Source organism: Streptomyces sp. NPDC058619 (assembly GCF_042717785.1).
GTDB lineage: Bacteria > Actinomycetota > Actinomycetes > Streptomycetales > Streptomycetaceae > Streptomyces.
On record NZ_JBHXQN010000013.1, the window covers coordinates 1 to 56,184 of the forward strand.

At 73.1% G+C, this 56,184-nt stretch carries 50 protein-coding genes (1 of these 50 only partly in view); 28 read left to right on the forward strand and 22 right to left on the reverse strand.

All coding sequences use genetic code 11. The annotated features are described in order from the left end of the window. Window positions 1-145 precede the first annotated feature (145 nt). From ACFWTC_RS15210 to ACFWTC_RS15220, 3 genes are read left to right on the forward strand one after another with little or no spacing between them, the layout of a single operon-like run. Window positions 146-1,168, forward strand: coding sequence for a carbohydrate ABC transporter permease (locus ACFWTC_RS15210; protein ID WP_383929225.1), 1,023 nt, complete (start codon window positions 146-148; stop codon window positions 1,166-1,168). A gap of 50 nt (window positions 1,169-1,218) precedes the next feature. Next, window positions 1,219-2,064 carry a carbohydrate ABC transporter permease gene (locus ACFWTC_RS15215; protein ID WP_384026959.1) on the forward strand — a complete coding sequence of 282 codons (846 nt, stop codon included), beginning with the start codon at window positions 1,219-1,221 and terminating at the stop codon, window positions 2,062-2,064. Between the two features lie 8 nt (window positions 2,065-2,072). Further along, window positions 2,073-3,554, forward strand: a complete 1,482-nt coding sequence (locus tag ACFWTC_RS15220; protein ID WP_383929228.1) for a glycoside hydrolase family 3 protein — start codon at window positions 2,073-2,075, stop codon at window positions 3,552-3,554. 174 nt (window positions 3,555-3,728) lie between these two features. Here the strand turns inward: ACFWTC_RS15220 and nagB are convergent, their stop codons facing one another. Continuing rightward, the gene (gene nagB, locus ACFWTC_RS15225) at window positions 3,729-4,514 is read right to left on the reverse strand and encodes a glucosamine-6-phosphate deaminase (protein WP_383930112.1); all 786 of its coding nucleotides are present in this window, start codon (window positions 4,512-4,514) and stop codon (window positions 3,729-3,731) included. Window positions 4,515-4,664: 150 nt separating this feature from the next. Beyond that, on the reverse strand, window positions 4,665-5,426 hold the full coding sequence (locus ACFWTC_RS15230; RefSeq protein ID WP_383930109.1) for an SDR family oxidoreductase: 762 nt from the start codon (window positions 5,424-5,426) through the stop codon (window positions 4,665-4,667). 84 nt (window positions 5,427-5,510) lie between these two features. On the opposite strand from ACFWTC_RS15230, the gene ACFWTC_RS15235 reads away from it, so the two are divergent. After that, window positions 5,511-6,107 carry a TetR/AcrR family transcriptional regulator gene (locus ACFWTC_RS15235; protein WP_383930107.1) on the forward strand — a complete coding sequence of 199 codons (597 nt, stop codon included), beginning with the start codon at window positions 5,511-5,513 and terminating at the stop codon, window positions 6,105-6,107. A gap of 422 nt (window positions 6,108-6,529) precedes the next feature. After that, a complete protein-coding gene (locus ACFWTC_RS15240) occupies window positions 6,530-7,999 on the forward strand; it encodes a sensor histidine kinase (RefSeq protein ID WP_383930117.1) in 1,470 nt (489 codons plus the stop codon). A 159-nt stretch (window positions 8,000-8,158) separates the two neighbouring features. Here the strand turns inward: ACFWTC_RS15240 and ACFWTC_RS15245 are convergent, their stop codons facing one another. Both ACFWTC_RS15245 and ACFWTC_RS15250 read right to left on the reverse strand, forming a co-directional pair. Next, a complete protein-coding gene (locus ACFWTC_RS15245; RefSeq protein ID WP_003953983.1) occupies window positions 8,159-8,416 on the reverse strand; it encodes a WhiB family transcriptional regulator in 258 nt (85 codons plus the stop codon). Window positions 8,417-8,732: 316 nt separating this feature from the next. Continuing rightward, the gene (locus ACFWTC_RS15250) at window positions 8,733-9,698 is read right to left on the reverse strand and encodes a diacylglycerol/lipid kinase family protein (protein ID WP_383930104.1); all 966 of its coding nucleotides are present in this window, start codon (window positions 9,696-9,698) and stop codon (window positions 8,733-8,735) included. A gap of 84 nt (window positions 9,699-9,782) precedes the next feature. Here ACFWTC_RS15250 and ACFWTC_RS15255 point away from each other — a divergent pair, with 84 nt between their 5' ends. Then, window positions 9,783-10,232, forward strand: coding sequence for a hypothetical protein (locus tag ACFWTC_RS15255; protein ID WP_383930103.1), 450 nt, complete (start codon window positions 9,783-9,785; stop codon window positions 10,230-10,232). A 25-nt stretch (window positions 10,233-10,257) separates the two neighbouring features. Here ACFWTC_RS15255 and ACFWTC_RS15260 read toward each other — a convergent pair whose 3' ends face one another. From ACFWTC_RS15260 to ACFWTC_RS15270, 3 genes are all read right to left on the reverse strand, one after another. Next, a complete protein-coding gene (locus ACFWTC_RS15260) occupies window positions 10,258-11,265 on the reverse strand; it encodes an RNA polymerase sigma factor SigF (protein ID WP_383930100.1) in 1,008 nt (335 codons plus the stop codon). Window positions 11,266-11,282: 17 nt separating this feature from the next. Then, on the reverse strand, window positions 11,283-11,696 hold the full coding sequence (locus ACFWTC_RS15265) for an anti-sigma regulatory factor (protein ID WP_383930097.1): 414 nt from the start codon (window positions 11,694-11,696) through the stop codon (window positions 11,283-11,285). 204 nt (window positions 11,697-11,900) lie between these two features. Then, window positions 11,901-12,161 carry a UBP-type zinc finger domain-containing protein gene (locus ACFWTC_RS15270; RefSeq protein WP_383930095.1) on the reverse strand — a complete coding sequence of 87 codons (261 nt, stop codon included), beginning with the start codon at window positions 12,159-12,161 and terminating at the stop codon, window positions 11,901-11,903. 55 nt (window positions 12,162-12,216) lie between these two features. Here ACFWTC_RS15270 and ACFWTC_RS15275 point away from each other — a divergent pair, with 55 nt between their 5' ends. Beyond that, entirely contained in the window at window positions 12,217-13,800 is a 1,584-nt protein-coding gene (locus ACFWTC_RS15275; protein ID WP_383930092.1) for a Na+/H+ antiporter, read from the forward strand. A gap of 133 nt (window positions 13,801-13,933) precedes the next feature. Here ACFWTC_RS15275 and ACFWTC_RS15280 read toward each other — a convergent pair whose 3' ends face one another. Further along, a complete protein-coding gene (locus ACFWTC_RS15280) occupies window positions 13,934-14,842 on the reverse strand; it encodes a 1-aminocyclopropane-1-carboxylate deaminase/D-cysteine desulfhydrase (RefSeq protein ID WP_383930089.1) in 909 nt (302 codons plus the stop codon). Between the two features lie 69 nt (window positions 14,843-14,911). Between ACFWTC_RS15280 and ACFWTC_RS15285 the strand changes: the two genes are divergently transcribed. Both ACFWTC_RS15285 and ACFWTC_RS15290 read left to right on the forward strand, forming a co-directional pair. Beyond that, a complete protein-coding gene (locus tag ACFWTC_RS15285; RefSeq protein ID WP_384026891.1) occupies window positions 14,912-15,613 on the forward strand; it encodes an XRE family transcriptional regulator in 702 nt (233 codons plus the stop codon). Between the two features lie 4 nt (window positions 15,614-15,617). After that, complete coding sequence (locus ACFWTC_RS15290; RefSeq protein ID WP_384026888.1) at window positions 15,618-16,088, forward strand: NUDIX domain-containing protein; 471 nt, start codon at window positions 15,618-15,620, stop codon at window positions 16,086-16,088. A gap of 21 nt (window positions 16,089-16,109) precedes the next feature. Here ACFWTC_RS15290 and ACFWTC_RS15295 read toward each other — a convergent pair whose 3' ends face one another. The 3 genes from ACFWTC_RS15295 to ACFWTC_RS15305 all read right to left on the reverse strand — a co-directional run bounded on the left by ACFWTC_RS15295 (window position 16,110) and on the right by ACFWTC_RS15305 (window position 18,673). Beyond that, entirely contained in the window at window positions 16,110-16,700 is a 591-nt protein-coding gene (locus ACFWTC_RS15295) for an N-acetylmuramoyl-L-alanine amidase (RefSeq protein ID WP_383930081.1), read from the reverse strand. A 154-nt stretch (window positions 16,701-16,854) separates the two neighbouring features. Next, the gene (locus ACFWTC_RS15300; RefSeq protein ID WP_383930078.1) at window positions 16,855-18,051 is read right to left on the reverse strand and encodes a globin domain-containing protein; all 1,197 of its coding nucleotides are present in this window, start codon (window positions 18,049-18,051) and stop codon (window positions 16,855-16,857) included. Between the two features lie 166 nt (window positions 18,052-18,217). Next, complete coding sequence (locus tag ACFWTC_RS15305) at window positions 18,218-18,673, reverse strand: RrF2 family transcriptional regulator (RefSeq protein ID WP_383930075.1); 456 nt, start codon at window positions 18,671-18,673, stop codon at window positions 18,218-18,220. Window positions 18,674-18,898: 225 nt separating this feature from the next. Here ACFWTC_RS15305 and ACFWTC_RS15310 point away from each other — a divergent pair, with 225 nt between their 5' ends. The 4 genes from ACFWTC_RS15310 (at window position 18,899) to ACFWTC_RS15325 (ending at window position 22,837) form a co-directional block, all read left to right on the forward strand. Next, window positions 18,899-20,305 (forward strand): family 2B encapsulin nanocompartment shell protein, encoded by a 1,407-nt coding sequence (locus tag ACFWTC_RS15310; protein WP_384026885.1) that lies wholly within the window; start codon window positions 18,899-18,901, stop codon window positions 20,303-20,305. Window positions 20,306-20,310: 5 nt separating this feature from the next. After that, window positions 20,311-21,351 carry a family 2 encapsulin nanocompartment cargo protein polyprenyl transferase gene (locus tag ACFWTC_RS15315; protein ID WP_384026882.1) on the forward strand — a complete coding sequence of 347 codons (1,041 nt, stop codon included), beginning with the start codon at window positions 20,311-20,313 and terminating at the stop codon, window positions 21,349-21,351. 130 nt (window positions 21,352-21,481) lie between these two features. Next, window positions 21,482-22,075 (forward strand): GNAT family N-acetyltransferase, encoded by a 594-nt coding sequence (locus tag ACFWTC_RS15320; RefSeq protein ID WP_383930069.1) that lies wholly within the window; start codon window positions 21,482-21,484, stop codon window positions 22,073-22,075. A gap of 177 nt (window positions 22,076-22,252) precedes the next feature. Then, the gene (locus tag ACFWTC_RS15325; protein WP_383930066.1) at window positions 22,253-22,837 is read left to right on the forward strand and encodes a dihydrofolate reductase family protein; all 585 of its coding nucleotides are present in this window, start codon (window positions 22,253-22,255) and stop codon (window positions 22,835-22,837) included. A 137-nt stretch (window positions 22,838-22,974) separates the two neighbouring features. Here ACFWTC_RS15325 and snpA read toward each other — a convergent pair whose 3' ends face one another. Next, entirely contained in the window at window positions 22,975-23,631 is a 657-nt protein-coding gene (gene snpA / locus ACFWTC_RS15330) for a snapalysin (protein ID WP_383930063.1), read from the reverse strand. 214 nt (window positions 23,632-23,845) lie between these two features. Here snpA and ACFWTC_RS15335 point away from each other — a divergent pair, with 214 nt between their 5' ends. Beyond that, window positions 23,846-24,781, forward strand: coding sequence for a LysR family transcriptional regulator (locus ACFWTC_RS15335; RefSeq protein WP_383930061.1), 936 nt, complete (start codon window positions 23,846-23,848; stop codon window positions 24,779-24,781). A 102-nt stretch (window positions 24,782-24,883) separates the two neighbouring features. Here ACFWTC_RS15335 and ACFWTC_RS15340 read toward each other — a convergent pair whose 3' ends face one another. Further along, a complete protein-coding gene (locus ACFWTC_RS15340; protein ID WP_383930058.1) occupies window positions 24,884-25,699 on the reverse strand; it encodes a hypothetical protein in 816 nt (271 codons plus the stop codon). A 150-nt stretch (window positions 25,700-25,849) separates the two neighbouring features. On the opposite strand from ACFWTC_RS15340, the gene ACFWTC_RS15345 reads away from it, so the two are divergent. Together ACFWTC_RS15345 and ACFWTC_RS15350 are read left to right on the forward strand one after the other, a co-directional pair. After that, a complete protein-coding gene (locus tag ACFWTC_RS15345; protein WP_383930055.1) occupies window positions 25,850-26,776 on the forward strand; it encodes a DUF4097 domain-containing protein in 927 nt (308 codons plus the stop codon). A 1-nt stretch (window position 26,777) separates the two neighbouring features. Continuing rightward, on the forward strand, window positions 26,778-27,716 hold the full coding sequence (locus ACFWTC_RS15350; RefSeq protein WP_383930052.1) for a helix-turn-helix transcriptional regulator: 939 nt from the start codon (window positions 26,778-26,780) through the stop codon (window positions 27,714-27,716). A 49-nt stretch (window positions 27,717-27,765) separates the two neighbouring features. Here ACFWTC_RS15350 and ACFWTC_RS15355 read toward each other — a convergent pair whose 3' ends face one another. The 4 genes from ACFWTC_RS15355 to ACFWTC_RS15370 all read right to left on the reverse strand — a co-directional run bounded on the left by ACFWTC_RS15355 (window position 27,766) and on the right by ACFWTC_RS15370 (window position 30,925). Further along, window positions 27,766-28,284 carry a Clp protease N-terminal domain-containing protein gene (locus ACFWTC_RS15355; RefSeq protein WP_383930049.1) on the reverse strand — a complete coding sequence of 173 codons (519 nt, stop codon included), beginning with the start codon at window positions 28,282-28,284 and terminating at the stop codon, window positions 27,766-27,768. Then, window positions 28,284-28,493, reverse strand: coding sequence for a helix-turn-helix domain-containing protein (locus ACFWTC_RS15360; RefSeq protein ID WP_008741547.1), 210 nt, complete (start codon window positions 28,491-28,493; stop codon window positions 28,284-28,286). The genes ACFWTC_RS15355 and ACFWTC_RS15360 overlap by 1 nt, the downstream gene beginning before the upstream one ends. Window positions 28,494-28,575: 82 nt before the next feature. Continuing rightward, window positions 28,576-29,538, reverse strand: coding sequence for a zinc-binding dehydrogenase (locus ACFWTC_RS15365; protein ID WP_383930047.1), 963 nt, complete (start codon window positions 29,536-29,538; stop codon window positions 28,576-28,578). Between the two features lie 184 nt (window positions 29,539-29,722). Continuing rightward, a complete protein-coding gene (locus ACFWTC_RS15370; RefSeq protein WP_383917525.1) occupies window positions 29,723-30,925 on the reverse strand; it encodes an NADP-dependent malic enzyme in 1,203 nt (400 codons plus the stop codon). Between the two features lie 524 nt (window positions 30,926-31,449). On the opposite strand from ACFWTC_RS15370, the gene ACFWTC_RS15375 reads away from it, so the two are divergent. From ACFWTC_RS15375 to ACFWTC_RS15385, 3 genes are read left to right on the forward strand one after another with little or no spacing between them, the layout of a single operon-like run. After that, complete coding sequence (locus tag ACFWTC_RS15375; RefSeq protein ID WP_383917522.1) at window positions 31,450-32,409, forward strand: ABC transporter substrate-binding protein; 960 nt, start codon at window positions 31,450-31,452, stop codon at window positions 32,407-32,409. Window positions 32,410-32,448: 39 nt separating this feature from the next. Next, complete coding sequence (locus tag ACFWTC_RS15380; protein WP_383911097.1) at window positions 32,449-33,390, forward strand: amino acid ABC transporter permease; 942 nt, start codon at window positions 32,449-32,451, stop codon at window positions 33,388-33,390. Further along, the gene (locus tag ACFWTC_RS15385; protein WP_269289373.1) at window positions 33,390-34,154 is read left to right on the forward strand and encodes an amino acid ABC transporter ATP-binding protein; all 765 of its coding nucleotides are present in this window, start codon (window positions 33,390-33,392) and stop codon (window positions 34,152-34,154) included. The genes ACFWTC_RS15380 and ACFWTC_RS15385 overlap by 1 nt, the downstream gene beginning before the upstream one ends. A gap of 124 nt (window positions 34,155-34,278) precedes the next feature. Here ACFWTC_RS15385 and ACFWTC_RS15390 read toward each other — a convergent pair whose 3' ends face one another. Further along, complete coding sequence (locus ACFWTC_RS15390) at window positions 34,279-35,046, reverse strand: methyltransferase domain-containing protein (RefSeq protein ID WP_384026879.1); 768 nt, start codon at window positions 35,044-35,046, stop codon at window positions 34,279-34,281. A gap of 81 nt (window positions 35,047-35,127) precedes the next feature. On the opposite strand from ACFWTC_RS15390, the gene ACFWTC_RS15395 reads away from it, so the two are divergent. Beyond that, complete coding sequence (locus ACFWTC_RS15395; protein WP_383917516.1) at window positions 35,128-35,757, forward strand: CGNR zinc finger domain-containing protein; 630 nt, start codon at window positions 35,128-35,130, stop codon at window positions 35,755-35,757. On the opposite strand, the gene sodX is transcribed toward ACFWTC_RS15395, so the two are convergent. Then, a complete protein-coding gene (sodX, locus tag ACFWTC_RS15400) occupies window positions 35,661-36,086 on the reverse strand; it encodes a nickel-type superoxide dismutase maturation protease (protein WP_383917513.1) in 426 nt (141 codons plus the stop codon). The two genes, ACFWTC_RS15395 and sodX, sit on opposite strands and share 97 nt — an antisense overlap. A 171-nt stretch (window positions 36,087-36,257) precedes the next feature. On the opposite strand from sodX, the gene sodN reads away from it, so the two are divergent. After that, the gene (gene sodN, locus ACFWTC_RS15405) at window positions 36,258-36,653 is read left to right on the forward strand and encodes a superoxide dismutase, Ni (RefSeq protein ID WP_267717888.1); all 396 of its coding nucleotides are present in this window, start codon (window positions 36,258-36,260) and stop codon (window positions 36,651-36,653) included. Between the two features lie 160 nt (window positions 36,654-36,813). On the opposite strand, the gene ACFWTC_RS15410 is transcribed toward sodN, so the two are convergent. Further along, the gene (locus ACFWTC_RS15410) at window positions 36,814-37,002 is read right to left on the reverse strand and encodes a DUF6104 family protein (RefSeq protein WP_383917510.1); all 189 of its coding nucleotides are present in this window, start codon (window positions 37,000-37,002) and stop codon (window positions 36,814-36,816) included. Between the two features lie 129 nt (window positions 37,003-37,131). Here ACFWTC_RS15410 and ACFWTC_RS15415 point away from each other — a divergent pair, with 129 nt between their 5' ends. The 7 genes from ACFWTC_RS15415 (at window position 37,132) to fxsT (ending at window position 50,804) form a co-directional block, all read left to right on the forward strand. Beyond that, a complete protein-coding gene (locus ACFWTC_RS15415) occupies window positions 37,132-39,216 on the forward strand; it encodes a trypsin-like peptidase domain-containing protein (RefSeq protein WP_384026876.1) in 2,085 nt (694 codons plus the stop codon). A 22-nt stretch (window positions 39,217-39,238) separates the two neighbouring features. Further along, complete coding sequence (locus tag ACFWTC_RS15420; protein ID WP_384026873.1) at window positions 39,239-40,300, forward strand: AAA family ATPase; 1,062 nt, start codon at window positions 39,239-39,241, stop codon at window positions 40,298-40,300. A 117-nt stretch (window positions 40,301-40,417) separates the two neighbouring features. After that, window positions 40,418-43,891 carry an SAV_2336 N-terminal domain-related protein gene (locus ACFWTC_RS15425; RefSeq protein WP_384074215.1) on the forward strand — a complete coding sequence of 1,158 codons (3,474 nt, stop codon included), beginning with the start codon at window positions 40,418-40,420 and terminating at the stop codon, window positions 43,889-43,891. Window positions 43,892-44,486: 595 nt separating this feature from the next. Further along, complete coding sequence (gene fxsA / locus ACFWTC_RS15430; RefSeq protein WP_383917499.1) at window positions 44,487-44,678, forward strand: FxSxx-COOH cyclophane-containing RiPP peptide; 192 nt, start codon at window positions 44,487-44,489, stop codon at window positions 44,676-44,678. 189 nt (window positions 44,679-44,867) lie between these two features. After that, the gene (locus tag ACFWTC_RS15435; protein ID WP_384026867.1) at window positions 44,868-46,262 is read left to right on the forward strand and encodes an FxsB family cyclophane-forming radical SAM/SPASM peptide maturase; all 1,395 of its coding nucleotides are present in this window, start codon (window positions 44,868-44,870) and stop codon (window positions 46,260-46,262) included. Next, window positions 46,259-47,650 carry an HEXXH motif domain-containing protein gene (locus tag ACFWTC_RS15440; protein ID WP_384026864.1) on the forward strand — a complete coding sequence of 464 codons (1,392 nt, stop codon included), beginning with the start codon at window positions 46,259-46,261 and terminating at the stop codon, window positions 47,648-47,650. The genes ACFWTC_RS15435 and ACFWTC_RS15440 overlap by 4 nt, the downstream gene beginning before the upstream one ends. Before the next feature lie 64 nt (window positions 47,651-47,714). Then, window positions 47,715-50,804, forward strand: a complete 3,090-nt coding sequence (gene fxsT, locus ACFWTC_RS15445) for an FxSxx-COOH system tetratricopeptide repeat protein (protein WP_383917490.1) — start codon at window positions 47,715-47,717, stop codon at window positions 50,802-50,804. 79 nt (window positions 50,805-50,883) lie between these two features. Here the strand turns inward: fxsT and ACFWTC_RS15450 are convergent, their stop codons facing one another. Next, window positions 50,884-54,819: a multifunctional oxoglutarate decarboxylase/oxoglutarate dehydrogenase thiamine pyrophosphate-binding subunit/dihydrolipoyllysine-residue succinyltransferase subunit gene (locus ACFWTC_RS15450; protein WP_383917487.1), complete on the reverse strand. Its 3,936-nt coding sequence runs from the start codon at window positions 54,817-54,819 to the stop codon at window positions 50,884-50,886. 259 nt (window positions 54,820-55,078) lie between these two features. Then, a protein-coding gene (locus ACFWTC_RS15455) for an ATP-binding protein (protein WP_384026861.1) crosses the window boundary here: on the reverse strand, window positions 55,079-56,184 show its 3' portion. The gene runs 4 nt beyond the window's last position; the window shows 1,106 of its 1,110 coding nt (coding positions 5-1,110); the start codon falls outside the window, past its right edge; the stop codon is at window positions 55,079-55,081.

Sequence of the window (56,184 nt, forward strand, 5' to 3'; positions counted from 1 at the left end):
ACCCAAAAACACACCCCCCCCCCCCCCCATCCCCCCCCCCGCCCACCCCCGGGGGCCCCGGGGGGGGGGGGGCCCCCGCCCCCCCCCCCCCCCCCACCCCCGGTCGCGCATTTGACTCCACAGTCAACCGCGAGGAAGCCAAGCCATGACCGTGCACTCCCAGGGAGCGACGACCAGCGCTCCACAGGACGCACCACCGAAGTCCGCCGGACGGCCGCCCAAGGTGCCCGCGACCGCACCCGGCTCCAGCCATACGTCTCCTCGCGGTGGCAGAAGGTCCCTCCCCACGGGGTGGCTGCCCTACCTGCTGGTCGGGCCCGCGGTGCTCAGCCTCGCGACGCTCCTGCTGTACCCGCTGATCAAGAACGTGATCCTGTCCCTCCAGGACATCAACAAGATCGAGTTCATCCAGCGGAAGTACCCGTTCGCGGGATTCTCCAACTACACCGAGCTGCTCGGCGACACGACCTTCTGGACCGTCGTCGTCCGAAGCTTCGCCTTCACCTTCGCCAACGTCCTGCTGATCATGGTGCTCGGCAGTCTCATCGGCATCCTGCTCAACCGCCTCGGCACGTGGATGCGCCTGGTCCTGTCGATGGCACTGGTCATGGCCTGGGCCATGCCGATCGTCGCCTCCGTCCAGGTCTTCCAGTGGCTGTTCGACGAGCAGTTCGGCGTCATGAACTGGGTGATGCGCACCGCCGGCTTCTCCGGCTACGAGCAGCACAACTGGTTCGAGTCCGGCCTCTCCACCCTGACGATCGTCACGATCCTGGTGGTCTGGGGCTCCATCCCCTTCGTGGCCCTCAACATGTACGCCGGACTGACCACGGTCGGCGGCGAACTGTACGAGGCCGCCCGGATGGACGGCGCCAACGGCTGGCAGACCTTCTGGAAGATCGTCTTCCCGAACCTCAAGCCCTTCTTCCTCATCACCACCTTCCTGGAGGTGATCTGGGTGTTCAAGGCCTTCACCCAGGTGTACGCGATGAAGAAGGGCGGCCCCGACCGCGCCTCCGAGATCCTCCCGGTCTTCGCCTACGTCGAGGGCCAGAGCCAGGCCCACTACGGCCTCGCCGCCGCGATCTCCGTCCTGACGATCCTCATCCTCGTGATCGTCATGTCCTTCTACTTCCGCCTGATCCTGAAGCAGGAGGAGGAGCAGTGAGCACGACCACCGCCCCGAAGCCGGCGCCCGCGGCCCCGTCCGCGCAGCCCGTGCAGCGGCTCCGCACCCGCCGGCCGGTCCGGCCCGCAGCCGTGGCCAAGAACGTCGGCGCGCTGCTCCTGGCACTCGTCTTCGTCTTCCCGGTCTACTGGATGTTCTCGTCGGCGCTCAAGCCCGCCGACCAGATGCTCACCAAGGACCCCGTCTTCTTCTTCGCCCCGACGATGGACAACTTCACCAAGGCCACCGGGGTCGAGAACTTCTGGACGTACGTCTCCAACAGCGTCCTGGTCACCGTCGGCGCCGTCCTGCTGTCGCTGCTCGTCGCCCTCGCCGCGAGCTTCGCGATCGCCCGGATGAAGTTCAAGGGCCGCAAGGGCCTCGTACTGACCGTGATGATGGCGCAGATGGCCCCCTGGGAGGTCATGGTCATCGCGATGTACATGATCGCCCGCGACAGCGAGATGCTGAACAGCCTCCCGCTGCTGACCGCGATCTACTTCGTGATGATCCTCCCCTTCACCATCTGGACCCTGCGCGGCTTCATCGCCGCCGTCCCGGTGACGCTGGAGGAGGCCGCCCAGATCGACGGCTGCACCCGCGGCCAGGCCTTCCGCAAGGTGATCTTCCCCCTGCTGGCCCCGGGCCTGATGTCCACCTCGCTCTTCGGCTTCATCACCGCCTGGAACGAGTTCGCGATGGTCCTGATCCTGAACAAGGACAAGTCCGCGCAGACCCTGCCCCTGTGGCTGACCGAGTTCATGAGCGCCTTCGGCAACGACTGGGGCGCCACGATGGCCGCCTCCTCGCTCTTCGCGGTTCCGGTGCTCGTCATCTTCATCTTCCTCCAGCGCAAGGCCGTCGGCGGCATGACCGCCGGCGCCGTGAAGGGATAACGGCCGCCATGACTGTCCTTGCGCACCGCACCGATACGGTGACCCGCGACGCCCTCGCCGTCCTCCAGCCCGGCTTCGAGGGCACGACCGCCCCCGCCTGGCTGCTGCGCCAGGTCGCCGAAGGCCTCACCGCCGTCGGCCTCTTCGGCCGCAACATCACCTCGCCCGATCAGCTCGCCGCGCTCACCGCGCAGCTGCGCGCCGAGCGCGGCGAGGTCCTGGTCGCCATCGACGAGGAGGGCGGAGACGTCACCCGCCTGGAGGCCCGCGGCGGCTCGTCCTTCCCCGGCAACCTGGCCCTCGGCTCCGTCGACGACACCGACCTGACCCGCGCCGTCGCCCACGAACTGGGCCTGCGGCTCGCCGAATGCGGGGTCAACCTCAACTGGGCCCCGTCCGCGGACGTCAACTCCGACCCGGACAATCCGGTGATCGGCGTACGCTCCTTCGGCGCCGACACCCACCTCGCCGCCCGGCACACCGCCGCCTACGTCGAGGGCCTCCAGGCCGCCGGCGTCGCGGCCTGCACCAAGCACTTCCCGGGCCACGGCGACACCAACGTCGACTCGCACCACGCGCTGCCGCGCATCGACGTGGACCTGGGCACCCTCCAGGCCCGCGAACTCGTCCCCTTCAAGGCGGCCGTCGCGGCCGGCACGAAGGCCGTGATGAGCGCGCACATCCTGGTGCCCGCCCTCGACCCGACCCGCCCCGCCACCCTCAGCCCGCAGATCCTGACCGGCCTGCTGCGCAAGGAGCTCGGCTACGAGGGCCTGATCGTCACCGACGGCATGGAGATGCACGCCATCGCCGGGACGTACGGCATCGAGCGCGGCTCGGTCCTGGCCATCGCGGCCGGCGCCGACGCCATCTGCGTCGGCGGGGGCCTGGCCGACGAGGCCACCGTGCTCCGGCTGCGCGACGCGCTGGTCGCCGCCGTGCGCGAGGGGACCCTCCCGGAGGAGCGGCTCGCCGACGCCGCCGCCCGGGTCCGCGCGCTGGCCGAATGGACCGGCGCGGCCCGGTCGGACGCGCGGCCGGAGGGGAGCCGCGCGTCCGGCATCGGGCTCACGGCGGCCCGCCGCGCGGTGGCCGTCACCGGCACGGCGGCCCCGCTCACGGCGCCGTACGTGGCCACGCTCGCGCCCGTCGCGAACATCGCGGTCGGCGACGAGACCCCGTGGGGCGTGGCCGCCGAACTGGCCGCGCTGCTCCCGGGAACCGCCTGTGGCGTCTACCCGCAGGGGGCCGCCGCCGCGGACGTCCTGGCGGACGCGGGGGACCGTACGGTCGTCGCCGTGGTCCGCGACGCCCACCGGCACCCGTGGATGGCCGAGGCCGTGGACGCGCTGGTCGCGGCCCGCCCCGACACGGTCGTCGTCGAGATGGGCCTGCCGCGGGCCGAGCCCCGCGGGGCCCTGTACATCGCCACGCACGGCGCCTCGCGCGTCTGCGGCCGCGCTGCGGCCGAGCTCATCGCCGGCGCGTAGCACCCCGTACGCGGCGGAGCCGGGCAACCCGTCACGGGGGGTGCCCGGCTCCGCCGCCGTTCGTCGCGGGGGCGGGGGACCGGTCCCGCAGGACCGCCCCGTTCGCTCCGGGAGGGGATGCGAAAGGGCCGGGCGCCCCCTGACGGGGGGCCCGGCCCTTCGGTGCCGTACGGCCTACAGACCCTGCCAGGCGGGCTTGTTCGCGTACGTGTGGCGGAAGTAGTCCGCCAGCTTCAGCTTGGAGGCGGCGGCCTCGTCCACGACGACGGTGGCGTGCCGGTGCAGCTGCAGGGCGGAGGCCGGGACCAGTGCGGACAGCGGACCCTCCACGGTCTGCGCGACGGCCTCGGCCTTGCCCTCGCCGGTGGCGAGCAGCACCAGGTGGCGGGCGTCGAGGATGGTGCCGATGCCCTGGGTGATGACGTGGTGGGGCACCTGGTCTATGTCGTCGTCGAAGAAGCGCGCGTTGTCCACGCGGGTCTGCTCCGTCAGCGTCTTGATCCGGGTGCGGGAGGCGAGCGAGGAGCACGGCTCGTTGAAGCCGATGTGGCCGTCGGTGCCGATGCCCAGCAGCTGGAGGTCGACGCCCCCGGCGGCCGCCAGGGCGCGGTCGTAGGCCTCGCAGGCGCCGACGATGTCCTCGGCGGCGCCGTCGGGGCCGATGAAGGAGGACTCGGACAGGCCGAGCGGCTCCACGACCTCGCGCAGGACGACGGCGCGGTAGGACTCGGGGTGCCCGGCCGGGAGGCCCACGTACTCGTCGAGCTGGCAGATCCGGGCCCTGGAGGCGTCCACCCGGCCGGCCTTGACCTGGGCCGCGAGGGCCTCGTAGATCGGCAGCGGGGTGGAGCCGGTCGCCACGCCGAGCAGGGCGTCGGGCTTGCGGCGGACCAGTGCGGCCATGGCCTCCGCGATGAGCTCGCCGCCTGCCTTGGCGTCCGGGACGATGACAACTTCCACGCGGGGCCTGCCGATCTGAGAGGTGTGGGCGTGTTGTGGTATAGACCAATCTAGCAGAGCCGGACCCCCGTGTCCGGCTCCGCGCCCTCCTCCCCATGGTGGTCGGGAAGTCCGGCCGCGGCCTCCCGGGAGCGCCGCGGCCGCCACCTCCTAGAGCAGCGCCAGCTGGAGCCCGCCGGTCGCGTCCAGGTGCTGGCCCGTCACCCAGCGGGAGTCCGGCGAGGCCAGGAACGCCACCACGTCGGCGACCTCCTCCACGGTGCCGATCCGGTCGAAGACCGAGCGGGAGGCAACGTGGGCCCGGGCCGCCGGATCCGCCAGCCAGGCCGCGTTCAGATCGGTCGCGGTGATGCCGGGGCCCACCGAGTTCACGGTGATCGCGCGCGGGGCGAGGGCGGCCGACAGGGACCGGGTCAGGGTGTTCACCGCGCCCTTGGCCATGACCGTGGCCAGGATCGCGGGCAGGGCGATCCCGGGCGTGCCGGTGACGTTCACGATCCGGCCCCCGTCGCGCAGTCGGTCCAGCCCGTGCTTGATGACGAAGAACGGGGCCTTCGCGTTGAGCGCGTGGATCTGGTCGTACGCCTCCTCGTCGGTCTCCTCGATGCCCGCGTAGGCGGCCGCCCCCGCGTTGTTCACCAGGATGTCGACCCCGTCGGTGTGCGCGGGGTGGGCCGCGTACGCCGCCCAGAGCGCCTGCGCGTCCCCCGGCACCCCGAGCACCGCCCGGATCGCGAAGGCCCGCCCGCCGGCCGCCTCGATGGACTCCACCGTCTCCCGCGCCGCCTCCCCGTCGTGCCCGTAGTGCACCGCCACCAGCGCCCCGTCCCGTGCGAGACGCCGGGCCACGGCCCGGCCGATGCCCCGGCTGCCGCCCGTGACCAGTGCCGTCTTCCCCTTGAGCACGCCCATGGCGCGCCCCCCTTCGGTAATGTGGAGTGGTCGCTACAGAAAGAAACGTATCAGATTCCATAGCGACCGCTATAGAATGTGCGCATGGTGACCGGACAGCGCGGCAGACCCCGCTCCTTCGACCGCGACGCGGCCCTCGACAAGGCTCTGTTCGCCTTCTGGGAGCGCGGCTACGAGGCGACGTCCATCGCCGACCTGACCCGGGCCCTGGGCATCGGAGCGCCGAGCCTCTACGCGGCCTTCGGGGACAAGCGCAAGCTCTTCGACGAGGTCGTGGTGGTCTACGGCAGCCGGTACGCGGACTTCGCGGCCGTGGCGCTCGCCGAGGAGCCCACCGCCCGCGCGGCCGTCGGCCGGGTCCTGCGCGAGGCCGCCGAGGTCTACACCGATCCGGCCCACCCGCCGGGCTGCATGGTGATCAGCGCCGCGGTCAACACCACCTCGGACGAGGTCGCGCAGGCCCTGCGCGAGCGGCGCGACGCCAACCTGGCCCTGTTCGAGAGCCGCATCCGGGCCGACGTGGCCACGGGGGCCCTTCCCGCGGACACGGACGCGCGGGCGCTGGCCCGCTACGCGGGAGCCGTGCTCCAGGGAATGTCCCAGCAGTCGCGCGACGGGGCGACGCGGGAGGAACTGGAGGCGGTGGCGGCACTGGCGCTGCGGGCCTGGCCCCAGCAGTAGTGCGAGCAGCCGAGCGGCGAGATTTCTCCGGCCGCTCTCCCGCGACCGCGTTCCTCCGGGGCACTTCCCTTTGGCCACTTTCCTCTGGGCCACGGTGCAGGACGGGACCCTCAGCCCATCCGGCACCGTAGCCCGGAGTACTTACGGCCGTCGGGTGTGCGGTTCCCGGCGGCCGGTGGGAGGAGCCTGCGCGGTCAGGGCAGAGCGCGCGGCTTACCTCGATCCGTCCTCCTGTGCGGGGAGGGCGGAAGCTTAAGGCAATTGTGGACTAGACCATTCTGATCTGTCCATCCAATGACGGCACCGAAGATCCCGTCACTTCCTCCAACAGTACGCCGCTCGGCCCGCTCCTGGATACTCCTGGGTATTCCCGTGGGGAAAGTCATCGGCCGTACCCGGGGTACGCTCGCCACGTGCCCTCCATGAACGACCTCGTACGCCAGCACACCGCTCTCAGTGAAACCGACCTGGAGTGGCTCCACCTGCTGGTCTCGGAGTGGCAGCTGCTCTCCGACCTGTCCTTCGCCGACCTCGTGCTGTGGGTTCCCACCCTCGACGGCAGCCGGTACGTCTCGGTCGCCCAGATGCGCCCGAACACAGGTCCTACCTCCTACCAGGACGACATGGTCGGCCACCTGATCCCGCGCGGCCGCCGCCCGCTGCTCGACGCCGCGCTCGACGAGGGCCGGATCGTGCGCGAGGGCGACCCGGAGTGGCGCGAGGAGGTGCCGGTCCGCGTCGAGTCGATCCCCGTGCGGCGCGAGGGACGGGTACTGGGCGTCATCGCGCGCAACACCAACCTGCTCACCGTGCGTACACCGAGCCGGCTGGAGCTGACCTACCTCCAGTCCGCCTCCGACCTGGCCCAGATGATCGCGGCGGGCTCCTTCCCGTTCCCCGGCCAGCAGGTCGACATGGACGCCTCGCCGCGGGTCGGTGACGGCCTGATCCGGGTCGATGTCGACGGCGTGGTGACCTACGCGTCCCCGAACGCCCTGTCCGCCTACCACCGGCTCGGCCTCGCCTCCGACCTGGTCGGCCAGCACCTGGGCGACACGACCACCGAACTGGCCCCCTCCCGCGGCCCCGTCGACGAGGCCCTGGTCAAACTGGCCAGCGGCTGGGCGCCCCGGGAAACCGAGGTCGAGGGCAACGGCGGGGTCATCCAGCTGCGCGCGATCCCGCTGAAGCCGAAGGGGACCCGCATCGGCTCCCTGGTGCTCTGCCGCGACGTCACGGAACTGCGCCGTCGCGAACGTGAATTGATCACCAAGGACGCGACCATCCGGGAGATCCACCACCGGGTGAAGAACAACCTCCAGACGGTGGCAGCCCTCTTGCGGCTCCAGGCCCGCCGGATGGATTCGCCGCAGGGCCGCGAGGCGCTCAACGAGGCGGTGCGCCGCGTCGGTTCGATCGCGATCGTGCACGAGACGCTGTCTCAGAACCTGGACGAGCGGGTCGAGTTCGACGAGATCGCCGACCGGGTGATCGCGATGGTCTCGGAGATCTCCCCGGGCCGGGTCGACTGCCGCCGCACGGGGCGGTTCGGAATCCTGGACGCGGAGGTCGCCACCCCGCTGTCGATGGTGCTGACCGAGGTCGTGCAGAACGCCCTGGAGCACGCCTTCACCCAGGGCGAGGGCGGCACGGTGGAGGTGTTCGCTGCCCGCACCGGCGTCGGCCGCACGGACGGCCGGCTGCTGATCACGGTGCTCGACGACGGCTGCGGCCTGCCCGAGGGGTTCGACCCGCAGCGGGCCGGCAACCTCGGGCTGCAGATCGTACGCACCCTGGTGGAGGGGGAGCTCGGCGGTACGTTCGACATGCTCCGGGTCGAGCCGCGCGGCACCAAGGTCGTGCTCGACCTGCCGTCCAGCCCGCAGAAGTAGCGGCGGTACCGTCACCCTGTGTGACGGTCGCGCGCCCCGGGCGGACTCCGGACAGCACTGAGCCCCGGACCGAATCTTCCCGGTCCGGGGCTCAAGAGCACGTTGCTAAGCGCTTGTGGCAGGTACTACGCGCTGCGCGTCGAGGCTCGAAAGTCGTTGTCAGGCGCTTGCGTTGCGCGCCCGGTTGCGAGCGGCGCGGCGCTTCATCGCGCGGCGCTCGTCCTCGCTCAGACCGCCCCAGACACCGGAGTCCTGGCCGGACTCGAGTGCCCACTGCAGGCACTGCTCCATGACGGGGCAGCGGCGGCAGACGGCCTTGGCTTCCTCGATCTGCAGCAGCGCAGGACCGGTGTTGCCGATGGGGAAGAAGAGTTCCGGGTCTTCCTCACGACAAACGGCGTTGTGACGCCAGTCCATGGCTGCTCCATCTCCTTGTATTGCGGGCAGGTTGCTTGTGAATGTGAACGCTTTCACGAATCCCCCCGCGAGGGAAGGTCGACCGCCCGGTTGCCCGGAGTCAGGGATTCGTGGAGGGGTTCTGGCGGTCTGTGTGGGTGCCGGGTTGTGCGGGCTGTCCCAACCGCCATGTAGAGATTCGCAAACCTCGGACGGGGATACAACCCCTTCCGGAAAGTTTTTTTTGATTCGTCGGTGTCTACTAGGTCACAGCCCTAGTTCCTAGGGGTGGACCAGCGTGTAAACGTTCGAGTGAAAGGACTTTAGGTCCTTCCACTCACACAATCACACGCAGTGCGCGGCGTACGCCTGTGAACTGAACGCTGGTCCGCAGGCCGAGGTGGTCACCGTCCATCTGGAACGGAAGTGGCACCTTCGAATGCAAGGTGAAGTCCGTCAGATCATGCAGAGACACCGCGTGTTTGCCGTGCGGACCCCTCTCAGGAGTCGAGGTCAGGAGCTGCGTGGCGTACCGGGCGACCGCCGGAGTTGACAAACGATTGAGTGCCAATACGTCAAGCGCGGTATCGAACGACGCCTCCGGTGAGGCGTAAAGCGGACGATTGCCCAGATACGTCCACGGGGAGGTGTTGCACACTATCGACAGCACCAGGTCCGGCACCGGATCCGCGCCGGGGCGCTCCAGGGTGACCGTGCCGTGCCGCCGGTTCGGTTCCTCCAGGTACTGGCGCAGCAGCTGTCGTACGTACAGGGCATGTGTCGAACGCTTGCCCCGCTCCCGCTGCTGCTCCACCCGGCCCACGACGCCCGCGTCGAAGCCGAAGCCCGCGCAGAAGGTGAACCAGCGCGCCGGAACGGACTCGTCCTCGGTGCCCGGGGTGCCGGCCGCCAGACCCAGGCCCACCGTCCGCTCGCGCTGCTCGCGCAGCGCGTCCAGCAGCGCGCCGGTCGCCTCGACCGCGTCGTTGGGCAGTCCGAGGGCCCGGGCGAACACGTTGGTGGAACCGCCGGGGACCACCGCCAGCCCGGGCAGCCGCTCCGGGTCGGGCCCGTTGTGCAGGAGCCCGTTGACGACCTCGTTGACCGTGCCGTCGCCGCCGAGGGCGACGACGAGGTCCATGCCGCTCTCGGCCGCCCTGCGGCCCAGGTCGCGGGCGTGGCCCCGGTACTCGGTCGTCACCGCCTCCAGCTTCATCTCGCTGGCCAGGGCGTGGGTCAGGACGTCACGCGTGCGCGCACTGGTCGTCGTCGCTGCTGGGTTGGCCACGAGAAGTGCACGCATGAGCGCCAGACTACCCACCCCTTCATATGCCGAGCCTACTGGCCGTCCCCTCCGGGCCCGCGGGCCCGCGGTTACGCTGCTGGGGTGAGTACGAAGCAGCCCCAGAGCGTCCCCGTCACCGCCGCCGCCGAGACCCCCGCGCCGCCCGGGCGGCTGACCGCCGCCGCCGCGCTCACCGCCCTGGAGGGCCTGGCCCTGGCCGGCCTCGGTGTCTACATGCTGTTCGTGGGCTTCGCCGGCGACCCCGACTCCCCGCAGCAGGCCGAGACGGGCGGGATCACGCTGCTCGCGCTGGCCGCGCTGCCGCTGGTGGCGGCCCGCGGGCTGCGGCTGGGCCGCCGGTGGAGCCGAGGCCCGGCACTGATCACGCAGCTGCTGGCGTTCCCGGTGGCCTGGACCCTGTACGGCGCGGGCGGCGCGATGATCGCCGCCGCGGCCGTCCTGGCGGTGGCCGCCGTGGCCGTCGTCGCGCTGCTGGTGAACCCGACGACCACGCAGGCACTCGGCATCGGGCCCCGGGAAGAGGCCCGATAACCCGTACGACCTCCCGTGGCGCGGGTCACTCCTCGACGAGGAGCTTCTCCCGGAGCTGGGCCAGGGTGCGGGCCAGCAGCCGGGAGACGTGCATCTGAGAGATGCCGACCTCCTGGGCGATCTGCGACTGGGTCATGTTGCCGAAGAACCGGAGCAGCAGGATGCGCTTCTCCCTCGGCGGCAGCCCCTCCAGCAGCGGCTTGAGGGACTCGCGGTACTCGACCCCCTCCAGGGCCTCGTCCTCCGAGCCCAGAGTGTCCGCGACCGCCGGCGACTCGTCGTCGGTGTCCGGGACGTCCAGGGAGAGCGTGCTGTAGGCATTGGCCGATTCCAGCCCCTCCAGCACCTCCTCCTCGGAGATCCCCAGCCGCTCGGCCAGTTCGTGCACCGTGGGGGAGCGGCCGTGCTGCTGGGACAGCTCGGCCGTGGCGGTCGTCAGCGAGAGCCGCAGCTCCTGCAGGCGCCGCGGCACCCGTACCGCCCAGCCCTTGTCGCGGAAGTGGCGCTTGATCTCGCCGACCACGGTGGGTGTGGCGTACGTGGAGAACTCGACGCCGCGGTCCGGGTCGAACCGGTCCACCGACTTGATCAGGCCGATCGTCGCGACCTGCGTCAGGTCGTCGAGCGGCTCACCGCGGTTGCGGAACCGCCGTGCCAGGTGCTCGACCAGCGGCAGGTGCATCCGCACCAGCCGGTTGCGCAGCTCCGCCTTCTCCACCGACCCGTCGGGCAGCGCCCGCAGTTCGATGAACAGGGCCCGCGCGCCGCTGCGGTCGCGCGGGTCCGGCAGGGCCGGTGCCGCGTGGAACACCGGTGCCGGAGGGGCCTCCGGGGCCGTGGCAGCGGCCTCGGGTGGCTGTGATGGCTGTGGTTCTTCGTGCTGGTTGTCGCTCATAGGGCCCGCCCGTCGCTCCGCCGAGTCCAAAAAGCCGTCTTCCGCATCCGTCTCCGCCGGGTGCGGCCGGGCGTGCTGCTGTTCCGGGATGCCGCCGTCGACCTCGTGTCGTACCCGGGGCCGATCCCCGCTCCGCACCGGGATCTCCCCGCCGCTCACGCCGGTCCTGGTCCCGCGCCGCGTTGTTTGTAGAGGCTGATGCTCACTGTCTTGTCCTCCTCGACCGTGGCCTCGACCTTGCCGGCCAGCGCCGACAGGACCGTCCACGCGAACGTGTCGCGCTCGGGAGCGCGCCCGTCCGTCGTGGGTGCCGAGACGGTCACTTCCAGCGAATCGTCGATCAGCCGGAAGACGCAGCTGAGGACGGAGCCGGGCACGGCCTGCTGGAGCAGGATCGCGCAGGCTTCGTCCACCGCGATGCGGAGGTCCTCGATCTCGTCGAGGGTGAAGTCCAAACGTGCCGCGAGGCCGGCCGTGGCCGTTCGCAGCACCGACAGGTAGGCACCCGCAGCGGGCAGCCGGACTTCCACGAAGTCCTGGGTCCCGGGCTCGCCTGCGATCTGGGACACCCTCACCTCCAAGGTGGTACGAGCTCTGTTCGCCGGTGACGCTATCGCGATCCGGGCGATCGTGTCGCGGCACCCCCCGCGGCGCCCGCTGTGAGCACCCTCGTACACGGCCAGTGACTGATGGTAAGCCCTCGGGTACGCACAGTGGCTAGGGGTCTGCGGGGTCAAATCGGGGGAACCGGCGGAGGGTTGACCTACCCCACCTCAGACGATCGAACCGTCGACAAAACACCAGCGCCAGGTCTCGCCCGGCTCGAAGCTGCGCATCACCGGATGGCCGGTCTCCCGATGGTGCGCCGAGGCGTGCCGAAACGGGGAGGAATCACAACAGGCCACGTGGCCGCACCCCAGACACATCCGCAACTGCACGGGATGGCTGCCGACCGCCAGACATTCGGGGCAGGTCTGGGCGGAGGGGATGGGCTCGGGGCGCGGCAGTTCGGCAACGTGGGTGCACTCGCTCATGATGGCCAGCGTACGACCAGGGCGGGCGCGCGCGACGGATGAGGATGGATCTTCCATGGAGGTATTGCCGCTGGTGGCGCTGGTCGCCGGCAGTGCGGTCGTGGCGGGGCTGGCCCGCCGCACCCCGGTTCCGGCCCCGCTGCTGCTGGTCGCCGCCGGGCTGGTGGCCGCGTACGTACCGGGCGTGCCGGCGTACGTCCTGGACCCGCACATCGTGCTGCCGCTGCTGCTCCCGCCGCTGCTGCACACGGCCGCCGTGGACAGTTCGTACCTGGACCTGCGGGCCAACATCCGGCCCATCGGGCTGCTTTCCGTCGGGTACGTGCTCTTCGCGACGCTCGCCGTCGGGTACGCGGCCTACCTGGTCGTCCCGGGCCTGTCCCTGACGGTGGCGCTGGTGCTCGGCGCGGTCATCGCGCCGCCGGACGCCGTCGCCGCCACCGCCATCGCGCGCAAGCTGGGGCTGCCGCACCGGATCACGACCATCCTCCAGGGCGAGTCCCTCGTCAACGACGCCACCGCCATCACCGCCTACAAGGTGGCCGTCGCGGCGGCGGTCGGGGTGAGCGCGGGCTGGGCGGGCGGCATCGCCGAGTTCCTGCTGGCGTCGGTGGGCGGGGTCGGCGTCGGACTGCTGCTGATGGTCCCGATCCACCATCTCCGCACGCGGCTCAAGGAGCCGCTGCTGCAGAACACCCTCTCGCTGCTGATCCCCTTCGTGGCGTACGCGGCGGCCGAGCGGGTCCACGCGTCCGGGGTCCTCGCCGTGGTCGTGGTGGCCCTGTACCTGGGCCACCGGAACTGGCAGGTCGACTTCGCCACCCGGCTCCAGGAGGAGGCGGTGTGGAAGGTGATCTCCTTCGTCCTGGAGTCGGTGGTCTTCGCGCTGATCGGGCTCCAGCTGCCGGTGGTCCTCAAGGGGCTCGGGGAGTACGAGGGCGCGGCCCTCGCCTGGTATGCGGTCTTCGTCTTCCTCGCGGTGGTCGCGGCCCGGTTCCTGTGGGTCTTCCCGGCGACCTTCGTGCCGAGGTGGCTGTCGGAGCGGGTGCGCCGGCGGGAGCCGGACACCACCTGGAAGGCTCCGGTGATCGTGGGCTGGGCGGGGATGCGCGGGGTGGTCTCGCTGGCCATCGCGTTCTCCATCCCGCTGGGCGTGCCGCACCGAAACCTCATCCTCTTCCTGACGTTCACCACGGTCATCGGCACGCTGGTCGTGCAGGGCCTGACGCTCCCGCCGCTGATCCGGCTGCTGCGGCTGCCGCCCCGGGACCTGCACGCGGAGACGCTGGCGGAGGCGCAGGCGCAGAGCGAGGCCTCGCGGGCGGCGGAGGGACGGCTGCGGGAGCTGCTGGAGGAGCCGGAGAACCGGACCCTGCCGCCGCCGCTCGCCGACCGGCTCCGCACGGTCCTGGAACGGCGGCGCAATGCGGTGTGGGAGCGGCTCGGCGAGGTCAACGCGGAGACGGGCGAGTCGGCGGACGACATCTACCGGCGCCTCGCCCGGGACATGATCGAGGCCGAGCGGGAGGTGTTCGTGGCCCTGCGCGACCAGCGCCGCATCGACGACGAGATGCTGCGGGTGCTGCTGCGCCGCCTGGACCTGGAGGAGGCGGCGGCCTACCGCGAGGAGGCGGCCTGATCCGGCGCCCGGCGCCCCTGCCGGCGGTCTCGGGGGCGGGGGTTTCGGGTTCGGCCGTTCCGGTGGCGGCGGTTCCGGTGGCGGCGGTTGCGGGGGCGGCCGCGTGAGGGCGGCCGCGTCAGGCCCGGCCGTCTCAGGGGCGGCCGGTCACGACCGCGGCCAGGGTGGTGCCGGGGGCGAAGGCGCCGACGGCGGTGAGTTCCGTCAGGGCCCAGAGGAGCTTGGCCACGTAGACCCGTTCGACGGGGAGCCCGTGACGGGTCCCGAAGTCGGCGGCGAAGGCGTCCAGGGCGGCCGGTACGCGGGCGTAGCCGCCGTGGTGGAAGTCCTCGGCCAGGGTCCAGTCGCCGGCCGGGGCGCCGAAGGCCCGCTCCTGGAGGGAACGTATCTCCGCCCCAAGGAAGCCGCCCGCCAGGACCGGAACGCCCAGGGCCCGCTGCCCGGGCGCCAGCCCGGCGGCCAGGCCCGCGAGCGTGCCGCCGGTACCGCAGGCCACCGCGACCACGTCCGCCCCGCCCCGGAGCTCGCGGCCGAGCTCCGCGCAGCCCCGGAGGGCGAGGGCGTTGCTGCCGCCCTCGGGGATCACGTACGCGCCGGTGGCGCCGGCGGCCTCCAGCAGCCGGGCCTGCGTCCGGGGTTCGGCCTTCTGCCGGTAGTCGGCGCGGGAGGCGAAGTGCAGCCGCATGCCGTCCGCCGCGCAGCGGGCGAGGGAGTCGTTCAGCGGCCGGGCGGCGAGTTCGTCGCCGCGCACGATGCCGACGGTCTCCAGCCCCAGCAGCCGCCCGGCGGCCGCGGTGGCGCGCAGGTGGTTCGAATACGCCCCGCCGAAGGTCACCAGGGACCCGCACCCGGCCGCCAGCGCCGCCCGCAGATTGGGCGCGAGCTTGCGCCACTTGTTGCCGGGAAGCTCGGGGTGCACGAGGTCGTCCCGCTTCAGCAGAAGCCGTACGCCGCGCCGCCCGAACCGCTCGTCCCGGACCTCCAGCAACGGGGACGGCGGGCGCGGCTGCAGGAGGGCGCCAAGGTTCGCGGGACGGTTCACCCATCCATTGTGGAGCGCTCCTGCCCGTGCCGTCGCACGTCAGAGCCCCGCCCACACCAATCGGGTGGTGTGAGCGGGGCCGGAGCCGCCGCCAGCGCGACCGGCGTGGACCCGAAGAGCGTGGAACGCTGGGTCAACCTCGGGCGCACCCCACGCCGGGCAACTGCCCTCAAGGCGGCCGAGACGCTGGGCGAGGACGTTCACGCCTTGTGGCCGGCGCTCCGGCAAGCACGGGCGGCGCGGGCCGTCAGTCCGGAACTGGTGGCTCTGTACGACCAGCGGGCAGACCTTCCCGTATCCGTGTTAGTGGATCTCCTCACGGCAGCGCGCGAGTGCATCGACGTCCTGGTCTACGCGGCGGTGTTCCTGCACGAGGCGTATCCCCGATTGAACGATCTCCTGCAAGAGCGTGCTGCCGACGGGTGCGCGGTACGCATCGCAGTCGGTGACGCGGACGGCGAGAACGTCCAGCAGCGAGGGCAGGAGGAGAAGTTCGGGCACGGCATCGAATCCCGCTGTCGCCTCGCTCTCTTGCACTACCGGCCGGTGGCGAGCGTGCCGGGCATCGAGCTTCGGACACACGGCACGACGCTCTACAACACCTTGTACCGGGCTGATGATCAGGTGTTGGTCAATGCCCACGTCTGGGGTGTGAACGCGTACGGTGCGCCAGTGTGGCACCTTCGCCGCCACGACTCCGGCGGCATGTTCGACACCTACGCGGACAGCTTCAACGCCGTGTGGGAGACAGCACGCCCTGTGGAGGCATGACCCGATGGCCCGGACCGAGTACTACGACGATCCTCACGCGCTCGAGCCGAACAGCATGGTCGTGGCCGCCTCGGCGGTGGTCACCGACAGCGAAGGCCGCATCCTGCTGCAACGGCGCACGGACAACGACCTGTGGGCGCTGCCCGGCGGAGGGATGGACCTGGGCGACTCGCTGCCCGGCACGGCCGTCCGTGAGGTGAAGGAGGAGACCGGGCTCGATGTGGAGATCACGGGACTGGTCGGCACCTACACGGACCCCCGGCACGTCATCGAGTACAGCGACGGCGAGGTCAGGCGCCAGTTCAACGTCTGCTTCACCGCCCGCGTCACGGGCGGTGAGCTGTCGTTGTCCGACGAGAGCACGGAACTGCGGTTCGTGGCGCCGGCCGATTTCGACGCGCTGCCCATGCACCACACCCAGCGCCTGCGCGTGCGCCACTTCCTGGAGCGCCGTTCCGTGCCGTACCTCGGGTGAGGGGGTGGCCGGTTCCGGGGGCTACTTCAGGCGTTCCGCTACGCGGGTGCGCATCGCGGACATCGTGAAGCCTCTGGGGTCGACCTTGCCCGGCTGCCATTCGAGGTGGCCGATGACCGAGCGGGCCGTCCAGCCGTGGAAGCGGCAGACGGCCGCCGCCGTGCGGGCGATCGCGTCGAGCTGGGCCGCCGGCCACGGGTCCTCCCCGTCGCCGAGGTTCTCGCACTCGAAGCCGTAGAAGTGGCGGTTGCCGTCGGTGTTCGCGTCGTGGTCCGGGGGGAGCCGCTTCTCGGCGATCACCGCCGCCAGCACGTCGGAGTCGCCGGAGCCCGCGTGGTTGGCGCGACCGTAGCCGACCAGGTGGACCCGGCCGTCCTTGGCGATGACGCCGTGGCAGAGCGGGCCGGGGAGGTCGGAGCGGCCGTCGCGGCAGAGCGCCACGGTCCGCGCGGTGCCGCGGGTGACGGTGTGGTGGATCATCACGCCGTGCACCGGGCCCCAGGGGCCCTTGTGGTTGCGGTGGTGGGTGCGCCAGGCGCCGACCTCGACGACGGTCAGGCCCTCGGCGCGCAGGGAGGTGAGGAATCGGTCCGCGGACATGGGTGCGGCCATGGCCGCCTCCTTCGTTGCGGTGCGCGGCCGGGCACCCCGTGTGTCCGACCCGTTACGCTCCGGTTTAGTGGAGGCAGGCCTTCCGCGGCTAGTGCGTTCGTACGGTGTGCGATCCGATCCGGACAGGTCCGGATCGGATCAGGCGCACCATGCGTCACGCGGAGGCGAGCCACAGGTCGGGGCCGAAGACCTCGTAGTGGATGTCCGCGGCCGCGACGCCCTTGGCGATCAGCTGCTCGCGCGCCGACCGCATGAAGGGCAGCGGGCCGCAGAGGTAGGCCCGGGTGCCGGGCGCGACCGGAACGTCGCCGAGGTCCAGGCGGCCCTCGCCGTCGCCCGGCCCGGCCGACTCCTCGTACCAGAAGCGGGCCGAGGCGTCGGCGAGCTTGTGGGTCAGCGCCCGGTGGTCGTCGCGCAGCGGGTGGTCGGCCGGGCTGCGGTCGGCGTGCAGGACGGTGACGGGGGCGGCGTGCCCGGTGTCGGCGAGGTGCTCCAGCATCGAGAGCATCGGGGTGCAGCCGATGCCGGCGGAGGCGAGCAGGAGCGGGGCGGCGGAGTCGTGGAGGACCAGGTCGCCGTACGGGGCGGACACGCGCAGGGAGTCGCCGGCGCGGACGCGGGCGTGCAGGTGGTTGGAGACCTCGCCGTCGGGTCCGCCGGCGGCCGGGCCGTGGACCCGCTTGACGGTGATCGCGCGGGTCGGGGCGCCGGGGGCGGTGGTCAGGCTGTACTGGCGGATCTGGCGCGCGCCGTCCGGGAGTTCGACCTGCACGGAGACGTACTGCCCGGGCAGGTGCGCGGGCGCAGGGGCGCCGTCCGCGGGGGCGATGCGGAAGGTGGCGCAGTCGGCGGTCTCCTCGGTCCGGCCGGTCACGGTCCACTCCCGCCAGACGTCGCCGGCGGCCACCTGCCGGCCGGCGTACAGCCGCTCCTCGATGGCGGCGAGGGCGTTCGCCATCAGCCAGTACACCTCGTCCCAGGCCTCGGCGACCTCGGGGGTGACGGCGTCCCCGAGGACCTCGGCGATCGCCGCGAAGAGGTGCTCGTGGACGACCGGGTACTGCGCGCGGGTCACGCCCAGGGAGGTGTGCTTGTGGGCGATGCGGTTCAGCATCACGTCGGGGCGCTGGTCCGGATGGGCGACGAGGTGCGTCGCGAATGCGGCGATCGACCCCGCGAGGGCCTGCTTCTGGAGGCCGGCGGCCTGGTTGCCGCGGTTGAAGAGGTCGCGCAGGAGTTCCGGGTGGGCCGCGAACAGCTTCGCGTAGAAGAGCTCCGTGATGTCGCCGATCGCCGCCCCGACGGCGGGCAGGGTGGCGCGTACGGTCGCGGTGGACTTCTCGGACAGCATGGGCGTGACTCCTCGGTTAATTGGTATATAAGATGCGTATTTTCAGATGCAGACAGGCGCAAGAGGTTCGGGGTCACGTGTTTATTAGGGCATACGTTCGGCCGCTCGGGTCGGTGCGGTACGGGATGATCCGTCCCCGGTGGAAACCGGCCACCGGCCCCCGGGGTCAGGGCCCACCCGGCCGGGAGCCGGAACCTCCCGAGATCCCCAGCAGGACCGGGCCGGTCGGGGCTGCCACCAGCTCGTTCACCGTCAGGGGGTCCAGCGAGGCGAAGAACGCCTCCTGGGCCCTGCGCAGCGCGCCGCGCAGGATGCAGGCCCCCCGCAGCGGGCACGGGGTGCTCCCCTCACACTCCACGACGTCGCCGGCGCCCTCCAGTTCGCGCACCAGCCCCCCCACCGACGCCGAGCGGCCGGCGGCGGTCAGGGCGAGCCCGCCGCCGCGGCCGCGACGCGCCTCGACCAGGCCGAGGTGCTGCAGCCTGGCGACCACCTTGGCGGTGTGGGTGTACGGGACCTCCATGGTCGCCGCCACCTCCCGGGTCGTCGGGAGGTCCGCCTCCTCGACGGCGAGGCGCATAAGGACGCGCAGTGCCAGATCGGTGAACCGGGTCAGCCTCATGGGATCAACGTAGATAAGTTGCATGTGATCTGCAAATTAAACCGCGTCGGACAGTGGTGATGGCCGAAACCGGTGGGTGGTGCCGGAGGTCGTGAAGAAGTTGAACCCCAGACAATGCCCCGCACTCGTATGGAGTAGTCCCACCCTTTTGTGTAATGGTCCCACCACGTTCCGTACTGGAAGGCTGCATCCCGCAGATCCATGGAGTGATCGAAAGGGAAATACATGTCGGTCCAGGCAGGTTCCGAATCCGAGACCCAGGCACCGCAGCGCAGTCTGGGGACGTCGGCCGCGCGGAACTTGGCAACCACGACCAAGTCCGCGCCGCAGATGCAGGAGATCACCTCGCGGTGGCTCCTGAAGATGCTGCCGTGGGTGTCGGTGCAGGGCGGCACCTACCGTGTGAACCGCCGCCTGAGCTACTCGGTCGGTGACGGACGTGTCGAGTTCATCAAGACGGGGACCCAGGTCCAGGTCATTCCGGCCGAGCTCGGCGAGCTCCCGCTGCTGCGCGAGTACGAGGACCTCGACGTGCTGGGCGAGCTCGCCCAGCGCTGCCGGCAGGTCGACTTCGAGGCCGGCCAGGAGCTGACCTCCTTCGGCAACGCCTCCGACCGGGTGTTCCTGCTCGCCCACGGCCGCATCGACCAGGTCGGCCCGGGCCCCTACGGCGAGGACGCCGTCCTGCGGACCGTCGCCGACGGCGCCTACTTCGGCGAGGACTCCCTCGTCGACGAGGAGGCCATCTGGGAGTACACCGCCCGCGCCGCCACCTCCGGCACCGCGCTCGTCCTGTCCCGGCAGGACTTCCAGCTGCTCGCCGACCGGGTCGACTCGCTGCGCGCGCACATCGACGACGTACGGACCCAGCCCGAGCAGCGGACCAACAAGTACGGCGAGGCCGCCATCGACCTCTCGGCCGGCCACCAGGGCGAGGCCGTCCTCCCCGGTACGTTCGTGGACTACGACGCCCACCCGCGCGAGTACGAACTCTCCATCGCCCAAACGGTTCTGCGGGTCCACACGCGGGTCGCCGACCTGTACAACCAGCCGATGAACCAGACCGAGCAGCAGTTGCGGCTCACGGTCGAGGCGCTGCGCGAGCGCCAGGAGCACGAGATGCTCAACAACCGCGACTTCGGCCTGCTCCACAACGCCGACTACGACCAGCGCATCCAGCCGCACGACGGCGCCCCCGGCCCCGACGACATGGACCAGCTGCTCAGCATGCGGCGCGGCTCCAAGTTCTTCCTCGCGCACCCCAAGGCCATCGCCGCCTTCGGCCGCGAGTGCAACCGGCGCGGCCTGTACCCGGAGTCGGTGGACATCGGCGGCAGCCGGGTGCCGTCCTGGCGCGGAGTGCCGATCTTCCCGAGTAACAAGATCCCGATCAGCGACGCCCGCACGACCTCCATCCTGTGCATGCGCACGGGCGAGGACGAGCAGGGCGTGATCGGCCTGCACCAGCCGGGCATCCCGGACGAGATCGAGCCGAGCACGTCGGTCCGCTTCATGGGGATCAGTGAGCAGGCGATCATCTCGTACCTGGTCACCGCGTACTTCTCCGCCGCGGTGCTTGTCCCGGACGCGCTCGGCGTGCTGGAGAACGTCGAGATCGGCCGCTGGCGCTGAGCGCGGTGAACACCGTCGCGACCGGCGAGGGCCAAGAGGCCGCGGTCCTGCTGGAACGGACGAGAGAAGCGGTCAACCCGGAACTGCGCCGGACGATCCAGAGCCTGCCCGGTTCGATGCGGCGCGTGGCGATGTACCACTTCGGCTGGGAGCACGCGGACGGCACCCCGGCCGCGGGCAACGCCGGCAAGGCCATCCGGCCCGCGCTGGTGCTGGCCTCCGCCCAGGCCATGCAGGGCCCGGGCGGGCCGGTGGACGACGCCGTACGGGCGGCGGCCGCCGTGGAGCTGGCGCACAACTTCACGCTGCTGCACGACGACGTCATCGACAGGGACGCCCGGCGCCGCGGCCGGGCCACCGCCTGGACCGTCTTCGGGACACCGGACGCGATCATCACCGGCGACGCCATGATGGCGCTCGCGCTGCGGCTGCTCGCCGAGGACCCGCACCCGGCCTCGGCGGCGGCCTCGGCCCGGCTCGCGGCTTGCGTGATCGAGCTGTGCGCCGGCCAGCAGTCGGACTGCGCGTTCGAGCAGCGGCCGCACGTCTCGCTCGACGAGTGCCTGACCATGGCCACGGCCAAGACCGGCGCGCTACTGGGCTGCGCGTGCGCGCTGGGCGCGCTGTACGCGGGAGCCGGGCCGGACGAGGTCGACGCGATGGACGCCTTCGGCCGGGAGGCCGGGCTGGCCTTCCAGCTGATCGACGACCTGATCGGCATCTGGGGGGACCCGGGGCACACCGGCAAGCCCGCCGGGGCCGACCTGATCGCCCGCAAGAAGTCCCTCCCGGTCGTGGCCGCCCTCACCTCGGGCACCACGGCGGGGGAGGAGCTGGCCGCCCTGTACGCGGGTCCCATGACCGGGGACGACGTGCACCGGGCGGCCGATGCGGTCGACCGCGCGGGCGGCCGCGACTGGGCGCAGGCCCACGCCGCCGACCGGATGGGCCGGGCGGTGCAGCAGCTGTCCCGGGCCGTTCCGGACCTGGGGGCGGCCGGCGGGCTGCTGGCGCTGGCGGAGTTCGTCACGCGCCGTACGCGGTGACCCCGTAGGGAGCGGCTTCGGGGGGAGGCCTGTTCCGGCACCGGATGGTGCCGGAACAGGCCTGTCCGCATGTGGGGGCCAACTCTAGGATCGCCCAAGGTTGTTGATGCTCGGGCGAAGGGTGTGACCAGTGGTACTGGAGATACGTCAAGCGGAGCAGTCGGACCGGGACGCGGTGGCGCGCCTCCTCGACGAGGCCTTCCGTACCGACCCGGTGAGCAGCTGGGTCTTCCCCGACCCGGAGCACCGGGCCGCGGTGCACGGGAAGTTCCTGGGCGTCTTCGTCGACGTGGCGCTGGCCGAGGGCCGGATCGACTGCGCGGCGGACGGCTCCGCCGCCGCGCTCTGGCTGCGGATCCCGGCGGGCGAGCCGGAGGGGGAGGACGAGGTCCCGGCGAAGATGCGGGCGGTGGCCGATCCCGACAACGAGCGCTGTGAGCTGGTGGGCCGGCTCACGGGCGCGGTGCACCCGACGTCCGAGGAGCACGAGTACCTGCTGATGATCGCCGTCGCCCCGGGCCGCCAGGGCGAGGGGCTGGGCCGCGAGCTGATCCGCCCGGTGCTTGAGCGCTGCGACCGCGAGGGCGTGCCGGCGTACCTGGAGGCGAGCAGCGAGCGCAGCATGCGGTTGTACGAACGCCTGGGCTGGGAGCTGACCGGCGAACCGGTACGGCTGCCCGACGGGCCCCTGATGTGGCCGATGTGGCGCAAGCCGCGGGGGTGAGCGGCGGCGGTGGGTGGGGATCGTGAACGGAGGCCGTGAGCGGGAGCCGTGAACGGGAGCCGTGGCCGGGAGCCGTGAACGGGGCGCGGCGCAAAAGGGCTTGGTTAACCACTGCAAGTGAAGTAGTTTGCCTGGCGTGCCCCGGTGCGGTGGCACCGTCCGACGGAAGAGACCCGCTTGCGCAAGCTCACGTACTTCATCGCCACGACGGTCGACGGCTTCATCGGCGCCCCCGACGGCGACGGCGATTTCCTCTACGCCTTCCTGGACCCGGAGTTCATCGGCCACCTGGTGACCGAGTACCCGGAGACGATCTCCTCCCGGGGCCGGGCGCAGCTCGGGATCGAGGACCTCGCCCCCAAGCGCTTCGACACGGTCCTCATGGGCCGCAACACCTACGAGCCGGGCCTGAAGGCGGGCATGGCCAGCCCCTACGGCCACCTGCGCGAGCAGTACGTCGTCTCGCGCTCCCTGACCGTCCCGCCCGATCCGGCGGTCCGGCTGATCAGCGGGGACGTGGCCGGCGCGGTCCGCGGGCTCAAGGCGCGGGACGGGCTCGGCATCTGGCTGTGCGGCGGCGCCGACCTCGCGGCGCAGCTGGCCGACGAGATCGACGAGTACGTCGTCAAGACCTACCCCGTCGTCGCGGGGACCGGCATGCCGATGTCCCGCGCGGGCTTCGGCGTGCGCCCGCTTGAGCTGACCGGCTGCACCGTCCTGGGCGGCGGCCAGGTCGTCACCTCGTACGACGTCAAGCGCTGACTTCCGCCGGACGCGCGGGTCGCCCCGCGGGCCGGGCACGAGCAGCAGACGTGCCCTGCCCGCGGGGAGGCCGTGGAGCGGCCCGGCGGCCGGCGGACCGGCCGGCCGGGCCGGTGGGGCCGGTGGGGCCGGTGGGGCTAGCCCTTCGTGTCGAGGCCCGAGGCGACCAGGCCGTTCGCCCACAGCTGGTTCACGCGGGCGCGCTCGGTCGCGTTCGGGGTGGCGTTCTGGCACGACGTGCCCGGGCCGCCGCCCGACATCAGCTCGCTGCACGGGCCCGAGTAGCGGTCCGGCAGGCCCAGCACGTGCCCGGTCTCGTGCGACGTCACGCGGGTGGAGTTGTACTGCTGGTTCTGCCGGTAGTCCAGGAAGATGTAACCGCGGCCGTGGCCGTCCGTGCTCGCGTACGAGCCGCGGGAGTCGTTGCCCTCGCGGTAGGAGAAGTTCCCGCCCGAGGACACCTCCTGGAGCTTCACGTTCGTCACCGAGCTGTTCCAGATCCGGGTGGAACTGGCTATCTGGGTACGGAAGCTGGGCGCGCTGCGGGTGTTGTAGGTGACGGTCACGGCGAGGGCGCCGGGGTTCGCGGCGCGCTGTTCGGTGACCGAGCGCTGCACGGCCTCGAAGAACGCCTTGGTGGCGGCCTGGTTCTCCTGGGAACGCTCGTACGCGGCGAAGGTGGCGGAGTTGCCGACGGGGGCGGGCGCGGCGGCTGCGGGGGCGACGCCGCCGAGGGCGGCGGCGAGGCCGAGGCCGATGCCGGCGGACAGCACGGCCTTACGGGAGTGGCGCATGTGGGGGAGCTCCTACTCGTCCGGTGGTGCGGTGGGGGGTGGGTCGTTCGGTACCGGAGTCTGGGGGAGCGGACGGGGCCGGGGGATGATGTCACTCCCCGATAGCCCGGCCCTATCGGGGAGTTTTCGGTTGCCCAACAGGAGTGAGAATGGCGGGATTCGGGGGGCTATCGGCTGCTGGTGCGCTCGACCCGGCCCGGCCTACTCTCGGGGCATGGAGCTTGAGGTCAGGCACCTGCGCGCGCTGTGTGCCATCGCCGACGCCGGAAGCCTGCACAAGGCCGCCCGGCAGCTCGGCGTGAGCCAGCCCTCCCTGACGACCCAGCTGCGCCGGATCGAACGGGCCCTGGACGGCGAGCTGTTCCTGCGCGAGCGGACCGGGTGCCGGCCCACGCCGTTCGGGCGCACCGTCCTGGGCCGGGCGCGGCCGCTGCTGGCCGAGATGGCCGCCCTGGTGGCGGAGGCGCACGCACTGGCCCACGGGCCGAGGCTGCGGATCGGCTCCACGGCCAGCCGGGCCCTGCCGGGATGGCTGCGGCGGCTGCACCGGAGGCTCCCGGACACGGAGACCTCGCTGGTGGTGGACGTCTCGGCCAACGCCCTGCTGCGGATGGCCGGTTCGGGGCAGCTCGACGTGGCGTTCGTGCACGAGGTCGAGGGCAGCCCGCTGCGGGTGCCGCCAGGGCTGGAGGTGCACGTGCTGATGGAGCGGGAGCCGCAGTTCGTGTCGATGTCGCGGGACCATCCGGCCGCGGGGCAGTCGGTGGTGTCCTTACGGGACCTGGCCGCAGACCGCTGGACGGTCGATCCGTCGGTCGACGGGGAGTGGGACGGGCTGCGCCGCGTCTTCGCCGGGGCGGGGCTCGATCCGCCGGTGCTGCACGCCGACTACCACACGGCCACCTCGCTCATCGTGTCCGGCGAGGCGGTGGCCCCCTGCCAGCCGACCTCCGGGCCGCGCGACGACATGGCGATCCGTCCGCTGTGCGGGGACCCCCTCGCCGTAAGGCTGTTACTGGCCACCCGGCCGGGGGCGCACGCCGAGGTCTACGCGGACCTCCGCGCCGCCTACCGCGAGGCGGCCATGCGGACGCCGCCGTACCGGGCGTGGCTGCGGCACCACGCGAGCCCGCTGCTGGAGGTGGCGTAACGATTCACCGCGGGGCGTGCGGGGCGTGCGGGGCGCCCGAGCAGGCCTGACGCGGCCGGGGCGCCGCCCGGGGCCCGCGCCCCCGGGACGGCCCGACGTGTCTCAGCCGCGCCGGGCCGCCCGGGCGCGGTCGTACGCCAGGGCCAGCGCGCCGTGCGCCGCCAGGACGGCGCCGGCGGTCAGCCAGCCCGGGCTGCGGTGCCGGGCACCCCAGAGCAGCAGCGGGGCGCCCGCCGCGAGTTGCGCCGTGCCCAGCAGGCGGGCCTTCGGGCCGAGGAGCCAGGGCCCCAGCGGCCCCTCCTCCACCACGTCGAGTTCCGCCCGCACCGCGTCCCGCCAGCCGGACCACTCCACCGTCTCGGCGCCCGGCGCGTGCCGGGCCGCCTCCCGGAGCCGGTCGGCCGGTTCGCCCGGGGAGAGCCCCGCGGGCAGGGCCAGTCCGGCGCGGGACAGCAGGGCGATCAGTCCGAGCAGCCGGGAGTTCCCGTCGGCCGCGGCGTCCGGCCGGGTCAGGCGCTCCAGATCCTCCAGGTCGAGTACGGGGTCCAGCCCCAGCCGCGCCGCCAGGGTCCGCATCGCGCCGGGCTCGCCGACCGGGCCGCCGTCGGCGTCCCACGCGTGGACCACCGGCCGGCGGAACCCGCTCGCCAGGGAGAAGCCGGTCCGGCCGTCCTCCCACCACAGGCTCAGCACGGGCCAGCCGACGCCCACCGCGACCGCCGTGCCCCAGCCGGCGAGCACCTCCGCCACGCCCTCCTCGCCGTCCAGCCACGGTTTGCCCTCGGGGACGAAGGCGCTCCACCCGCCCGCCGGGGCCAGCAGCAGGCGTACGCGCAACAGGTGCGCCGCGTGGCGGGCGGCGAGGGGTTCGGCGCGGCAGAGCAGGAGGCCGCCGGCGGTGCTCTGGGGGATCGGCATGCCCACACGCTAAGGCAAACCACCCCATACCGATGATTCGGACCACGCGCTTGACTTCCCCCGACCGCGATATATCGTGTTCTGGAGAAGACGCGATATGTTGCGTGCGTCGAGACCCGTGTCCGTGAACGCACGAGGAGGATCAGCACCATGGCAGAGCAGGCGTCACCGTCGACGTGGCACATCGCCGAACCGCAGAAGCTCACCTTCGAGGAGCCGGTCACCGAGCTCCGCGTCCGCCTCGTGGGCGGCACGGTCAACGTCGTCGCCGCAGAAGAGGGCCCGGCCCGCCTGGAGGCGTCCGCGATCGACGGGCCCCCGCTGTACGTGGTCCAGGAGGGCGGCGTCCTCACCGTCTCCTACGAGGACCTGCCCTGGAACGGCTCCCAGGGGTTCAAGGCGTGGTTCGAGGCCAAGCCGTGGAAGGCGTGGTCCGGCTCCTCCTCCGCGGGCCGCAAGGCCTGGGAGCGCAGCGCCTCCGTCACCCTCACCGTCCCCGCCGCCACGCGCGTCCATGTCGGCGCGGTCGGCGCCACCACCTTCGTCTCCGGCATCTCCGGCGGCACCGACGTCAACGGGGTCTCCGGTGACGCCACCTTGGTCGGGCTCTCCGGCCGGGTCAAGACGCACACGGTCTCCGGCAGCGTCGAGGCCCAGTCCGTCACCGGCGACCTCGGCTTCCACTCGGTGTCCGGCGGCCTGACGGTCGTCGACGGCGCGGGCGGCTCCGTACGGGCCGACTCGGTCAGCGGGGACATGCTCATCGACCTGGACCTCGACCCGGCCGCAGCCCGCCCGGTGGACATCGCCCTGAACTCCGTCTCCGGCCAGGTCGCCATCCGCCTCCCGCACCCCGCCGACGCCCGCGTGGAGGCCAACACCGCCACCGGCGGCGTCTCCAACGCCTTCGAGGACCTGCGGGTCTCCGGCCAGCTGGGCGCCAAGCGGATCACCGGCACCCTCGGCTCCGGCACCGGCACCCTGCGGGCCACCACCGTCTCGGGCGGGATCGCGCTGCTCCGGCGCCCGCAGGCCGACGCCGACGCCCCCCTCACGCTCGACAAGAAGGTGCTCTGACATGCCACCCGTCTTCGCCCACGGCCGCCTCCGCCTCTACCTCCTCAAGCTGCTGGACGAGGCCCCGCGCCACGGCTACGAGGTGATCCGCCTGCTGGAGGAGCGCTTCGAGGGCCTGTACGCGCCCTCCGCGGGCACCGTCTACCCGCGGCTGGCCAAGCTGGAGGCCGAGGGACTGGTCACGCACGCCACCGAGGGCGGGCGCAAGGTGTACTCCATCACCGAGGCGGGCCGCGCCGAACTGGCCGACCGCAGCGGCGAGCTGGCCGACCTGGAGCTGGAGATCCGCGACTCGGTCACCGAACTGGCCGCCGAGATCCGCGACGACGTCCGGGGCGCCGCGGGCGACCTGCGGCGCGAGATGCGGGCCGCGGCCTCCGCGTCGGCGACGCAGGTCCAGGACGAGTCCTGGCAGGCGGCCAAGGAGGAACTGCGCAAGGCGCGGCAGGACTGGAAGGAGCAGGCCCGCCGGGCGAAGGACGAGAGCCGCCGGGCCCGCGAGGAGGCCCAGCAGGCCCGCCGCCAGGCGAAGGAGGCCCAGGACCGGGCCCGCGAGGAGGTCCAGCGCATCGCGGGCCAGCTGCAGGACCAGCTCGCCAAGTCGGGCGGGGTGCTGGGGAGCCTGGCCGGAGCCTGGCTCGGCGGCAGCGGCGGTTCCCCGGCCGGACCGGGCGGCCCGTCCGGCCCGTCGGCCGGGTCCGAGCGGTCCTCCGGGGCCGCGGCGACAGCCGCGCCCCCGGCCGACGGCACCGACTGGGCCGGGGACCTGGGGCCCACGGCCGACCCGGCGCGCGACCTGGACCGGCTGCTGGACCGGTTCCGCGACGAGGTGCGGGACGCGGCCCGCGACCACGGTGTGACCCCGGCCCGGCTGGCCGAGGCCCGCGCCCACCTGGCGGCGGCGGCCTCCCGCCTCACCGGGGCGCTGAGCACGCCGTAGGCGTCGGCGTACGGCACCCGGCGGGACGGTCGTCCGGGAGGCCGCCGGCTCAGGCCGCGAGGCCCGATTCGGCCGTGCCGTACGAGACTCCGTGGTCCGCCAGGACCTCGGAGACCGTGCCCGGGCGGGAGAGCAGGGCCAGCAGCAGGTGCAGGGTGCCGATGTGCCGGTCGCGGCGGCCCACGGCGATGCGCAGGGACTGCTCCAGCACCTTCTTCGCGCCCTCGGTGAGGCGGGCGGAGCCGCCCAGCACGCGCCGGCGGGGTGCCGGGGCGGCCAGGGCGCCCTCGCCGTGCGCCTCCTCGACGCGGGCGACGATCTCGGTGACGTCGATGCCGAGCCCGGCGAGGGCCTCCTCGTCGGCCCGCGACATGCCGCCCCGGCGCCGGGCCGCCGCGAGGTCCGCCGCCACGGAGGCGCGGTCCACACCCAGCGGGTCCAGGGCGCCGAGGGCCAGGAGCGAGAGGAGCAGGTGCTCCTCGGTCATCGTGGCGGCCCCGGCCCGCCGGGCCTCGTCCATGGCCCCCGTCACGGCGGAGCGGGCGTCCCGGGTGAAGCGTTCGAACATCAGACCCTCCCATGTTTCTTGTGCACGGCCTGCCGGCTGACGCCGAGCTCGGCCGCGATCTCCTGCCAGGACCAGCCCTGAGCGCGGGCACTGCGTACCTGTACGGCCTCCAGCTGCTCCAGCAGCCTGCGGAGGGCGGCCACGGCACGCAGGCCCACGCGGGGGTCGCGGTCACCGGCCCGTTCGGCGAGATCGGTAGCTTCCGTCATGGCTGTCAATCTAGGTTGACGCGGGAGGCGTTGTCAACCTCTATTGACGACGGTGCCGGACGGTCCGTCAGTGGCGGCGCGCTCAGGGAGTGAGGACGACCTTCCCGAAGAGGTCGCCCGACTGGAGCTTCTCGAAGCCCTCCCGGGCCCGGTCCAGCGGCAGGACCTCGTCGATGACCGGCCGCAGGCCCGTCGTGGCGCAGAACGACAGCAGGTCCTCCAGCTCGTCCTTGGTGCCCATGGTCGAGCCGACCACCTTCAGCTCCAGGAAGAAGATCCGGGTCAGCTCGGCGTGCGCCGGACGGTCGCCGCTCGTGGCGCCGGAGATGACCAGCGTGCCGCCCGGGCGCAGGGACTTCACCGAGTGGGACCAGGTGGCCGCGCCCACCGTCTCGATCACCGCGTCGACCCGCTGCGGCAGCCGCGCGCCCGGCTCGTACGCCTCCAGGGCGCCCAGCTCCACGGCCCGCTTGCGCTTGGCCTCGTCCCGGCTGGTGGCGAAGACGCGCAGGCCGGCGGCCTTGCCGAGGGCGATCGCGGCGGTCGCGACCCCGCCGCCGGCGCCCTGCACCAGCACGGAGTCGCCGGGCCGGACCCCGGCGTTGGTGAACAGCATCCGGTACGCCGTCAGCCAGGCGGTCGGCAGGCAGGCGGCCTCCTCGAAGGACAGCCCGGCGGGCTTGCGCAGGACGTTCCAGGCGGGGACGGTCACCTGCTCCGCGAAGGTGCCCTGGTAGCGCTCGGTCAGGATGGAGCGGGGCTCGTCGGGGCCGACCCCGTGGCCGCTCTGGCCGATCACGGAGTGCAGGACGACCTCGTTGCCGTCCTCGTCGGTCCCGGCGGCGTCGCAGCCGAGGATCATCGGCAGTTTGTCCTCGCCGAGGCCGACCCCGCGCAGCGACCACAGGTCGTGGTGGTTGAGGGAGGCGGCCCGGACGTTGACGGTCACCCAGCCGGGGCGGGCCACGGGGGCCGGGCGGTCGCCCAGCACGAGGCCGTTCAGCGGCTGGTCTCGGTCGATTCTGGCGGCGTAGGCAGCGAACATGCCGCGACGCTACCGCTCGGTAGGTGCGGGTTCCAGCCCCTTCGGCCCCCCGGAAGTGAGGTCTTCGCCGCACCGCCGGCGCGCGGCCATGCCACCCGGACCCCGCGGCCGCGCCGCCCGGACGCGCGGAGGCCCGGCCGGATCGCTCCGGCCGGGCCTCCGCGCGTACTGCGGGGTGTGACGGTCAGGCCAGGCGGGCCACGCCGTCGGCCTTCGCCGCCGCGGCGACCGCGGCCGAGACGGCCTCGGCGACGCGCTCGTCGAACGGCGAGGGGATCACGTAGTCGGCGGCGAGCTCGTCGCCCACGACGCCGGCGATGGCGTCGGCGGCGGCGATCTTCATGCCCTCGGTGATCCGGGTGGCCCGGACCTTGAGGGCGCCCGCGAAAATGCCCGGGAACGCCAGCACGTTGTTGATCTGGTTCGGGAAGTCCGAACGCCCGGTCGCCACGACGGCCGCGTACTTGTGCGCGACGTCGGGGTGCACCTCCGGGTTGGGGTTGGCCATGGCGAAGACGAAGCAGTCCTTCGCCATCGTCGCGACCGCGGACTCGGGAACCGTGCCGCCGGAGACGCCGATGAAGACGTCCGCGCCCGCGAGGGCGTTCTCCAGGGAACCGGTCTGCCCGGTCTTGTTGGTCAGGCCCGCGATCTCCGCCTTGACGTCCGTCAGGTCGGAGCGGTCCGCGGACACGACGCCCTTGCGGTCGGTGACGCAGACGTCGCCGATGCCCGCGTCCACGAGGATCTTGGCGATGGCGATGCCCGCCGCGCCCGAGCCCGAGATCACCGCACGCAGGTCGCCGAGGGTGCGACCCGTGAGCTTCGCGGCGTTGCGCAGCGCGGCCAGCGAGACGATGGCCGTGCCGTGCTGGTCGTCGTGGAAGATCGGGATGTCCAGGGCTTCCTGGAGCCTGCGCTCGATCTCGAAGCAGCGGGGGGCGGAGATGTCCTCCAGGTTCACCCCGCCGAAGGACGGGGCGAGACGGATGACCGTCTCGATGATCTCGTCCGTGTCCTTGGTGGCGAGCGCGATCGGAACCGCGTCCACGCCGCCGAACTGCTTGAAGAGAATGGCCTTGCCCTCCATGACGGGGAGGGAGGCCTCGGGGCCGATGTCACCGAGGCCGAGCACGGCCGTGCCGTCGGTGACGACGGCGACCACGTTCGACTTCCAGGTGTACTCGTTCACCAGCTCCGGCTGCTCGGCGATGGCGCTGCACACCTTCGCCACGCCGGGGGTGTACGCGAGGGACAGGTCGTCCTTGTCGTGGACGGGCACCGTGGCCACGATGGCCATCTTGCCGCCCCGGTGCAGTGCGAACACCGCATCGGGGTTGTTGTCCGTCGCACTGTCACTGCGAGGGTTGACGATCTCCGCTGCCACTTTGTGTGACCCCTTAAGTCCTTTGAATCGTTGAGGGTGGCCACTCCTGGTTAAGGGGTGGGCGGGCACCGCGTCCGTGCTCCGCATCGACGGTTGGCCCGTCTCCGCGGAGGGGAGGTTCGTACGCGCGGGCGCGCCGCACGCGCGCCCTGAGCCCCGGATGAGGGGTGTAAGGATCTGTTCTACCGGAAGAACACTCGCCCAGACGAGTCGATTCCAGCTCGACCACAAGCCTCTTGTCCTAGTTTTGGTGAAAAGTCCAAGAGGCTGAGCCCGGCAGGTGAGACGGACCGCAAATAGTCCGCCAAACAGGGGATGCGGCGGCGCATCGTGCGGCCCAGGGGGGTCCTGCCCGCAGTCCTGTTCGGTGTCGGGGGTCGCCCGTTATGCGATTTTGACCTGATGGGCAGCCTGAATGCGCCAGTCCGAATGGCAAGATGCCGTAATCACACAAGGTCGCGACACTCGATGGTGCGTGCCCTACCGTTTTCGGATGCTTTTCCACCTGCCGGAGGAACCAGCTCATGACCGCTAGCACCACTCGTCGTACGACCGCCGCCCGGTCCCGGATCGCGGCGGTCGGCGCCATCGCGGTTGCCGGCGCCCTGATCCTCACCGGGTGTGGTGACCAGACGGACAAGGGCTCCACCGCGACCCCGTCGGGCAAGGAGAACAGCGCCCCGCTGTTCTCCAAGCTGCCGAAGAAGATCCAGGACGCGGGTGTGATCAAGGTCGGCACGGACGCCACCTACGCACCGATGGAGTTCACCGAGGGCGGCAAGATCGTCGGTGTCGACCCCGACATCGCCGCGGCCCTCGGCAAGCAGCTCGGTGTGAAGTTCGAGTTCACCTCCGGCACCTTCGACACCCTCCTCGGCGGCCTGCCGACCGGTCGCAGCGACATGGTCATGTCCTCCCTGACCGACACCAAGGCCCGCCAGGAGGGCCTCGACGACAAGGGCGCCAAGACCGGTACCGGCGTCGACTTCGTCGACTACTTCTCCGCCTCGACCGGCATCCTGGTCAAGAAGGGCAACCCGGAGGGCATCAAGACCCTCGACGACCTCTGTGGCAAGAAGGTCGCCGTCCAGCGCGGCACGACCTACGAGCAGTCCGCCAAGGACCAGTCCGAGAAGTGCAAGACGGCCGGCAAGGGCGAGATCTCCCTCGAGTCCTTCCCGACCGACGCCGAGGCCCAGACCCGCGTGAAGGCCGGCGGCGCCGTCGCCGACCTGAACGACTCCCCGGTCGCCGCGTACATCGCGCAGACCGCGGGCGGCGGCAACGACTTCGAGGCCATCGCCAACCCGGGTGACGCGGGCCTCTTCGGCATCGCCGTCGACAAGAAGAACACCGAGCTGCGCGACGCGCTCAAGGCCGCGCTCGACGCGACCATCAAGGACGGCACGTACAAGGCCGCCCTGGACAAGTGGAACGCGGGCTCCGGCGCCGTGACCGAGGCCAAGATCAACGCAGGTCAGTGATTCCCGCGCGACACCGCAGCACTCTGAAGGGCAGTCACTGTGACTGACAAGCTCGACAAGGTCCCCGGGCCGGCGGCAACCCCGCCGGCCGGGGGCCTCCCCCCCGAGGCCATCCGCGCCATCCCGGTCCGCCACTACGGCCGCTGGGTCAGCGGGATCGTCGTCATCGGCCTGGTCGTGGCCCTCGCGTTCGCCTTCTCGCAGGGCAACGTCCGCTGGCAGACCATCCCGGACAAGCTGTTCGACAGCAGCATCATCAGCGGCATGCTGAGCACGGTCTGGATCAGCGTCTGCTCGATGCTCCTGGGCCTGGTCCTCGGCGTGCTCTTCGCCGTGATGCGGCTCTCGAAGAACCCGGTGACCAGCACCATCGCCTGGTTCTACATCTGGTTCTTCCGGGGGACCCCGGTCTACGTACAGCTCCTCATCTGGTTCAACCTCGCCCTGATCTTCCCGCTCCTGAACCTCGGGTTCTACAAGGACGAGATGACCCAGGTCATGACGCCGTTCCTGGCGGCGCTGCTGGGTCTGGGCCTCAACGAGGGCGCCTACATGGCGGAGATCGTCCGGGCCGGCATCCAGTCCGTCGACGAGGGCCAGAGCGAGGCGTCCCACGCCCTCGGCATGACCCAGACGAAGACGATGCGCCGGATCGTGCTGCCGCAGGCGATGCGCGTGATCGTCCCGCCGACGGGCAACGAGTTCATCAACATGCTCAAGACGTCGTCGCTGGTGGTCGCGGTCCAGTACGCCGACCTGCTGCGCGCCGCGCAGGACATCGCCGCCACCTCCTTCGCGGTGATGGAGATGTTCATCGTCGCGTCGATCTGGTACCTGGCCCTGACCAGCGTCTTCAGCGTCGGCCAGTACTACCTGGAGCGCCGCTACGCCCGCGGCTCGCTGCGATCCCTGCCGCCCACCCCGCTGCAGAAGATCAAGGCGAATCTCTCCCGCTTCTCGAACCGCAAGGCGGTGGCCTGATGACGACCCCCATGGTGAAGGCCGAGGGCGTCCACAAGTCCTACGGCGCCGCGCACATCCTCAAGGGCATCGACCTGGAGGTCGCGCCGCGTGAGGTGTTCTGCCTGGTCGGCCCGTCCGGCTCCGGCAAGTCCACCTTCCTGCGGTGCATCAACCACCTGGAGCAGATCAACGCCGGACGGCTCTCCGTCGACGGCCGGCTCGTCGGCTACCGCCAGAAGGGCGACAAGCTGTACGAGCTCAAGGACAGCGAGGTCGCGGCGCAGCGCAAGGACATCGGCATGGTGTTCCAGCGCTTCAACCTCTTCCCGCACATGACGGCCATAGAGAACGTCATGGAAGCCCCCGTCATGGTCAAGCGCGAGAGCAAGGCCGTCGCCCGGGCGCGCGCCGTCAAGCTGCTCGACCGGGTCGGCCTCGGCGACAAGGGCGGGAACTACCCCGCCCAGCTCTCCGGCGGCCAGCAGCAGCGCGTGGCGATCGCCCGCGCGCTGGCCATGGAGCCGAAGCTGATGCTCTTCGACGAGCCCACGTCGGCGCTCGACCCGGAGCTGGTGGGTGACGTCCTCGACGTCATGCGCGGTCTGGCCGAGGACGGCATGACCATGATCGTGGTCACGCACGAGATGGGCTTCGCCCGCGAGGTCGGCGACAACCTCGTCTTCATGGACGGCGGCGTGGTCGTCGAGTCGGGCCACCCGCGCGACGTGCTGGGCAACCCCCAGCACGACCGCACGAAGGCGTTCCTGTCCAAGGTGCTGTAGGTCGCACCGGCGGGCGGGCGAGGGGCGGTACGGGATTCCCGTACCGCCCCTCTCTCATGCCGCGGCGGGCGGCGGGCGGCGGACGCGCGCCGGGAGCCGGGCCTCAGGCCCGGCTCCCGGCGGGTCACCGCAGGCCCAGGACCAGTGCGTCCGAGGGGGAGCGCCAGACCGTGCGGGCCTCGGCGAAACCGGCGTCGAGGAGGGTGCGGGCGTGCCAGGCCTCGGTCGGGGTGTCGCCGTCGGCGTGCTCCCCGTAGAGCGCGAACCGCTCCTTCACCGGCTCGGCCAGCTCCGGGTCCGCGGCCGCCAGGGCCCACCACTCGCGCCAGTCGGGCACCCCGGACGAGGCCCGTACCCGGTCCATCCCGGCGTGCCGGTGGGCCTGCTCGGCGGCGTCGATGCGCGGGGTGGCCGGGTCGGGCATGTGGTCGGCGTTCATGAACACCCCGCCCGGGCGGACCAGGGACGCCAGCTGCCCGTACAGGACGGCGAGGTCACGGCTGGGCAGCCAGTGCAGGGCCGTCGCCGTCAGGACCGCGTCGTACGTCTCGTGCGGCAGGGCCGCGCGCCAGTGGGGGTCCTTGAGGTCGGCGGTGACGAAGGAGACCCGCGCGTCCCCCGCGAAGTGGCCGCGGGCGATCGCCAGCAGCGCCGGATCGAGGTCGACACCCGTACTGGTGGCTTCCGGGAACCGCTTGAGGAGCCGGTCCGTGATACTTCCCGTACCGCACGCGAGGTCCAGCACCCGGGGAGCCGGCCCCACGACCGCTTCGACCATGTCCAGCATCACCCGGAACCGCTCCTCGCGGTCGGGCATGTACCACTCCTGCTGCCGGTCCCAGCTGTCCTGCCAGGCCTGCCAGTCGGTGCCGCTCTTCGTCGTTCCAGCCATCACGAACCCCTCCGTACGTAATACCCTCGTATCCGTCTCAGCTGTTACCGAGACGATAATCCGCAGCCGTAAGGACTACAAGTGGAACTGGCCCATTACTCGGACTACGCCGTGCGCCTGGTCAACACCGAGGAGCCGGCCCGCAACAAGGACGCGCTCACCTCGGTGGACGCCGTCCGCGCCCTGTTCGGCCCCAGCGTGCAGATGGCGCGCCGCGTCACCGACACCGACGTCACCCGCTTCCGCAACGTCCGCGGCCGGCTGCGCTCCGTCTTCGAGGCCGCCGACGGCGGCGACCACGTGCTCGCCGTCGACCTGCTGAACTCGCTGCTCATGGAGTTCCCGGTCAGCCCGCAGGTCTCGGGCCACGAGACCCTCGGCGACGACGGCGCACCCGACTGGCACATCCACCTCGCCGAGCACCCCTCGAACGCCTCCGCGGGCTACGCGGCCATGGCCTCCATGGGCCTGGCGTTCCACCTCACCGAGCACGGCCCCGACCGCCTAGGGCTGTGTCAGGCGCCGCCCTGCCGCAACGCCTACCTCGACACCTCCACCAACCGCTCCCGGCGCTACTGCTCCGACCGGTGCGCCACCCGCGCCAACGTCGCCGCCTACCGCGCCCGCAAGCGGCTGGAGGCCGAGGCGTCCGCCCACAGCGGGCGCACCGCCGAGAGCGCCCAGGAGAGCCGCGCCCTCAGCGAGCACTGATCCTCCCGGCGCGGCCGCACGCGCAGCAGCGCCGTCGCCAGCACCAGCTCGCCGGGGACCGGACCGAAGACGGTGCTGTCGCCGGGCGCCTCGTTGAACGGGTTGTCGCCGAGCACCCACCAGCCGCCGCCCGGCCGGCGCTCGACCACCCGCTTGATCACGAGCAGGTCCTGCTGGAACGGGTGGCGCAGCACCACCACGTGCCCCGGACGGACGGCCGCCTCGTACCGGACCACGACCTGGTCGCCGTGGGCCAGGGTGGGGGCCATCGACGGCCCCGACACGTCCACCAGACCGAACCGCTTCAGCGGGCTCCGGCTCTCCACCATGGGCGACCTCCTCGTCATCTCCGCATGCTGCCGTACGGGCCCGTACATTCGCTCACCGGTCCGGCCGCGACCCTGGACTTTTGTCCTAAGCCCATGGGGGCAGCCGCGAAATACCGATCCCCAGCGAGTAACCTCCCCCTTGAGAAGACGATCACGAGGAGGACACACCCCATGCTTTCCCGCCTCTTCGCCCCCAAGGCGAAGGCCTCCGCCCACTGCGACCTGCCGTGCGGCGTGTACGACCCTGCCCAGGCCCGCATCGAGGCCGAGTCCGTCAAGGCCGTGCAGGAGAAGTACCAGGCCAACGACGACGCCGACTTCCGCGCGCGCGCCATCACCATCAAGGAGCAGCGCGCCGAGCTCGCCAAGCACCACGTCTCGGTGCTGTGGAGCGACTACTTCAAGCCGCCGCACTTCGAGAAGTACCCGCAGCTGCACGGCCTGGTCAACGACACCCTGAAGGCCCTCTCGGCCGCCAAGGCGTCGAACGACCCGGCCACCGGCCAGAAGGCGCTCGACCTCATCGCCGAGATCGACCGCATCTTCTGGGAGACCAAGGCCGCCTGACCCGGCGCCCGGTCCCCCTGGTCGCGCGGCCCCACCGGCCGCCCGCGACAACGAGAACGGCCCGGCTGCTCCAGGCAGCCGGGCCGTTCTCGTGCGCCGGGTGACGGGTGGCCCCGTACGCGGACCCACCCGCGCGGGATCCGCCCCCGCGTGCGCCCGCTCACTCGTCGGGGTCGTCCTCGTCGTCGTCCAGCCGGGCCAGCCACGTGGCCAGGCGTTCCACCGGGACCTCGAAGTCCGGGTTCAGGTCGACGAAGGTCCGCAGCTGCTCGGCGAGCCACTCGAAGGTGACCTCCTCCTCGCCGCGCCGCTTCTCCAGCTCCTCGATGCCGCGATCGGTGAAGTACACAGTCTGGCTCCGTGCCGTGATGGGGGTGTTTCCCGCCAGGATAATCCGCGTTGCGGCGAGACCTCCCGCCGTATCGGCCCCCGGCGCTAGCCTGGACGTCTCAGGACGTCTCACGAGACGGGGGCGCGGATGACCGACGGGCGCACGGCCGGCTCCGCGCGCGCCTTCGAGCTCCTCGAACCCCTTGTGCAGGCGGCGACCGTACGCGTCCACGCCCCGCCGGGCGGGTATGAACCCCCCGGCAGTCCGTCCGGACCCACCTGGGGGAGCGGGTTCTTCATCGCCCCCGGCTGGGTCCTGACGTGCGCGCACGTGGTCGGCGAGGGGGGTGCTGCGGTGCGTCTGACGGGGCGCGAGGTCGGCATCACCTTCTCCTCCGGCGGCTCCGCCCGCCCCGGAGCGGCGACCGGGACCGTCGCCGGGCGCGTGGAGTGCGTCCTGCCCGAGCGGCTCGACGAGCGCCGGCCCGGCCGGCGCGCCCTCTGGGACCTTCCCGACCTGGCGCTGATCCGGGTCCTGGCCCCCGTCTCGCACGCCTGCGTCTGGCTGACCGACCGCTCCCGGCCCCGCTTCGACGAGGTCGCGTACTTCGGCTGCACCGAGGACCTCGGCACCCCCGAGATCACCGGCCGCACCACCCGGCTGCGCGGCACCGCGGGCAACGGCGCCGCCATCCGGCTCGGCGACGACGACGAGATCGAGCCCGGCATGTCCGGCGGCCCCGTCGTGGACCTCGGCCGCGGCGAGGTCGTCGGCGTCGTCAAGGCCAGACGGCACACGGGCGGCGGCGGGCTGGCCGTGTCCGTCGTCCAGCTGCGCACCCTGCCGATGCCCCCGCGGGGCCAGATCGGGCTCTACCGGCGCGTCATGCAGGCCCACGACCTCCACCACTACGACCAGCACGTCAGCGACCTCGACACCCGCCGGACCTGGACCGACGTCCACGACGAGCTGCCCGCCCCCGACGGCGGCGGCCCGCAGGGACGCGGCCGGCTCACCCCCGGCGAGCGCACCACCCTGTGCGGGCTCCTCGCCGAACTGCCCCCGCCCGGCTCCTCCGAGGTCGTACGGGCGCTGGCCGAAGCGGCGCGCGGCGAGGAACCGGACCCGCAGCCGCCCGCCCCCCTGAGCTGGCGCGACGGGCTGGGCCTGCTCCACGACCCGCCGGGCGGAGCCGGGGAGGCCGCCGCGATGCTGCGGTACGCGACGGACGTGAGCGTGGCCGACTACCGCGAGCCGCCCGCGCCCGGCGCGGACGAGGAACTGTGGGACTGGGTGCGGGCCACGGCCGAACGGCTGTGGCGACCGCTGCGCCGGGAGCTCGGCGAGCGCCACGAGCGCGGGCTGGCCGAGCGGGAGCAGCGCCGGCGGACCCGCGCCGAGCGCGGCACCCACGGCCCCGCCCGGCGGTCCGGCGGCGTGCCCACCGGGGCGTCGGTGCTGCTGGAGGCCTGGGCGCACGGCTGGGAGGACGTCTACGACTGGCGGGTGTCGGTGCTCGCCGGCCCGGCGCACCCCGGCCGGCTGACCCCGGTGGACTCGGGCGTACGGGCCACCCTGGCGGGCCTGCCGGAAGCGCTGCGGGCCCCGCTCGCCGAGGCCTTCCGGCGCTGCGACACCCACGAGGCGGCGGCCCTGCTAGAAGTGGCCGTCGAACCGGCCCTGTTCGGCCTCGCGGTGGACGAGTGGACGCTGGTGGGCGGCGCCCCGCTGGGGGTGCAGCGGCCGGTGGTGCTGCGTCACCCCGGCGGCCCCGCGCCCGCGCCCGGGCGCGCCGCCGACCGGTGGGCGCGGGTGCAGCCGGGCCCGCTGCTGGACGAGCGCATCGACTGCGCGCGGGGGCGCCCGCGCGCGGCCGATCCGGACCGGCTCGCGGCGCAGCCGGACAACACGGTGGCCGTGCACTGCCGGGCGGCCGCGGAGGAGCCCACGCTGGGCTCGCTGCACGCCGTACGGGAGTCCGGGTACGGGGTGGTGGCGGGCCGGCGGCCCCCTCCGGAGCCGGCGGTCTCCTGTGCGCCGTTCCACCGCGGGCTGCGGGAGGAACTGGCCGTGGCGGGCGGGGCGCAGGCCCTGCCGTTGCGCTTGCAGGCGCTGCGGGGGCGCGCGTACGGGGCGGACCCGGACGCGTACTGGGCGGCGGGAGCCGTCCTCGTATGGGACGACCCGGCACGCGCCCTGCCCGAGGACGAGCCGCTCCAGGGGGACCTGTGACCGGCAGGAGGGAGCAGCTGCCATGAACGACGAGTGGCTCATCTACCGCGGCGTCGGGGAACCCCACGACGGGATCGACGCCCTGCCCGACCCGCCGCCCTGGCGGGACTTCGACGGCGGGCCGACCGCCGCGCCCGGCGGGCCCGCGGCGGCGGCCGACGGGAACGTGGCCCGGCGGCTCGGCGCGCACCGGCAGGCCGCCGAGCTGCACCGGCCCGAGCCGGAGGAACTGGAGGCGATCAACGCCGCGCTCTACCTGAGGCGGCCGCTGCTCGTCACCGGCTTCCCGGGAACGGGGAAGTCCACCCTCGCGCACGCCGTGGCACACGAGTTGAAGCTGGGACGGGTGCTGCGCTGGCCGGTGGTCTCGCGGACCGTGCTCCAGGACGGGCTGTACCGGTACGACGCGATCGCCCGGCTCCAGGACGTGCAGCTGGCGGCGGGCGGCCGGCCGGGCGGCGGGCCGGGCGGCGGGGGCGCCGGCGGCGGGGACGGCCGTGGGGCGGGCGCCGGGGTGCCCGGCATCGGGAGGTACATCCGGCTCGGGCCCCTCGGAACGGCGCTGCTGCCCACCGAACGGCCACGGGTGCTGCTGATCGACGAGCTCGACAAGAGCGACATCGACCTGCCCAACGACCTGCTGAACGTGCTGGAGGAGGGGGAGTTCGCGCTCCCCGAGCTGGAACGGGTGGCCGACACCGAACCCGAGGTGCGGGTGCTCACCGACGACGGCGCCAAGGCGGTGGTCCGCGACGGGCGGGTCCGCTGTCGGGCCTTCCCCTTCATCATCCTGACCAGCAACGGTGAACGGGACTTCCCCGCCGCCCTGTTGCGGCGCTGCATCCAGCTCAAGCTGGGGCAGCCGGGGGAGAAGCGGCTCGCCACGATGGTCCGCGCGCACCTCGGCGAGGAGGCGGCCCGGCTCGGGGCGGACCTGATCCGGGAGTTCCTCACCCGCTCCCAGTCGGAGCTGGTCGCCGCCGACCAGTTGCTCAACGCGATCTACCTGACCCACCACGCCGCCCCGCCGACGCGCGAGGACCTGGCCGACCTGCTGATCCAGCGTCTCGACCGCCCGAGGTGACGGGCCGTGTTCCCCGCCGAGCCGGCTGCCGAACCACCCGCTGAGCCGACCGCTGAGCCGACCGCTGAGCCCACCGCCGGGCCGGCCGCCGGGGGTCCGGCCGGCGCCGGGTCGTCCGTGCCCGGGGCCTCCGCTGCCGGGCCGGCCGCCGCCGAGCCCGGCATCCGGGTGCTGGCCGGGCTGTTGCGTGCCGCCGGGCTCGATCCGTCCGCCGAGGAGCTGGCCGACGCGCTCTGGCTCGCCGGCCGGACCCGGGCGGCCGCCGGGGCGCCGCCCGGCGGGGAACGGCCGGGCACGGGGCCGGCCGAGGGCCGTGCGCCGAGCGGCCCCGCCGCTCCCGGTGCGGAGGGCGGGCCGGGCGGGCCGGCGCCGGGCGAGGGGGAGCCCGTACCGGAGGAGGCGGAGGCCGAGGACCCGGTCACGCTGTACGTGCCCGCCCTGCGGAGGGCCGCCGGAGCGCAGCCGGAGGAGGCGGCTCCGGCCGGGGAGGCGGTGCCCGTACGGGTCCCGGGGGCGGCCGCGCTGCCCCGGATCCTGGACGTCCAGCGGGCCCTGCGCACCCTCCAGCGGCACCGGCCGACCGCGCCGCCCGGCCGGATGGTGCTCGACGAGCCCGCCACCGCCGAGGCCGGCGCCCGGGCCCTCGGGCTGGTCGTCCCGGTGCTCCGGCCGGAGCACCGGCGCGAGGCGACCGTACGGCTGGTGATGGACGCGTCGCCGTCGATGGCGGTGTGGCAGGACATGTTCGAGGAGCTGCGGACGGTGTGCGAACGGCTCGGCGCGTTCCGGGACGTACAGGTGCACCACCTGCACCGGCTTGCGGACGGCACGCCCGCCCTCGGCCGCGACCCCGTGCCCGGTGCCGGCATGCGCTCGGGCGACCAGCTGCGCGACCCGACCGGGCGGGCCCTGACCATGGTGGTCTCCGACTGCACCGGGCCGCTGTGGCGGGAGGGTTCGGCGCAGCGGCTGCTGTACCGGTGGGCCGAGTGCACCCCGTGCGTGGTCGTACAGCCGCTGCCGCAGCGGCTGTGGGGACGCAGCTGGCTGCCGACCGAGCGGGGCACGCTCGCCCGGGCCGGGGGAGCGGGCCGGAAGCTGCTGTTCCGGCCGGACCGGCCCCCGCTGCCGGGGCGGCCCACGGGAGGCCTGACCGTGCCGGTGCTGCCGCCGGGCGCGACGGCGCTCGGAGCGTGGGCCCGGCTGGTCGCCGGGCTGGGCACCGGGCCGGTACCGGCCGAGGTCGGCCGGGTGCTGGCCGGCCACCGGGCCGCGGCCGCGCCGCCGCCGAGGGCGGTGCGGCCCCCGCGCGAGCTGGTGGGGCGGTTCCGCTCGTCGGCCGCGCCGCGGGCCGTGCAGCTGGCGGTGTACCTGTCGGCCGCGCCGCTGACGCTGCCCGTCATGCGGCTGGTGCAGCGCACCATGCTGCCCGACTCGGAGCCGTCCGACCTGGCGGAGGTGCTGCTGAGCGGGCTGCTGCGGCGCAGCGCACCGCCGCCGGTGCAGTGGTACGAGTTCGTGCCGGGGGTGCAGGACGTGCTGCTGGGGCCCCTGGGGCGGGACGAGGCCGCGCTGGTGCTCAAGCACTGCTCGGAGTACGTGCTCGCGCACTTCGGGCGGGGCGTACGGAACTTCCCCGCGCTCGCCGTCTCCCAGCTGACGGGGGCCCCGCCGCCGGTGCCCGGCCCCGGGCCGCGGGAGGCCGCCGACCGGGTGCCCGCGGGGCGGCTCCCGCAGGCCTTCGCGCAGGTCTCGGCGAAGGTCGTACGGCGCTACCTGCCGGGGCCGCCGGGCACGGCCGGCCCGGGCAGCCCGGCTGACGGGTCCGCGGTCCCCGTGGCGGCGGGGCGCGCCCGGGCGGTGCGGGCCGCGCGGGACCGGCTCGCGGACGGGGGCGGCGAAGCGCGGGCGCTGTACGAGGCGGTGGCGGTGCTCCGGCGGGCCATGGCGGTCCCGGAGGGGCCCGGAGACCCGCCGGAGGAGGCGGAGGCCGAGCTGGCGGGGGCGCTGCTGCGGCTCTGGGCGGACCAGCGGGACCCCGAATTCCTCGCCGAGGCGGAGCGGGCCGTGACCGGGCTGCGGACGGCCCCGGCGCGGGCGGTGCTGGGCCGGGTGCTGTACGAGCGGGCCCTGGCGGGCGCGCGGCCCGACGCGGAGCTGCTGGCGGCGGCGGAACGGGAGTTCGCGGCGGCGGGAGCCGTGCCGGGCGCGGACCGGCGGCTGCGGCGGGACTGCGCCGTCCGGCGGGCGGAGGCCCTGATCCGGCTGAGCCGGGTGCGCGACGACCCGGCGCCCCTGTGGGAGGCCCGCGCCGCCCTGGAACCCCTGACGGGCCCGCCGCCACCCCTGGCCCCGGACTCGGACCTTGCCCCGGACCGGGCTCCGGACCCGGACCTGGCCCCGGACTCGGACCTTGCCCCGGACCGGGCTCCGGACCCGGACCTGGCCCCGGACTCGGACCTTGCCCCGGACCGGGCTCCGGACCTGGGCCCGGGCGGGGCCGCCGGGGCCGGGTCCGGCGACGGCGCGGCGGGGGTGGACCGGCACCCCGCGCTGCAACTCGCCCTGGGGCGCGTCCTGCTGGCGCTGCTGCCCCGTACGCCGGATGTCGCCGAGCGCAGTGCCCTGGCCGAGGAGGCGGCCGCCCGGCTGGCCTCGGCGCTGGACACCCCGCCGCGCGGCGCGCAGCCGCGGAGCCCGCGGACCGCCGGGGTGCGGGTGGCGCTGGCCGGGGCACTGCGGTACCTGCCCGCGCGGCTGGAGCAGGCCGCCGCCCAGCTCGGCGCCGCCCTGGCGGAGGCCGGCGGGGACGCCGAGCTGCGGGTGGCGGCCCTGGTGTGCCTGGGCCGCGTACACCGGGCCCGGTACGCCCGGGACGCCGACCCGGTGGCCCTGGAGGACGCGGCGGAGGCGTACGGACGCGCCCGCCGGCTGGTCCCCCGGGACGCCGAGGCCTTCGCGGAACTGCTGCCCGAGTGGGGCGACGTCCTCCTGGACCGGGCGCGGGCGGCCGACGGGCGGCGGTTCACCGGTACCGCCGTACGCGTGCTGCGCGAGAGCCGGGCGGCGGTCGCGCAGTCCGACCCGGGGTCGGCGCAGCGGCTGGTTCGGCTGGCCACCGGGCTGCGGCTGCGGCACGCGTACGAAGGGGACCCGGTGGACCTGCGGGAGGCGGAGTACCTGCTGGAGCTGGCCGTGCGGCACAGCCGCGGCCCGCTGGAGCAGGCCCGTGCCTGGCGGGACCACGGAGACGTGCAGCAGGAGATCCACGGCCACACCCACGCCGCCGAACGCCTCGACCGGGCCGCGGACTCCTACCGGCGGGCCTGGCGGGCCGCCCTGGAGGCCGACCGCGAGGAGCGTGCGGACACCGCCGTGCGGCTGGCGGCCCGCGTGCAGGAGCTGCGCGGGGCGGTGCTGGAGCGCCTGGCGCGGCCCCGGGCGGCCCTGGACGCGTACCGGGCCTCCCTGGACCTCTGGCAGCGCCTCGCGGACGCCGCCACCGGGGACGGCACCGACGCCGACGCCGACGACACCGCCCGGCCGGAGGCGGTCCGAGCCCGGGTCCGCGCACTGGAGGCCGGGCCGTAACGGACCGGCCCGCCGCCCGCCCGAGCGGACGGGTACGGGCGCTGGCCGCTCCCGGCGGAAGGGCCAGCCCGCCCGGGCGCGTGCGCTGGAGGAGCCCCGTGACGGGACGTTCCGGGCGGCCGGGACCAGTACTGACGGCACCGACCGGGCCGTGCCCCGCCGCGCGGCCGGGTGCGCGTACGGGAGGCGAGCCGATGGCAGAGCCGCCCCGCGTCCGGCCGCCCCTCCCGGGCCCGGTACGGAGCACCCCCGGCACTGGCCGGGCCCCGCGCTGGCCGCGCCCCGGCCCGCGGAACGGGACCCGCGGGCGCGGCGCCCGGGTGGCGGCTCCGCCGCCGGGTGAAGCGGAGGTCGGCGTACTCGACGGTGCGGCGCGTGCGGCGGGTGCGGCGGGTGACGGTGAGCGTGGCGATGGCCGGCGGCCCGAACTGCCGACGCCCGGCCGGGGCGCTCCGCGTCCGGGGCGTGCCCGGCCGGGCCCCGGACCGGGGGCGGCGCCGTCCTGCGACCCCGGGGCGGCCGTTTCCGTGTGCCGGGGGAGGGGAAAGGGCAGTGGACCGCCGTACGTACCAGGCAACAGGGGGAAACCCGGCCCATGGTGACTCAACATCAGGAAGCTCCTGCGGCCCGCGCGTGCCCCGGACGGCTCCCGGACCTCTCGGGGCTCGACCTGGCCGCACTGCGGGGCATCGACCACCCGGTGCTCGCCGCGGTCATCGAGGGCATGGTGGAGCGCGTCACCCACCCGGCCGAGGTCCTCAACGCCTTCGACTCCGGGGTCGTGTGACCGCTCGCGCCGCGCACGCCGTCCCGTACCGCCGCCACCCCGGCCGTCGCCGCTCCCCCGGCCGCCGCCCCGACCGCCGCAGAGGAGTCGTCACCGTCCGCCACCGCCACCGCAGTTGACCACTTTCCGCCGTTAGCCGGGACCCTCCGGAGGGCAGGGATGGACCGTGCGCAGCGGGAGGTACAGGCGATGAGTCACACGATCACGAGCGACGGCCTGCCGCCCCCGCACCGGAACCAAGCCCTCCAGGCCATCAAGGCCCTCCACGCGCGCCACGCCCCCTGGCCCTACGCCCGCCTCGACGTCCCCGCCCTGCGCGCCGCGGGCCACCGCCCGCACCCGATCCGCCAGTTCGTGCTCAAGACCCGCAGCCGCTGCAACCTCGCCTGTACCTACTGCTACGTCTACGAGATGGCCGACCAGGGCTGGCGCGGCCAGCCCGCCGTCATGGCCCCGGCCACCGCGGCCCGCGCCGCCGAGCGGATCGCCGAGCACGCCGCCGCCCACGGCCTGACCCACGTCGACCTCGTCCTGCACGGCGGCGAACCGCTGCTCACCTCGCCCGCCCGGCTGGCCGAGCCCGTCGAAGCGGTACGGGCCGCCGTGGCCCGCAGCTCCCCGTGCACCCGGGTCACCGCCACCGTCCAGACCAACGGCACGCTCCTCACCCGCGGCCGGCTCGCCGCCCTTGCCGCCGCGGGCATCCGGGTCGGCGTCAGCCTCGACGGGGGGCTGCCCGCCCACAACGCCCGGCGCGTGGACCGCGGGGGCCGGCCCGGCTTCGCCGCCGCGACCCGCGGGCTGCGGCTGCTGTCCCGGCACCCCGACAGCTACGCGGGGGTGCTCTGCGTCGTCGACCTCGGCCAGGACCCCGTGGAGACGTACGAGTCGCTGCTGGGCTACGCCCCGCCCTCCCTCGGACTGCTCCTGCCGCTCGCCCACCACAGTTCCCCGCCGCCGGGCCGGAGCCCCGGCCACACCCCGTACGCCGACTGGCTGCTCGCCGTCTTCGAGCGCTGGTGGCACGACGGGGTGCGGCGGACCCGGGTCAGGATCTTCGAGGAGATCATCGCGCTCCTCCTCGGCCTGCCCGCCGCCACCGAGACCCTCGGGCTCGCACCCGCCACCACCGCCGTCATCGAGACCGACGGCTCCATCGAACAGGCCGACTCGCTGAAATCCGCCTACGAGGGCGCCGCCGCCACCGGGATGACCCTCGCCGCGCACAGTTTCGACCAGCTCCTCGACCACCCCGGGCTCGCCGCCCGCCAGCTCGGCCGGGAGGCGCTGGCCGCCGGATGCCGGTCCTGCGAGCTGGTCGAGGTGTGCGGAGGCGGGCACTACCCGCACCGCTACCTGGCGGGGGAGGGCTTCCGGCAGCCGTCCGTGTACTGCGCCGACCTCAAGGTCCTGATCCGGCACGTCGCCGCCGCCCTCGCCGCGGCGACCGCCCGCCCGGCCGCGGCCCCCGCCGCCGAGACAGCGCGCCCGGGCCCGCTCCCCGCGCCGACCGCCCGTCCCGGGCCGGCCGCCCGTCCCGCCCCGCCGGCCGCCGGCGCCCCCCGGCAGGCGGCCGCGTCGTGAACGAGCCCCGCGATCCCGGCGAGCCCCGCAACCCCGGCGAGCCCCGAGACCGCCGCGACCGCGCCGACCGCCGGGACGCCGCCGACCGCCGCGACGCCGTCGACCCCCTCGACGCCCTCGACGGCCCCGGTCTCCGGGCGCCCTTCGCCCCCTTCGAGGTTCCGTCCCCGACCCTGCGCGCCCTCGCCTCGACCGAGCCCTCCGCGGAGGGCACCCGCCTGATCCGCGACATCCGCCGCTCCAAGCGCCTCGTCCTGCTGCGCGCGGTCCTCGACGCCGCCCCCGGCGGGCGGGCCGGGGAGGCCGCGGACCACTGGGCCCTGCTGGAGGAGGCCGAGCGCAAGGACCCCGGCGCCGTGCGCGACGTCGTGCACTACCCGGCCACCGGCGTGTGGGCCGAGGAGACCCTGCGCCGCCTGCACGACCCGTACGGTCCCGCCGCCGACCTCGGCCACCTCGGCGCCCTCGCCGTCGCCGCGGCCCTGCGCGCCGGGGTCGCCTTCGCGACCACCCTGCGGCCCGTGCACGGCCGGCTCGTCCTGCCCACCCTCGGCCTGCTGCGGCCGCCCCGCCCCGGCCCGCTCACCCTCACCGAGGGCTCCTGGGACCCCGCGGACCCCGCCACCCTGCCCCTGCACACCCTGCCCGGCGGCGGCACCGCCCTCGACGACCTCGACCCCTACCGGGCGGCCGGCCCCGAGCACCCGGCCCCCGTGCGCGCCGCCCGGCGGCTCACCCCCAAGGGGCACAAGCGCTGGGACACCCAGTGGTCCGGCGCCCTCACCCTGCTCCACCGGTACGACACCCTCCGCGCGGGGGAGACCGTCCAGCTGCTGCGTTCCGTCGTGCCGCTGGCCGGCGGCTCCCGTTCCAGCGGCGCCACCCTGCCCGCAGCCGCGGGATCCGTACTGGCGCGGGCGCAGGCCCCGCCCGCGCTGGCCGCCACCCTGGTCCACGAGGTGCAGCACGGGAAGCTCACCGCCCTGGCCGACGTGCTGACGCTGCACACCGCCGACCGCACGCCCCGCCACTGGGCCCCCTGGCGGGCCGACCCCAGGCCGCTGGAGGGGCTCCTGCACGGGGCGTACGCCCACCTGGCCCTGGCCGGCTACTGGCAGCGCGCCGCGCTCTACGGTGCCCGCGGGGCGTGGGCCCAGCACGCCCGCGTCCGGGCGCAGGTGGCGGCCGTCCTGCCCGTACTCCGCGCCCACCCGCAACTGACCCACCTGGGGCGGGAGTTCACCGAGGCGATGGACGACGCCGAGCGGACCATGGACGAACTGCCGCCGCCCGGGGACCAGCACGCCAGCGCCCGCCGGGCCGTCGACCGCGAGCGCCGCGCCTGGTGCGCGGAACACCCCGAACTCGCGCCGTTCGCACGAGGCTGACGGATCGTCCGCTGCGGTACCTTTTCAACCCCGTCCACTGCCCGGATTCCAGGGAGACGGCCGTATGACCACCGGTAGTCGGCAGGATCGCGACGCGGCAGCGCAGCAGCAGCAACACCCGCACCAGAATCCCCACCAGAGCCCGCTCCAGAACCCCCACCCGAGCCAACATCCGCACGCGCACCCGGGCCAGCCACAGCGCTTCGTCATCAGCTTCGCGGGCTTCAACCGCCCCTGGGCCGTGTGGATCGCCCACCGCCTGGAGGAGCACGGCCACCGCGTCGCCCTCCAGCGCTGGGACCCGCAGAACAGCCCCGGCCTCGCCCCCGCGCTCGACGACCTCGCCCGCTCCGGCAGCCGGGTCCTCCTCGTCCTCAGCGAACGCTACTTCTCCGTCGGCGCCCACGCCGACGAGGAGTGGAACACCGCCCTGCGCGCCGTCACCGACCGCCACCCCGACCGGTTCGCCGCCGTCTGCCTCACCGACGCCCCGCTGCCCAGCGCCGTCGCCGTCCTGGAGAAGACCGACCTGTGGGGCCTCGACGCGTACGAGGCCGAGTACCGCGTCCTGCGCCGCCTCGAGCTGCCCACCGACCGCATCGGCACCGAGACCGGCCGCCGCGGCCCCCGCTTCCCCAACGACCCGCCCGAGATCTGGGGCCGGATCCCGCGCCGCAATCCGCGCTTCACCGGCCGCAACGACGTCATCGGCACCCTGCGCGCGGCCCTCACCGAAGCCCCGCCCGGCGCCTCCACCGTCACCCTGCTGGGACTGTCCGGCGTGGGCAAGACGCAGGTCGCCACCGAGTACGCCTACCGCTTCGCCTCCGAGTACGACGTCGTCTGGTGGGTCCCCGCCGAGGACCGGCCCACCCTGCGCGAGCGCCTCGCCGACCTGGCCCCGGCCCTCGGGCTGCCGCGCGGCGCCGGCAGCTACGGCGAGCAGATCCGGGCCGTCCTCGAAGCGCTGCGCCGCGGCACCCCGTACCACCGCTGGCTGCTGGTCTTCGACGGCTGCGACAACCCCGACGACCTCACCGACCTGCTGCCCTCCGGCGCGGGCGACGTCATCATCACCTCCCGCAACCGGGAGTGGGCGACCCGGCACACCAGCCTCGTCGAAGTCCCGCTCTACGCCCGGCCCGAGTCCATCACCTTCATCCGGCGCCGGGCCCTGCGCCTCACCGCGCAGGAGGCCGACCAGCTCGCCGAAGCCCTGGAGGACTACCCCCTCGCCCTCGACCAGACCGCCGGCTGGCTCGCCGACTCCCCGCTGACCGTGGGCGACTACCTGGACCTGCTCCAGCGCCGGCTGGACTCCCGCGAGGCCGTCCTCGTCTCCGACGACTACCCGCTGCCCTTCCCGACCGCCCTGGCGATACTCCTCAACAACGTCCGGGAGAACTTCCCCGACGCCCTCGCCCTGCTGCGGCTGTTCGTGTTCTTCGCCCCCGGCCCGGTACCGCTGCGGCTGCTGCGCGAGTTCCCCGTCGAGGACGTCCCCGAACAGCTCGCCGGGCTCATCAACGACCAGATCCGCTGGAACGCCGCCCTCAACAAGCTCGTCCAGTTCTCCGTCGTCCGCCTCGAGTACTCCGACCTGCCCGTGGAGGACGGCGGCGGCGGCCTGGAGACCGTCCAGCTGCACCGCATGGTCCACGGCATCGTCCGCGCCAACCTCTCCGAGGACGAGGCCGAACCCCTCGCCCGCGCCGTCCGCCAGGTCCTCGCCGCCGCCGACCCGGGCCGCCCCTCCGACTCCCGGCTCTGGCCCCGCTACGCCGAACTCGTCCCGCACCTGTCCACGTCCGGCGTGCTCACCAGCGGCAACCCGCGCATCCAGGGCTTCCTGCTGCACTGCCTGCGCTACCTGCTCCTCGCCGGGGAGTACCGCACCTGCCTGCGGCTGTCCGAGGAGACCGACCAGGCCTGGCGCGCCCTGCTCGGCGAGGACCACCCCAAGGTCCGCGAGCTCAGCTACCAGTACGGCGGAGCCCTGCGCAACCTCGGCCTGTTCCGCCGCGCGGAGACCCTCACCAAGGCCGTCTCCGACCGGCTCACCGAGGAGCGCGGCGAACGCGACCTGGAGACCCTGCGCGCCGTCAGCGCGTACGGGGGCGTCCTGCTGTGCATCGCCAAGTTCGAACCGGCCCGGGAGATCTTCGAGCACTGCCTCGCCACCTACCGCGAACTGCTCGGCGAGGACGACTCCACCACCCTCGGCGCCCAGAACAACCTGGCCGCCACCTACCGGCTGCTGGGCCGCTACCAGGACGCGTACGACCTCGACCTGGACACCCTGCGCCGCCGCGAGCGGATCCTGCGGCCCCAGCACATCTCCACCCTGTCCTCCGGGATCGCCTGCGCGATGGGCCTGCGCCTGATGGGCCGCTACCGGGAGGCCCAGACCCGGCAGGAACAGGGGGTCAAGCTCAACACCCAGGTCCTCGGCCTCGGCCACCCGCAGACCCTGCGCGCCGAACACAACCTCGGCATGTGCCTGCGCCGCTCCGGCGACATCACCGGCGCCGGGCTGCGGCTGCGGACGGTGTGGGAGCGGGCGACGCGCGTGTTCGGCGTCGACTACCCGTGGACCCTGATGGTGGCCTCCGACTACGCCACCTACCTCCGGGAGTACGGGGACATCGGCGAAGCCCGCCGGATCTCCGAGGACGTCGTCCGCGGCTACCAGACGCAGCTGGGCCTCGCCCACCCGTACAGCATCGGCACGGTCGGCAACCTCGGGCTCGTCCTGCGGGCCCAGGGCGAGCGCGCCGAAGCCCTGAACCTCGCCGAGCAGGCCCTCGCCGGGATGCGGGGCGCGCTCGGCGACCGCCACCCCTGGACCCTGGGCTGCGCCCTCAACGCCACCGGGCACCGCAACATCACCGGCCGCCTGGAGGACGCGCTCGACCTCAGCCGGGAGACCCTGCGGACGGCCGAGCGGGTCCTCGGCCCCGACCACCCCATGACGCTGAGCGCCCAGATCGCCCTCGCGGCGGACCTGCGTTCGGTACGGGAGGACGTCGAGGCCGGCAAGCACGAGGAGGCGGGGATCCGGTCGCTGACCCGCGTGCTCGGGCCGCAGCACGTCCACACGGTCTCGGCGAAGCAACAGACCCGCCCCTACTGGGACTTCGAACCCCAGCCGTAGCCCCCGCCGGCGAGGCTGAAAAGGAAGGCCCGGCCCCCCTGAGGGGCCGGGCCTTCCGTACCGCTGAGCCGCGCAGCGACTAGGCCTCGAAGACCTCGTTCAGCAGCAGCTGCTGCTCCGCCTGGTGCCGCTTGGCCGAGCCCACCGCCGGAGACGAGCCGTGCGGCCGCGAGATGCGCCGCAGGCGCTCGCCCGCCGGGACCTCCGCGCCGACCGCCAGGTCGAGGTGGTCGATCAGGTTCAGCGCGATGAACGGCCACGCACCCTGGTTCGCCGGCTCCTCCTGCGCCCAGATGTACTTCGCCGCGTTCGGGAACTTGGCGATCTCCGCCTGGAGCTCCGCACCCGCCAGCGGGTACAGCCGCTCGATGCGGATGATCGCCGTGTCCGTGATGCCGCGCTTCTCCCGCTCGGCCTCCAGGTCGTAGTAGACCTTGCCGGCGCAGAAGACGACCTTGCGGACCGCGTTCGGGTCCACGGTGGCGTCACCGATGACCGGACGGAACGAACCGGTCGTGAACTCCTCCGCCTTCGACGCCGCCGCCTTCAGACGCAGCATCGACTTCGGGGTGAAGACGATGAGCGGCTTGTGGTGCGGGTTGTGGACCTGCCAGCGCAGCAGGTGGAAGTAGTTCGACGGCAGGGTCGGCATCGCGACCGTCATGTTGTCCTGCGCGCACATCTGGAGGAAGCGCTCGGGACGCGCGGACGAGTGGTCCGGGCCCTGGCCCTCGTAGCCGTGCGGCAGCAGCAGCGTGACGCCGGACGTCTGGCCCCACTTCTGCTCGGCCGAGGAGATGAACTCGTCGACGACGGTCTGCGCGCCGTTGACGAAGTCACCGAACTGGGCCTCCCAGAGGACCAGCGCCTCGGGGCGGGCCAGCGAGTAGCCGTACTCGAAGCCCATGGCCGCGTACTCGGAGAGCAGCGAGTCGTAGACGTTGTAGCGCGCCTGGTCGTCCGACAGGTACTGCAGCGGCGTGTAGTCCTCGCCGGTCTCCCGGTCGATCAGGACCGCGTGGCGCTGGCCGAACGTGCCGCGGCGGGAGTCCTGGCCGGACAGCCGGACCGGAGTGCCCTCCATCAGCAGCGAACCGAAGGCCAGGGTCTCGCCCATGCCCCAGTCGATGGTCCCCTCGTCGATCATCGACGCGCGGCGCTGCAGCTGCGGCAGCAGGCGCGGGTGCACGGTGACGTGCTCGGGGATGTTCACCTGCGACTCGGCGATCCGCTTGACCGCCTCCTGCGAGATCGCGGTGTTCACGGCGACCGGGAACTGCGGCTGCGCCACCGGGGCCGGCACGCTGGCCGCGGGCTGCGTGGCGGCCTCGCGGACCTCCGCGAAGACCTTCTCCAGCTGGCCCTGGAAGTCCTGGAGCGCCTGCTCGGCCTCTTCCAGGGTGATGTCGCCGCGACCGATGAGGGACTCGGTGTACAGCTTGCGCACCGAGCGCTTCTTGTCGATCAGGTCGTACATCAGCGGCTGCGTGAACGCCGGGTTGTCGGACTCGTTGTGCCCGCGGCGGCGGTAGCAGATGAGGTCGATGACCACGTCCTTGTTGAACGCCTGACGGAACTCGAAGGCGAGCCGCGCGATGCGGACCACGGCCTCCGGGTCGTCGCCGTTCACGTGGAAGATCGGCGCCTCGATCATGCGGGCCACGTCGGTCGCGTACATCGAGGAACGCGAGGACTCCGGGGCGGCGGTGAAGCCGACCTGGTTGTTGATGACCACGTGCACGGTGCCGCCGGTGCGGTAGCCGCGCAGCTGCGACATGTTCAGCGTCTCGGCGACCACACCCTGGCCGGCGAAGGCCGCGTCGCCGTGCAGGGCGACGGGCAGGACCGTGAAGTCCGTGCCGCCCTTGTTGATGATGTCCTGCTTGGCGCGGACCACGCCCTCAAGGACCGGGTCCACCGCCTCCAGGTGCGAGGGGTTCGCGACGAGCGAGACCTTGATCTGCTCGCCGTCCAGGCCCGTGAACGTGCCGTTCGCGCCCAGGTGGTACTTCACGTCGCCGGAGCCGTGCATGGACTTCGGGTCGAGGTTGCCCTCGAACTCGCGGAAGATCTGCGCGTACGACTTGCCGACGATGTTCGCCAGGACGTTCAGGCGGCCGCGGTGGGCCATGCCGATCGCGACCTCTTCGAGGCGGGCCTCGGCGGCCGAGTCGATGACGGCGTCGAGCAGCGGGATGACGGACTCGCCGCCCTCCAGGGAGAACCGCTTCTGGCCGACGTACTTCGTCTGCAGGAAGGTCTCGAAGGCCTCGGCGGCGTTCAGCCGGCGCAGGATGCGCAGCTGCTCCTCGCGCTCCGGCTTCGTGTGCGGACGCTCGATGCGGTCCTGGATCCAGCGGCGCTGCTTCGGGTCCTGGATGTGCATGAACTCGACGCCGGTGGTGCGGCAGTACGAGTCGCGCAGGACGCCGAGGATGTCGCGGAGCTTCATCATCGACTTGCCGGAGAAGCCGCCGACCGCGAACTCGCGCTCCAGGTCCCACAGGGTGAGGCCGTGCTCGGTGATGTCGAGGTCGGGGTGCTTGCGCTGCTTGTACTCCAGCGGGTCGGTGTCGGCCATGACGTGGCCGCGGACCCGGTAGGAGTGGATCAGCTCGAAGACGCGGGCGGCCTTCGTGACGTCGTCGTCGTGCGAGGCGTCGATGTCCCGGAGCCAGCGGACCGGCTCGTACGGGATGCGCAGCGCCTCGAAGACGTCGTCGTAGAAGCCGTTCTCGCCGAGCAGCAGGTTCGCGACGATCCGCAGGAACTCGCCGGAGGCCGCGCCCTGGATGACCCGGTGGTCGTAGGTCGAGGTCAGGGTCATGACCTTGGAGATGCCCAGCTTGTTCAGGGTGTCCTGCGAGGTGCCCTGGAACTCGGCGGGGTAGTCCATGGAGCCGACGCCCATGATGACCGACTGTCCGGGCATCAGGCGGGGCACGGAGTGCACGGTGCCCAGGCCGCCGGGGTTGGTCAGCGAGACGGTGACGCCGGTGAAGTCGTCCATCGTCAGCTTGCCGACGCGGGCGCGGCGGACGATGTCCTCGTACGCCTGCCAGAACTCGAAGAAGTTGAGCGTCTCGGCCTTCTTGATGCCGGCGACGACGAGCTGGCGGTCGCCGTTCGGCTTCACCAGGTCGATCGCGAGGCCGAAGTTGATGTGCTCCGGCTTGACCAGGGTCGGCTTGCCGTCCTTCTCCGTGAAGGAGTAGTTCATCGACGGCATGGCCTTGATGGCCTGCACCATCGCGTAGCCGATGAGGTGCGTGAAGGAGATCTTCCCGCCCCGGGCGCGCTTCAGGTGGTTGTTGATGACGATGCGGTTGTCGAAGAGCAGCTTCACCGGGACGGCGCGGACGGACGTGGCCGTCGGCACCTCCAGGGAGGCGTTCATGTTCTTGACGACGGCAGCGGACGGGCCGCGGAGCGTCACCAGCTCGGGGCCCGCGGGGGTCCCGGCGGTGGGCGCGGCGCCGGCCGCTCCAGCGGAGCCGGTGCTTGCACCGGGGGCTGCCTTGGGAGCTGCGGCGGAGGGAGCGGCCGCGGCCGGAGCCGGTGCCGGGGTGGAGGGCGCGGCCTGTGCGGCGGCCGGGGCCTGGGAGGTGGCAGTCACAGCAGGGGCACCAGAGGGGGTGGCAGGAGCAGGGGCAGGGGCCGGCACGGCCGCGGGCGCGGAGGCTGAGGTCGGCGCGGCGGCGGCGGGCGCCGCCCCCGTGGCGGCGTCGGCGGTCTGCGGGGTCGCGGCGACGGCGGGGGCGGCCTGTGCGGAGGCGCCGTCCGTCGTCGGGGACGTCTTCGGCTCTTCGGCCTTCACGGGCGCGACGGCGCCCCCGGGCTTGTAGTCCGCGAAGAAGTCCCACCAGGCCCGGTCGACCGAGTTCGGGTCCTGGAGGTACTGCTGATAGATCTCGTCGACGAGCCACTCATTGGCGCCGAAGCTCGTGGCAGGGGTCTTCCCGCCCTCTGCTGTTTCGGTCGTGGTGCTCGAGTTACTGGGGGACTGTGGCGACACGGCGGCAACCGCCCTCTTCCGCTTCACAAGGTATGGACAGCGGGAATAAAGGCTACGCCTCCCGGGGGGCGACATGCAGACCGGGCGGGACATCCGTCGCGTAGGTCACATCGAACGGCGGGTTTCGCCGCCCTGAATGGCGGGAAACAAGCGTGGTTCGGGTAGGGGGCACCCAGGTTGCGGCCCCCATGGCTTCGCACCCCTGACGGACCTCGGCGGAATGTGGCCGAGATCATGTCCTTCCCACTCGAACCCTACGTCAACACGGCGCTTGCGAGCTGCCCGGAAGCGTGACGAGGATGCGGCAGCCCCGTGACGATTCGGCCACTCCGATGCGCCCGCCGTGCAGCTCCACGGCCCACCGGGCGATCGCCAGCCCCAGTCCGGTCCCGCCGTCCCCGCCCCTGGCACTGCCCCGGTTGAACCGCTCGAAGACCCGGTGGCGCTCCGCCTCCGGGATGCCCGGGCCCTCGTCCCGCACCTCCAGCGCCAGGCTCCCGGGCGCGTCACCGGCCCGGGCGCGGACCGTGACCCGGCCGTGTGCGGGGCTGTGCTTGACCGCGTTGTCGATCAGATTCGCCACCACCTGGTGCAGCCGCTCGGCGTCCGCGTACGCCGCCAGCTCGGACGGGAAGACGTCCAGGTGCAGGTGCACGTCGTTGCGGGTGTGCCCGCCGGAGCCGGAGGACAGCCCCGGCCGGCCGGCCGCCGCCAACCCGGACTCCTTCAGCACCCCCGACAGGTACGGCCACACCTCGAAGCGGCGGGCCCGCAGCGGGACCACCCCGTTGTCCACCCGCGACAGGTCCAGCAGGGTCTCCACCAGCCGGCCCAGGCGCTCGGTCTGCTTCAGCGCGGTCCGCATGGTCTCCGGGTCGGCGGCCGAGACCCCGTCCACCACGTTCTCCAGCACCGCCCGCAGCGCCGCGATGGGCGTGCGCAGCTCGTGGGAGACGTTGGCGACGAGTTCCTTGCGGTGCCGGTCCACGGCCTCCAGGTCGTCGGCCATCAGGTTGATCGTGGAGGCCAGGTCGCCCAGCTCGTCGCGGCGGCCCGCCTCGCGCACCCGGCGCGTGTAGTCGCCGCGGGAGATCGCCCGGGCCACCGTCGTCATGTCGTCGAGCGGCGCCGTCAGGCTGTGCGCCACGAACTGCGTGATCAGCATCGAGGCGATCACCGAGAAGACCGTGATGAACCGCAGTTCGGTGTCGGTGCGCAGCGCCACCATCAGCAGGCCCGTGGTGATGAACACCGAGACCACCACGAGGGTGCCCAGCTTGGTCTTGATGGAGAAGGGCGAGAAGGGCCGCAGCCCCCCGGCGGGCCGCTGCCGCGGTCGCTGCCGCGGCCTCGTGGGCGGGGCGC

Coding starts and splice junctions, on each gene's coding strand:
- snpA (WP_383930063.1), bottom strand. CDS start 23,631: ATGCGCCACTCCCGTAAGGCCGTGCTGTCCGCCGGCATCGGCCTCGGC.
- sodN (WP_267717888.1), top strand. CDS start 36,258: ATGCTTTCCCGCCTCTTCGCCCCCAAGGCGAAGGCCTCCGCCCACTGC.
- ACFWTC_RS15250 (WP_383930104.1), bottom strand. CDS start 9,698: ATGCGTGCACTTCTCGTGGCCAACCCAGCAGCGACGACGACCAGTGCG.
- ACFWTC_RS15350 (WP_383930052.1), top strand. CDS start 26,778: ATGCCACCCGTCTTCGCCCACGGCCGCCTCCGCCTCTACCTCCTCAAG.
- ACFWTC_RS15230 (WP_383930109.1), bottom strand. CDS start 5,426: ATGGGCGTGCTCAAGGGGAAGACGGCACTGGTCACGGGCGGCAGCCGG.
- ACFWTC_RS15220 (WP_383929228.1), top strand. CDS start 2,073: ATGACTGTCCTTGCGCACCGCACCGATACGGTGACCCGCGACGCCCTC.
- ACFWTC_RS15305 (WP_383930075.1), bottom strand. CDS start 18,673: ATGAGGCTGACCCGGTTCACCGATCTGGCACTGCGCGTCCTTATGCGC.
- ACFWTC_RS15335 (WP_383930061.1), top strand. CDS start 23,846: ATGGAGCTTGAGGTCAGGCACCTGCGCGCGCTGTGTGCCATCGCCGAC.
- ACFWTC_RS15435 (WP_384026867.1), top strand. CDS start 44,868: ATGAGTCACACGATCACGAGCGACGGCCTGCCGCCCCCGCACCGGAAC.
- ACFWTC_RS15275 (WP_383930092.1), top strand. CDS start 12,217: ATGGAGGTATTGCCGCTGGTGGCGCTGGTCGCCGGCAGTGCGGTCGTG.
- ACFWTC_RS15415 (WP_384026876.1), top strand. CDS start 37,132: ATGACCGACGGGCGCACGGCCGGCTCCGCGCGCGCCTTCGAGCTCCTC.
- ACFWTC_RS15375 (WP_383917522.1), top strand. CDS start 31,450: ATGACCGCTAGCACCACTCGTCGTACGACCGCCGCCCGGTCCCGGATC.
- ACFWTC_RS15290 (WP_384026888.1), top strand. CDS start 15,618: ATGGCCCGGACCGAGTACTACGACGATCCTCACGCGCTCGAGCCGAAC.
- ACFWTC_RS15235 (WP_383930107.1), top strand. CDS start 5,511: ATGGTGACCGGACAGCGCGGCAGACCCCGCTCCTTCGACCGCGACGCG.
- ACFWTC_RS15355 (WP_383930049.1), bottom strand. CDS start 28,284: ATGTTCGAACGCTTCACCCGGGACGCCCGCTCCGCCGTGACGGGGGCC.
- ACFWTC_RS15340 (WP_383930058.1), bottom strand. CDS start 25,699: ATGCCGATCCCCCAGAGCACCGCCGGCGGCCTCCTGCTCTGCCGCGCC.
- ACFWTC_RS15300 (WP_383930078.1), bottom strand. CDS start 18,051: ATGCTGTCCGAGAAGTCCACCGCGACCGTACGCGCCACCCTGCCCGCC.
- fxsT (WP_383917490.1), top strand. CDS start 47,715: ATGACCACCGGTAGTCGGCAGGATCGCGACGCGGCAGCGCAGCAGCAG.
- ACFWTC_RS15420 (WP_384026873.1), top strand. CDS start 39,239: ATGAACGACGAGTGGCTCATCTACCGCGGCGTCGGGGAACCCCACGAC.
- fxsA (WP_383917499.1), top strand. CDS start 44,487: ATGGTGACTCAACATCAGGAAGCTCCTGCGGCCCGCGCGTGCCCCGGA.
- ACFWTC_RS15365 (WP_383930047.1), bottom strand. CDS start 29,538: ATGTTCGCTGCCTACGCCGCCAGAATCGACCGAGACCAGCCGCTGAAC.
- ACFWTC_RS15345 (WP_383930055.1), top strand. CDS start 25,850: ATGGCAGAGCAGGCGTCACCGTCGACGTGGCACATCGCCGAACCGCAG.
- ACFWTC_RS15295 (WP_383930081.1), bottom strand. CDS start 16,700: ATGGCCGCACCCATGTCCGCGGACCGATTCCTCACCTCCCTGCGCGCC.
- ACFWTC_RS15245 (WP_003953983.1), bottom strand. CDS start 8,416: ATGGACTGGCGTCACAACGCCGTTTGTCGTGAGGAAGACCCGGAACTC.
- sodX (WP_383917513.1), bottom strand. CDS start 36,086: ATGGTGGAGAGCCGGAGCCCGCTGAAGCGGTTCGGTCTGGTGGACGTG.
- ACFWTC_RS15310 (WP_384026885.1), top strand. CDS start 18,899: ATGTCGGTCCAGGCAGGTTCCGAATCCGAGACCCAGGCACCGCAGCGC.
- ACFWTC_RS15240 (WP_383930117.1), top strand. CDS start 6,530: ATGAACGACCTCGTACGCCAGCACACCGCTCTCAGTGAAACCGACCTG.
- ACFWTC_RS15390 (WP_384026879.1), bottom strand. CDS start 35,046: ATGGCTGGAACGACGAAGAGCGGCACCGACTGGCAGGCCTGGCAGGAC.
- ACFWTC_RS15385 (WP_269289373.1), top strand. CDS start 33,390: ATGACGACCCCCATGGTGAAGGCCGAGGGCGTCCACAAGTCCTACGGC.
- ACFWTC_RS15210 (WP_383929225.1), top strand. CDS start 146: ATGACCGTGCACTCCCAGGGAGCGACGACCAGCGCTCCACAGGACGCA.
- ACFWTC_RS15360 (WP_008741547.1), bottom strand. CDS start 28,493: ATGACGGAAGCTACCGATCTCGCCGAACGGGCCGGTGACCGCGACCCC.
- ACFWTC_RS15270 (WP_383930095.1), bottom strand. CDS start 12,161: ATGAGCGAGTGCACCCACGTTGCCGAACTGCCGCGCCCCGAGCCCATC.